The 57,671-nt window shown below is 47.6% G+C and carries 43 protein-coding genes and 1 tRNA gene (2 of these 44 only partly in view); 21 read left to right on the top strand and 23 right to left on the bottom strand.

The annotated features are described in order from the left end of the window. The 3 genes from BMW79_RS21900 to BMW79_RS21890 all read left to right on the top strand — a co-directional run. A protein-coding gene (locus BMW79_RS21900; protein ID WP_089898099.1) for an efflux RND transporter permease subunit crosses the window boundary here: on the top strand, positions 1 to 2,253 show its 3' portion. 831 nt of this gene lie to the left of the window's left edge; the window shows 2,253 of its 3,084 coding nt (coding positions 832-3,084); its start codon lies beyond the left edge, outside the window; it ends in the stop codon at positions 2,251 to 2,253. 9 nt (positions 2,254 to 2,262) lie between these two features. Next, positions 2,263 to 3,549, top strand: coding sequence for a TolC family protein (locus BMW79_RS21895; RefSeq protein WP_089898097.1), 1,287 nt, complete (start codon positions 2,263 to 2,265; stop codon positions 3,547 to 3,549). 172 nt (positions 3,550 to 3,721) lie between these two features. Continuing rightward, positions 3,722 to 4,846: an FG-GAP repeat domain-containing protein gene (locus BMW79_RS21890; RefSeq protein ID WP_089898095.1), complete on the top strand. Its 1,125-nt coding sequence runs from the start codon at positions 3,722 to 3,724 to the stop codon at positions 4,844 to 4,846. Positions 4,847 to 4,852: 6 nt separating this feature from the next. Here the strand turns inward: BMW79_RS21890 and BMW79_RS21885 are convergent, their stop codons facing one another. Both BMW79_RS21885 and BMW79_RS21880 read right to left on the bottom strand, forming a co-directional pair. Continuing rightward, positions 4,853 to 6,145, bottom strand: coding sequence for an OmpA family protein (locus BMW79_RS21885; RefSeq protein WP_089898093.1), 1,293 nt, complete (start codon positions 6,143 to 6,145; stop codon positions 4,853 to 4,855). Positions 6,146 to 6,215: 70 nt separating this feature from the next. Then, positions 6,216 to 6,446: a hypothetical protein gene (locus BMW79_RS21880; RefSeq protein ID WP_089898091.1), complete on the bottom strand. Its 231-nt coding sequence runs from the start codon at positions 6,444 to 6,446 to the stop codon at positions 6,216 to 6,218. 122 nt (positions 6,447 to 6,568) lie between these two features. Here BMW79_RS21880 and BMW79_RS21875 point away from each other — a divergent pair, with 122 nt between their 5' ends. Continuing rightward, the gene (locus BMW79_RS21875; protein ID WP_089898089.1) at positions 6,569 to 7,048 is read left to right on the top strand and encodes an inorganic diphosphatase; all 480 of its coding nucleotides are present in this window, start codon (positions 6,569 to 6,571) and stop codon (positions 7,046 to 7,048) included. Positions 7,049 to 7,125: 77 nt separating this feature from the next. Here BMW79_RS21875 and BMW79_RS33955 read toward each other — a convergent pair whose 3' ends face one another. Further along, positions 7,126 to 7,302, bottom strand: coding sequence for a hypothetical protein (locus tag BMW79_RS33955; RefSeq protein ID WP_177192284.1), 177 nt, complete (start codon positions 7,300 to 7,302; stop codon positions 7,126 to 7,128). 94 nt (positions 7,303 to 7,396) lie between these two features. Here BMW79_RS33955 and BMW79_RS21870 point away from each other — a divergent pair, with 94 nt between their 5' ends. After that, positions 7,397 to 10,006 (top strand): PAS domain S-box protein, encoded by a 2,610-nt coding sequence (locus BMW79_RS21870; protein ID WP_089898086.1) that lies wholly within the window; start codon positions 7,397 to 7,399, stop codon positions 10,004 to 10,006. 165 nt (positions 10,007 to 10,171) lie between these two features. Then, positions 10,172 to 10,687: a response regulator gene (locus BMW79_RS21865; protein ID WP_177192283.1), complete on the top strand. Its 516-nt coding sequence runs from the start codon at positions 10,172 to 10,174 to the stop codon at positions 10,685 to 10,687. Positions 10,688 to 10,692: 5 nt separating this feature from the next. Here BMW79_RS21865 and BMW79_RS21860 read toward each other — a convergent pair whose 3' ends face one another. The 4 genes from BMW79_RS21860 to bla all read right to left on the bottom strand — a co-directional run bounded on the left by BMW79_RS21860 (position 10,693) and on the right by bla (position 16,690). Beyond that, positions 10,693 to 13,041, bottom strand: a complete 2,349-nt coding sequence (locus tag BMW79_RS21860; protein WP_089898082.1) for an ABC transporter permease — start codon at positions 13,039 to 13,041, stop codon at positions 10,693 to 10,695. Positions 13,042 to 13,062: 21 nt separating this feature from the next. Next, positions 13,063 to 13,215: a hypothetical protein gene (locus BMW79_RS33950; protein WP_177192282.1), complete on the bottom strand. Its 153-nt coding sequence runs from the start codon at positions 13,213 to 13,215 to the stop codon at positions 13,063 to 13,065. Between the two features lie 111 nt (positions 13,216 to 13,326). Further along, entirely contained in the window at positions 13,327 to 15,807 is a 2,481-nt protein-coding gene (locus BMW79_RS21855; RefSeq protein WP_089898080.1) for a YfhO family protein, read from the bottom strand. 154 nt (positions 15,808 to 15,961) lie between these two features. Further along, the gene (gene bla, locus BMW79_RS21850; protein WP_089898078.1) at positions 15,962 to 16,690 is read right to left on the bottom strand and encodes a BlaB/IND/MUS family subclass B1 metallo-beta-lactamase; all 729 of its coding nucleotides are present in this window, start codon (positions 16,688 to 16,690) and stop codon (positions 15,962 to 15,964) included. Positions 16,691 to 16,799: 109 nt separating this feature from the next. Between bla and BMW79_RS21845 the strand changes: the two genes are divergently transcribed. From BMW79_RS21845 to BMW79_RS21825, 5 genes are all read left to right on the top strand, one after another. Next, complete coding sequence (locus tag BMW79_RS21845; protein WP_089898076.1) at positions 16,800 to 17,615, top strand: serine O-acetyltransferase; 816 nt, start codon at positions 16,800 to 16,802, stop codon at positions 17,613 to 17,615. Between the two features lie 83 nt (positions 17,616 to 17,698). Further along, on the top strand, positions 17,699 to 19,750 hold the full coding sequence (locus tag BMW79_RS21840; RefSeq protein WP_089898074.1) for a TonB-dependent receptor: 2,052 nt from the start codon (positions 17,699 to 17,701) through the stop codon (positions 19,748 to 19,750). Positions 19,751 to 19,966: 216 nt separating this feature from the next. Further along, on the top strand, positions 19,967 to 20,761 hold the full coding sequence (locus BMW79_RS21835) for an MlaE family ABC transporter permease (RefSeq protein WP_089898072.1): 795 nt from the start codon (positions 19,967 to 19,969) through the stop codon (positions 20,759 to 20,761). 2 nt (positions 20,762 to 20,763) lie between these two features. Further along, complete coding sequence (locus BMW79_RS21830; protein WP_245752627.1) at positions 20,764 to 21,537, top strand: ABC transporter ATP-binding protein; 774 nt, start codon at positions 20,764 to 20,766, stop codon at positions 21,535 to 21,537. A gap of 3 nt (positions 21,538 to 21,540) precedes the next feature. Beyond that, the gene (locus BMW79_RS21825; RefSeq protein ID WP_089898070.1) at positions 21,541 to 22,566 is read left to right on the top strand and encodes an MlaD family protein; all 1,026 of its coding nucleotides are present in this window, start codon (positions 21,541 to 21,543) and stop codon (positions 22,564 to 22,566) included. A gap of 5 nt (positions 22,567 to 22,571) precedes the next feature. On the opposite strand, the gene BMW79_RS21820 is transcribed toward BMW79_RS21825, so the two are convergent. The 11 genes from BMW79_RS21820 to BMW79_RS21770 all read right to left on the bottom strand — a co-directional run bounded on the left by BMW79_RS21820 (position 22,572) and on the right by BMW79_RS21770 (position 37,232). Beyond that, positions 22,572 to 22,865, bottom strand: a complete 294-nt coding sequence (locus tag BMW79_RS21820) for an isochorismate lyase (RefSeq protein ID WP_089898068.1) — start codon at positions 22,863 to 22,865, stop codon at positions 22,572 to 22,574. Between the two features lies 1 nt (position 22,866). Next, a complete protein-coding gene (locus BMW79_RS21815; RefSeq protein ID WP_089898066.1) occupies positions 22,867 to 23,571 on the bottom strand; it encodes a 3-keto-disaccharide hydrolase in 705 nt (234 codons plus the stop codon). A 55-nt stretch (positions 23,572 to 23,626) separates the two neighbouring features. Then, positions 23,627 to 24,328, bottom strand: a complete 702-nt coding sequence (locus BMW79_RS21810) for a CDGSH iron-sulfur domain-containing protein (protein WP_089898065.1) — start codon at positions 24,326 to 24,328, stop codon at positions 23,627 to 23,629. 80 nt (positions 24,329 to 24,408) lie between these two features. Next, positions 24,409 to 25,758 carry an alpha-L-fucosidase gene (locus BMW79_RS21805; protein ID WP_089898064.1) on the bottom strand — a complete coding sequence of 450 codons (1,350 nt, stop codon included), beginning with the start codon at positions 25,756 to 25,758 and terminating at the stop codon, positions 24,409 to 24,411. Positions 25,759 to 25,768: 10 nt separating this feature from the next. Beyond that, the gene (locus BMW79_RS21800) at positions 25,769 to 26,953 is read right to left on the bottom strand and encodes a DUF4998 domain-containing protein (protein ID WP_089898063.1); all 1,185 of its coding nucleotides are present in this window, start codon (positions 26,951 to 26,953) and stop codon (positions 25,769 to 25,771) included. 25 nt (positions 26,954 to 26,978) lie between these two features. Next, entirely contained in the window at positions 26,979 to 28,145 is a 1,167-nt protein-coding gene (locus tag BMW79_RS21795) for a DUF5000 domain-containing lipoprotein (RefSeq protein WP_089898062.1), read from the bottom strand. 30 nt (positions 28,146 to 28,175) lie between these two features. Next, positions 28,176 to 30,035 (bottom strand): RagB/SusD family nutrient uptake outer membrane protein, encoded by a 1,860-nt coding sequence (locus BMW79_RS21790; protein ID WP_089898061.1) that lies wholly within the window; start codon positions 30,033 to 30,035, stop codon positions 28,176 to 28,178. Positions 30,036 to 30,058: 23 nt separating this feature from the next. After that, a complete protein-coding gene (locus BMW79_RS21785; RefSeq protein WP_089898060.1) occupies positions 30,059 to 33,448 on the bottom strand; it encodes a TonB-dependent receptor in 3,390 nt (1,129 codons plus the stop codon). A 243-nt stretch (positions 33,449 to 33,691) separates the two neighbouring features. Next, positions 33,692 to 34,837, bottom strand: coding sequence for a FecR family protein (locus tag BMW79_RS21780; RefSeq protein WP_089898059.1), 1,146 nt, complete (start codon positions 34,835 to 34,837; stop codon positions 33,692 to 33,694). An 83-nt stretch (positions 34,838 to 34,920) separates the two neighbouring features. Beyond that, entirely contained in the window at positions 34,921 to 35,526 is a 606-nt protein-coding gene (locus BMW79_RS21775) for an RNA polymerase sigma factor (protein WP_143059247.1), read from the bottom strand. A 119-nt stretch (positions 35,527 to 35,645) separates the two neighbouring features. Continuing rightward, the gene (locus BMW79_RS21770; protein WP_089898057.1) at positions 35,646 to 37,232 is read right to left on the bottom strand and encodes an arylsulfatase; all 1,587 of its coding nucleotides are present in this window, start codon (positions 37,230 to 37,232) and stop codon (positions 35,646 to 35,648) included. Between the two features lie 242 nt (positions 37,233 to 37,474). Between BMW79_RS21770 and BMW79_RS21765 the strand changes: the two genes are divergently transcribed. The 5 genes from BMW79_RS21765 (at position 37,475) to BMW79_RS21745 (ending at position 44,594) form a co-directional block, all read left to right on the top strand. Further along, a complete protein-coding gene (locus BMW79_RS21765; RefSeq protein ID WP_177192281.1) occupies positions 37,475 to 38,623 on the top strand; it encodes a putative sensor domain DACNV-containing protein in 1,149 nt (382 codons plus the stop codon). Between the two features lie 81 nt (positions 38,624 to 38,704). Further along, positions 38,705 to 39,304 carry a pseudouridine synthase gene (locus BMW79_RS21760; RefSeq protein WP_089898056.1) on the top strand — a complete coding sequence of 200 codons (600 nt, stop codon included), beginning with the start codon at positions 38,705 to 38,707 and terminating at the stop codon, positions 39,302 to 39,304. Between the two features lie 82 nt (positions 39,305 to 39,386). Next, positions 39,387 to 41,669: a family 20 glycosylhydrolase gene (locus BMW79_RS21755; RefSeq protein ID WP_089898055.1), complete on the top strand. Its 2,283-nt coding sequence runs from the start codon at positions 39,387 to 39,389 to the stop codon at positions 41,667 to 41,669. A gap of 290 nt (positions 41,670 to 41,959) precedes the next feature. Beyond that, entirely contained in the window at positions 41,960 to 44,398 is a 2,439-nt protein-coding gene (locus BMW79_RS21750; RefSeq protein WP_089898054.1) for a glutaminase family protein, read from the top strand. A gap of 123 nt (positions 44,399 to 44,521) precedes the next feature. Then, positions 44,522 to 44,594 (top strand) — tRNA-Lys (locus tag BMW79_RS21745). Positions 44,595 to 44,883: 289 nt separating this feature from the next. Here BMW79_RS21745 and BMW79_RS21740 read toward each other — a convergent pair. Beyond that, on the bottom strand, positions 44,884 to 46,683 hold the full coding sequence (locus BMW79_RS21740; RefSeq protein ID WP_089898053.1) for a UvrD-helicase domain-containing protein: 1,800 nt from the start codon (positions 46,681 to 46,683) through the stop codon (positions 44,884 to 44,886). Further along, positions 46,667 to 48,814, bottom strand: coding sequence for an ATP-dependent nuclease (locus BMW79_RS21735; protein WP_089898051.1), 2,148 nt, complete (start codon positions 48,812 to 48,814; stop codon positions 46,667 to 46,669). Before BMW79_RS21735 ends, BMW79_RS21740 begins: the two co-directional genes overlap by 17 nt. 423 nt (positions 48,815 to 49,237) lie before the next feature. Between BMW79_RS21735 and BMW79_RS21730 the strand changes: the two genes are divergently transcribed. Further along, positions 49,238 to 49,681: a hypothetical protein gene (locus BMW79_RS21730; protein WP_089898049.1), complete on the top strand. Its 444-nt coding sequence runs from the start codon at positions 49,238 to 49,240 to the stop codon at positions 49,679 to 49,681. 684 nt (positions 49,682 to 50,365) lie between these two features. Here BMW79_RS21730 and BMW79_RS21720 read toward each other — a convergent pair. Beyond that, positions 50,366 to 50,596: a hypothetical protein gene (locus tag BMW79_RS21720; protein WP_089898045.1), complete on the bottom strand. Its 231-nt coding sequence runs from the start codon at positions 50,594 to 50,596 to the stop codon at positions 50,366 to 50,368. 130 nt (positions 50,597 to 50,726) lie between these two features. Continuing rightward, positions 50,727 to 50,873 carry a hypothetical protein gene (locus tag BMW79_RS33945; RefSeq protein WP_177192280.1) on the bottom strand — a complete coding sequence of 49 codons (147 nt, stop codon included), beginning with the start codon at positions 50,871 to 50,873 and terminating at the stop codon, positions 50,727 to 50,729. 501 nt (positions 50,874 to 51,374) lie between these two features. Here BMW79_RS33945 and BMW79_RS21715 point away from each other — a divergent pair. From BMW79_RS21715 to BMW79_RS33940, 3 genes are all read left to right on the top strand, one after another. Next, positions 51,375 to 53,819, top strand: coding sequence for an N-6 DNA methylase (locus BMW79_RS21715; RefSeq protein ID WP_089898044.1), 2,445 nt, complete (start codon positions 51,375 to 51,377; stop codon positions 53,817 to 53,819). Further along, on the top strand, positions 53,820 to 55,004 hold the full coding sequence (locus BMW79_RS21710; RefSeq protein ID WP_089898042.1) for a S1 domain-containing protein: 1,185 nt from the start codon (positions 53,820 to 53,822) through the stop codon (positions 55,002 to 55,004). A gap of 433 nt (positions 55,005 to 55,437) precedes the next feature. Beyond that, positions 55,438 to 55,686 carry a hypothetical protein gene (locus BMW79_RS33940; RefSeq protein WP_177192279.1) on the top strand — a complete coding sequence of 83 codons (249 nt, stop codon included), beginning with the start codon at positions 55,438 to 55,440 and terminating at the stop codon, positions 55,684 to 55,686. Positions 55,687 to 55,783: 97 nt separating this feature from the next. Here BMW79_RS33940 and BMW79_RS33935 read toward each other — a convergent pair whose 3' ends face one another. After that, complete coding sequence (locus BMW79_RS33935) at positions 55,784 to 56,167, bottom strand: hypothetical protein (protein ID WP_177192278.1); 384 nt, start codon at positions 56,165 to 56,167, stop codon at positions 55,784 to 55,786. A gap of 395 nt (positions 56,168 to 56,562) precedes the next feature. Here BMW79_RS33935 and BMW79_RS21695 point away from each other — a divergent pair, with 395 nt between their 5' ends. Further along, on the top strand, positions 56,563 to 57,671 hold the 5' portion of the coding sequence (locus BMW79_RS21695; protein ID WP_089898039.1) for an AAA family ATPase. 103 nt of this gene lie beyond the right edge of the window; 1,109 of the gene's 1,212 nt are visible here — the first part of the coding sequence; its start codon is at positions 56,563 to 56,565; its stop codon lies beyond the right edge, outside the window.

Raw genomic sequence — 57,671 nt, 5'->3', positions numbered from 1 at the left:
AATTACAGTGAAGGCGATGAAGGCATTGTACTGCTGTTAAAAGGACAAAATCCCTCTGTAGTACTGGAAGGCATACACGCTGCTGTAGATGATCTGAATCAGCATATCCTGCCACCCGGTGTTACCATCCGTCCTTACCTGGACCGCACCCAGCTCATTGACAATACCCTGCATACGGTATCGCATACACTACTGGAAGGCATCGGACTGGTGATCATTGTACTGATCGTATTCCTCGGCAACTGGCGCGGGGCGCTGATTGTAGCCATTACCATTCCGCTGGCGCTGCTCATTGCATTTGTGCTGATGCACTTTACCAATATTCCGGCTAACCTGTTATCACTCGGAGCCATCGACTTCGGCATCATTGTAGACGGCGCCATCGTGATGATGGAAGCCATCCTCCGGAAAAGGGAAGATAATCCCGAAATGGAACTGTCTGAGTCTACCATTGCGCAAAAAGCAGCAGCAGTAGCAAAACCGGTACTTTTTGCCACTGTCATTATCATCACGGCCTATCTTCCTTTGTTTTCTTTTGAAAGAGTAGAAAAGAAGCTGTTTACCCCAATGGCTTTTACCGTAGGCTATGCACTCGTAGGTGCGTTGGCGGTAGCGCTGCTGCTCATACCCGGGCTGGCCTTTGCAGTATACCGTAAACCCCGGAAGCTGTATCACAATAAATGGCTGGAGCGACTGACCATCGCCTACAAACACCGCCTGCAAAAGATCATGGAGCGGCCCAAACGGGTGTTTATTCCGCTGGCATTGGTACTGACAGGCGCCATTATTCTCTCCGTAACGGTAGGTAAAGACTTTCTCCCGCCATTGGATGAAGGATCTATCTGGCTGCAGGTGCAACTGCCACCGGGTATTTCGCTGCAACGTTCCAAAGAAATGAGCGACAGCCTGCGTCAGCGCACCATGCAGTTTGGCGAGGTAACCTACATGATGGTGCAGGCAGGCCGCAACGACGATGGTACTGATCCATGGACAGCCTCGCACTTTGAATGTTCTATTGGTCTGAAACCCTATAGTGAGTGGAAGAATGGCCGTACCAAGGCCGATCTGATCAACGATCTCTCCGCTGCTTATGCCGCAATGCCAGGGTACAGCGTGGGTTTCAGTCAGCCGATGATCGACGGTGTCATGGACAAAATTTCCGGCGCACACAGTGAGCTGGTCGTAAAAGTATACGGCGATGATTTTAAAGAAACCCGTCGCATAGCAGAAGAAATTTCAGCCACCCTCAAACAGATCCGGGGCGCTGCCGATGTAGCCATCGACCAGGAGCCACCATTGCCCCAGCTGCAGATCTCTATCGACCGCGATGCCATTGCCCGCTATGGATTAAACGTGAGCGATGTGGCAGAACTCATAGAAGTGGCCATTGGCGGGAAAGCAATTTCACAGGTATTTGCCGGCAATAAAGTATATGATGTGATTTGCCGCTATACGGAAGAAAGCCGCAATACACCGGAGAAAATCGCTGGCCTGATGCTCAGTTCCGCTACCGGCGCCAAGATTCCCTTATCACAGGTAGCCACCGTAAAAACGGCGACAGGTGAAAGCACTATTACACGGGAGCTGAACAAGCGACACCTCACCGTGAAACTGAACCTGCGCGGCAATGATCTCACCAACTTCCTGCAAGCAGCACAGGCGCAGATAGAAAAGAAAGTGCAGTACAACCATGAATTATACAACATTAAATGGGGCGGCCAATTTGAAAACCAGCACCGCGCCTATGCCAAGCTGATGGTCGTAGTGCCGTTGGCGTTAGCCATCATGTTCCTGCTGCTCTATGGCGCTTTCGGGCAGTTCCGGCAGGCAGGACTGATCCTCAGCATTGTGCCGCTGGCATTATTTGGTGGTATGCTGGCCCTCAATATACGTGGTATGACGCTGAACGTGTCCTCCGCAGTAGGTTTCATTGCCTTGTTTGGCGTGGCTATTCAAAACGGGGTGATCCTGATTTCACAGATCAACGATTTAAGGAAGCAGGGATACGCGTTGCTGCAGGCGGTGATAGAAGGGGCGCAGAACCGCTTCCGGCCGGTACTCATGACCGCCTCCGTGGCTGCGCTGGGCCTGTTGCCTGCGTCGTTTGCCACCGGCATCGGTTCGGATGTGCAACGGCCACTGGCCACCGTGATCGTATACGGCCTGCTGATGGCCACCGCTATCACCTTGTTTGTATTACCTGCCCTGTACTACCTGATCGAAAAGAAATGGAATTCTTCACCCGAAGCGTAAAGTTATTGTATGCAATTATTAAAGAGATACCTGATGCTGGCGGGCCTGCTGTTGTTTATACACAGCGCCGCCCTTGCCCAACTGGACAGCAGTTTTCCCAGAACGCCGTTGTCTTTACCGCAATACCTGCACCAGGTAAGTACACAACACCTGGGCTACGCTGCGCAGCAATATAATGTGAGCATCGCCGCCGCCGGTATAGAAAGTGCCAAAGTATTCCCGGATCCGCAGTTGTCGCTCGATGCTTTCGATAACCAGCACCGCAAGCTGCAGCTGTCCAATGGCTTCAATGCCGGACTAAGCACTACTATTGAATTATGGGGCAAACGAAAAGCCCGCATAGGCCTGGCCCGCAGCAGCCTGGAACAGAGCCAGGCATTATTGCTCGACTACTTCCGTAACCTCCGTGCAGACGCTGCCCTGGCCTGGTTTAATGCCATGCAGCAGCAACACGCATACGAAGTGACGCTGCAGTCCTGGCAGCTCATGCGGCAGCTGGCAGATGCAGACGCGATCCGTTTCCACAAAGGCGTGATAACGGAAACGGATGCACGCCAATCCGGACTGGAAGCAGATAATCTGCTGAACGTAGTATATCAGCAGGAGGCAGACTGGAAAGCCGCATTACTGCAACTGAATATGAACACAGGAAAGGCACATGCGGATAGCCTGTTATGGCCATCGGGGAATTTTGAACACCTGGACCGGGTGTTCATCTTACAAGACCTGGTTACCAACGCACAAAATACCCGTGCTGATGCGGTAGCCGCCAACGCCGGCAAAGCAGTGGCCGCCAAAACGCTGACACTCACAAAGGCCAACCGTAAAATAGACCTGGGCGTTACAGCAGGAGTAGGATACAATGCCGAAGCCACCAGTGAAATAGCGCCAACACCCCGCTACATCGGTACCAACGCCGGAATTTCATTGCCGCTGAAGTTCTCCAATCACTACAAAGGCGACCTGCACGCTGCACAGTTTGGCGTTAAACAGGCCGCCATTACCTATGAGGAGGTGTTGCTGCAAATAGACACGGATGTGAAACAGGCATGGACAAATTACAGGGCAGCAGGCTTACAGGTAAAGCAATTTGAAAGCGGCCTGTTGTCAGATGCAAAGAAGGTACTGGATGGAAAAATATACAGCTATAAACGCGGGGAAACTTCCCTGCTGGAAGTGCTGAATGCACAACGCACCTGGAATGAAGTACAGCAGAATTATTACCAGACGCTGTACAATTATGCAGCAGCGTTGATTACGCTGGAACGCGCTGCCGGCGTCTGGGATATTGAGTAGCACACTATTGATCCTATGAAGCCTGAACGGCCCCTTATGTTAACCCGCTGTGGCGGCTACCGACCGGTAGCCGCCACAGGTTTGTTACCCAAAACCACCACTTGCAGGACGCTACAGGATAGTTTTTTGCGTACCTTCTGTTATCTTGTTCTATCCACGTTAATACCACTACATGAAAAGATATTTTTTGCCTTTGTGGCTGCTTACCGCTACCATCGCTGCTGCGCAGACAGCGCCCGCACACGGGCCGCTTAAGTTTGAAAAAAAACAGGTGGCCGCCGAAAGCTATGAGTCCGTGGCGGTGATAGATGTCAATAACGACAAGATCCCCGACCTCGTATCCGGCGCTTTCTGGTACGAAGGCCCTGCGTATTTCAAACGGCATTACATCGGTCCGGTGAAGCAGTTTGCCGAGTACTGGGACGATTTTTCTACCATTCCTTTTGATGTGAATGGCGACGGCCGCATGGATTATATTACCGGCGGCTGGTTTGGGAAAACGTTGGTCTGGAAGGAAAACCCCGGTAAAGAGAGCGAATGGAAGGAGCATGTTATTGCTACACCCGGTAATATCGAAACCACCCGGGCCTGGGACCTGGATGGCGATGGCATTCCGGAAATCATCCCGAATACCCCCAATGATCCGCTGACCATTTATCATCATGCCAATGGCGCGTTTACCGCGCATCAGCTGCTGGACCGGAAATCCGGACATGGCCTGGGTTGTGGCGATATTAACGGTGACGGACGTACGGACCTGGTGGTTCCGGAAGGCTGGCTCGAAGCGCCTGCCAGTCCTTATTCCGCTGCATGGATCTTTCACCCGGAATTCAACCTGGGCACCGCCAGTGTACCCGTGATCGTGGCAGACGTGAATAAAGACGGTCTGGCTGACCTGATAGCAGGGCAGGGGCACGACTACGGGCTGGACTGGTATGAACAAAAGAAAGATGCCAAAACCAATAAACGCTCCTGGATCAAACACGTCATTGATCCTTATAATTCGCAGTATCATACCATGGAATGGGTGGATATAGACGGCGACGGCGATCCGGAACTGATGACCGGCAAGCGTTACCGCGCACACAATGAGCATGACCCCGGATCAGATGATCCCTGCGGTATTTACTACTTTAAATGGAATGGCACTTCTTTTTCGAAACAGGTGATCAGCTATGGATCAAAAGGGGCGGGGCTATACTTCCAGGTATATGACCTTACCGGCTCCGGCAGAAAGGATGTGATCGTAGCCGGTAAGGATGGATTGTTTATCTTTTATAACAAAGGAAACCAATAGTACTTATCAGATCTTGATAAATTCTACGCGCCGGTTGTTGGCTTTCCCGGTTTCGGTGTTATTGTTATCGATCGGCTGCGTTTTGCCTTTACCGTTAGTCTCCATTCTGGCAGCATCAATATTAAAATTGCTCACCAGTGCGTTCTTCACGGCTGCGGCTCTCTTTTTGGACAATTCCAGGTTCAACTGGTCGTTGCCATCGGCATCTGTATGGCCTACAATGTTCACTTTCACTGCTGGGTTTTCTGTAAGCACGGCGGCAATATCTTTCAGCGCGCCATACGACTCCGGCTGGATGATATCGCTATTGGACGGGAACAGGATGCCATGCGTAGTAAACTTACCTTCTGTGAGCAGTTTATTACGGGTATCCGGTGCGCCAACAGCCAGGCGGATGTTACTCACATAAAAAGCGCCCTCCTGTTTGTCGAAGTCGGGTGCGTATGCAGAAAACGCCAGGGTGTTAAACGCTGCTGCAGCATCCAGGGCGCGCGGCAGATCCAGGATCTTGGTACTGTCGAGGTACACTCTTACCCTTTGTTTCTGACGCCAGATAGACACCCGCACCGCATTTTTCTTTGGTACGTTGAATAGGGGCAGGCTATTCATGTACTGTCCGCCGATCAGGTTGGAAGAGTAATGAAGGTTACCATCGCCGGATGATTTGGGAGACATGGTAATTTTAAACGATGGCATGGAAGTTACATCGCCCGCGCCACCATAACTGAATTTGTCGTCGGTGTTGGTTGTTTGCAGCAACGCAAGGGTGATGCTGGCAATGCCGGCAATCCCGTTGCTGGCCATAAAATCTGCCTGAAGGGTAAAATTATCCGGCAGGTTGGTAATGTTTTCCGGATAGAACACGCCGTCCTGCCTGATGCTCAGCCATTTTCCGGGGCGGTTGCTCACGGTCACGATTTCAGCACCGGAGCGGGTATTCCACTGACCGGGAAATTCGCCTACAGGTTCTTTGGCGAAAGACTCTTCCATGATAATCTTTTCTCCCGGAACAAAATCAAAACGGGAGTAAGCCGTGATATCTTTGGGAGCTGTCGTACCTGCTTCACCGTTAGCCGGTGCCTTACCGGTGGTGGAAGCATCGGGACTGTTGGCTGGTGGCTGACTGGCAGGTTTATCCTTATCCTTGTCTTTTTTCTTCGGCTCTGTAGCTTTGTCGATACTTTCGTCTATTTTGTCATTGACCTTTTGCTGCACTTTATTTTTGATGCGGTCAAGAAATTGAGCGTTGGTATGGTTTACAATGCTACAGGCAATCAACGCGATGATTAACTTTTTCATTAGAGGGGGCACTTTAGATTACTCCCTGCAAGATAAGGATGTTGCCGGTTGTGAGGAAAATATTTTTTGGTTATGCGTCCGCACTATCCTTTGCCAGCCAGGTTTCAATAGCAGTACCGATTTCGGCCGTTTGTGGCGTTTCATTGTCTTTCCCTTCTTCAAACCAGTGGTTAGCTCCTTCGTTGTCCTGTCTTTTTTGGAGGTGGATGGTTTTTTCAGGAAGACGAACAATAAATATATTTTCATCCTGCCTGGTAACGCCTATCTCGTGCTGGTTGAGTTGTATGTGGAAGGTGCTCATAGTAATAAAGTTTATTTCTGTGGTACAATCATTATGCCTTATGTGGCGGGTTGGTCCTTTTTTTGTTTCTTCGCAGTCGAGTCCTCTTTATCCTATTCAATATAGACCAACAAAATGTGCGTATGATCATTAAAGAGTTACCTGTTGTCATTGAAACTCCGAAAGGGAGTGGTGAAAAATACGATTTCGACCCCGCGTCACGGTTCTTTGTCCTCAGTAAAATGTTACCCGCCGGTATGGTTTTTCCATACGATTTTGGTTTTATCCTGGGCACCCGTGGAGCAGATGGAGATCCTTTAGATGTCATGGTGATTTCAGAATTCAAAAGCTTTCCCGGCTGCCTGATCAAGTGCCGGTTGCTGGGCGCCATCAAAGCAGAACAAAGGGAGCGGGATGGTACGATTGTGAGAAACGACCGGTATATTGCCGTTCCCGTAGTATCCAAAGCCTTTAAAGGAATAGATGCCGTGTCTGCCCAGACGATCCGGGAGATAGAACACTTTTTTATCTCCTATAATGAGCAGGAAGGAAAACAATTTACCCCGTTGGGATATATTGAGGCGGCTCCCGCCTACGAGCAGATCAAATTTCCGGAAAAGTAGGAGCTCTCATAGACAGGGTGATCAATTGTCATGTAGGATAATGTTGTTCCTGATTTGTTGGGACAGGATGCCCGTTTTTAATGAAAATCAGCTTTCGACACGATTATTGTAATCATGATGGAAGCGGTACTGACCAGGGTAATTGTGGGCATTTTCCCATTTACAGCTACAGCGGCCGCAGCCACCACTATGGTGGCTATTAACAAGGGATTGGCCTGGATCTCAACAATTAGAGGTAATAGCAGATTGTGCATTTTATTACACGGTTTATAGTGGAATGTGGAATTTAATGACATCCACAGCGAGGAATCAACCAGTTTATACATTGACGATTATATATTTTGTACAATGATTAATGCGCCTACAACGGCAACTTTAAGTGAACCGGCACCTGTATCATCCGTCTTTTCCTCCGGTGGAGGCGAGATGGGGGAAATGATCCGCTCTTTTAACTGGGCTTCTTCTTCATTGGGCCCCTCTGATCAGTGGTCGCCCGGCTTGAAAACCTGCATCCAGATTCTCTTTTCGTCCGCACAACCGATCCTCCTTTGCTGGGGTAGCGAAAACATCCATATATATAATGATGCCTGCAGGGAACTGCTGGGCAGCAAACATCCGATGTCACTCGGACAGCCGTCCGCTATCGTATGGCCCGCCGGCAATGACGCACTGCCGGTTTTTCCTGATACCACCTTGCCTGCACCGCAGTTGCAACTGATGCAGGCCGATGGCCGCAGCTTCCATTTTAACGGCAGCCCGGTAAAAGATCCCGACGGCGCCGGAGGAGTGCTGTTTTTCGGATGGTGGATCACTAACCCTAAAGTACACACGTTTGTAAAAACAGACATTACCGCATTCCTCAGAACATTACTCGAACAACTGGACACCTTCATCCGCACAGCAGGATTAACCCTGGTCGTTAACCTGGATGTTGTTACGGAAGATGTATACATCGACAGGGACCTTTTTGAGAAAACCCTGTTATCATTGCTTACCAACGCCCTCTGCTATACGTTGCAGGGAGGTATTGCGGTCCGGCTCTGCCAGGAAGGAGAACAAATCACCCTGTCGGTAGCAGATACCGGTGTGGGAATGACCCCTGCCTTGTTGCTGGAAATCAATGCTCTCCTGGAAGACCCGCAGCCGGAGCGCGGCGGACTTACCGCCGCCAGCGAAAGCATGCGTTATCATGGCGGAAAACTGCATATCAGCAGTATCATAGAGGAAGGCACTATCGTCACCTTGTCTTTCCCTACCGGCTATGCGCATTTACCCGCAGCAGCCGTGCGACCTGAAGAACCACTGATCTTTAAATCTTATCATGCTTACCTGGCCGGCCTGGCCACCGGGATCCGGATGTCTAAAGAAAAGATCCGGCAGCAGAAAGGCAGTCAGTATTACCGTCAGCTATTGGAATCCTTGCCCGCCGCTGTTTATACCTGCGATAAACATGGCCGCGTTCTCCTGTTTAACGATGCCGCTGTACAACTCTGGGGCAGAACCCCTGTCGCCGGTACCGACATGTGGTGTGGCTCCTGGAAATTATTCAAGCCCGATGGTATCACCCCCCTTGATCCGGATACCTGTCCTATGGCAGCAGCCATTAAGGGAGGAGAATCGGTAAGGGGACAGATCATTATCATTGAAAGACCAGACGGCACCAGGAGAATCGTACAACCCTACCCGGATCCGCTTTTTGATGCCGATGGCAATTCCGATGGTGCCGTGAATATGCTGGTAGATATCACAGACCAGAAATCCACTGATGAATACCTGTCTAAACTGGCCGCTATTGTCGAATATTCAGATGACGCCATTGTCAGCAAAACACTGGACGGTATCATTACCAGCTGGAACCCCGCGGCACAGCGCCTGTTCGGGTATACAGCCAAAGAAATGATCGGAAACTCCATCTCCCGGATTATTCCGGAAGACAGGCTCGACGAAGAACCCCGCATTATTGAAATGCTGAAATCCGGTCGCCGGGTAGATCACTTTGAAACCAAACGTATCACCCGCGACGGGCAGTTACTCGATATCTCCCTGACCATCTCCCCGGTTAAAGACTTAACGGGAAAAGTGGTAGGCGCCTCTAAAATTGCAAGGGATATCACCCAGCAAAGAGTATTGTTTCAGGCACTCCAGGAAAGCGAAGCCAAATACATGCAACTGGCCCTTAAGCTGGAAGCCATGGTGGAACAACGTACCCGGGAGCTGACAGAATCCAATTTCTTCCTCGCAAAATCCAACCGCGAACTGGAACAGTTTGCTTATGTGACCAGCCACGACCTGCAGGAACCGCTGCGTAAGATCCATACGTTTGCTGGCATGTTATATAACGTCAATAAAGATACGCTCTCGGATACCTCCAGGATGTACATCGACAAGGTAATGCATAGTGCTAAAAGAATGTCGCAGCTCATCAATGAACTGCTCGACTATTCCCGCCTGGTACACGTACAGGAGCCGTTTGTAGAAACAGACCTGAATGAGATCCTGAAAAATGTACTCACCGATTTTGAAGTACTTATCAGCCAGAAAGAAGTGGAGGTGGTGTCCGACCGGTTACCACATCTTGCCGTTAGTCCGCTCCAGATGAACCAGCTCTTTCACAACCTGATCGGTAATGCGATCAAGTTTTTATCACCAGCCAGGAAACCGCTGATCCACGTTTCTGCCAGCGCCCTCACCACAGAAGAGATCGCGGCATTGCCAGAGCTGGACAGCACCCGGCGCTATTACGCTATCAGTATCGCCGACAACGGTATCGGGTTCGACCAGGTGTATGCAGATAAGATTTTCCAGATCTTCCAGCGGCTCAACGACCGCAATGCCTACGAAGGAACCGGTATTGGTCTTGCCCTCTGCAATAAAATTGTAGTGAATCATAAAGGCGGTATCTATGCCACCGGCGTACCTGATCAGGGAGCCACTTTTAAAGTCATCTTACCACAATAATGACTTGTTGTATTTTTGTTAATGGTGGATGTTTTCCCAAGGGGTAATTTTTTCAGGAACATTTCCTGCTGTACTTTTGCAATTGTTACAACTTTTTGTTTCGTTGCTTGTTTTCTCAGCACGAGTCGTTACTATTTGTTTCCTGCCATTAAAAACTACCCTGCAATGAGTGAAAAAATCATCAGCTTATTAATTGATCCGGACCGCGACCGGCGTAATCAGTTCTATCTTGCACTGGACCTCTTAAACGTAAGCAAGGCATGTATTTCTCAGGATAATACCAGCAAAGCACTGGACTATCTTAAAAAACATGCCGGTCTCCCCCCCGACTACATTTTCCTCGACAGCCTTCTGCCTTCCGATGAAGCACCTCACTTCCTGCGGGAGCTGAGAAAAATCAAACGGCTGAAACAGGTCCCCGTTATCTGGTATGCACCTTCCTTTGCACCTGAACAGCAACAAGCTATCCGGGAAGCAGGTTTTGCTGCAGGACTGGCCAAACAAAGCGATCTGTATAAACTGAAAGGAAACCTGAAAGTACTCTTCCAGAGCGAGTTGCAGGAAATTGTGGTGCCTGATGAAGCTTCTGCCGCTACCCGTTTCAAAATGAAGATGAAAGAGATGTTACTGCAAACCCAGTCCTTGCTGGAAGCACCGGAACATCTCCTTACACATTCCTGATCTGCTTATTCCGACTGCAACGCCCTTACGGGATTTGCACCGGCCGCTTTCATGCCCTGGTAACTAACAGTGACCAGCGCAATCATCGTGGTAACGATACCCGCTACGGCAAACATCCACCACTGCAGTGATATGCGGTAATCAATATTATGCAGGAATTGTTGCATGGCCAGTGTGGCCAGCGGCACCGTTATCAGGAAGGCAATGAATACCGGTTTCAGGAATTCTTTCGCCAGCATATACCAGATCTTGCCGGCACTGGCGCCCATAATTTTACGGATACCTATTTCCTTGGTACGTCTTTCCGCCAGGTAGGTGGAAAGGCCGAACAGCCCCAGGCAGGAAATCAGGATAGCCAGACTGCTGGTCCAGTTCAGCATGAACCCGGAAGACCTTACCCCGGTAAACATTTTCTGATAGGAAGCTTTTACAAAATTAAATTCAAAAGGAAATTGCGGGTTGCTCTTTTTAATAGCCGCTTCAATCTTCCTCAACGCCGGCTGTGGATTGTCCGTTTTTCGCAGGCGTATAAAGAAGTGGCTCATGGAGCCGGTACCCAAATATACCACCATGGGTTCGGGCGATTTATACGGATCATTCGCCACAAAATCTTTCACCACTCCAATAATAGGATCTTTGCCCAACAGGGTGCCGATCACCGGTTCCTTCAGTCCCATTTTCTTTACGGCGGCTTCATTTACCAGGCATCCCACGGAGTCGCTGCCGAAGGCATTGCTGAAATCGCGGCCTGCGGCCAGTTGCAGCCCGGCTGTTTTTACCCAGTCGTATTGCACCCAGGTAATGGTCATGAAAAAGTTCTGATCCGGTGTTTTGCCCGGCCAGTTAATGCCGTCGGTAGCACCGCCAAATCGCAGCAGGTCGTCTGATCCGGCCGACACACTTTCTATTTCTGGAATACGCAACAGATCATCCCGCAGTACTGTAAATTTATTGGCCATATCGCCACGGGCGGGTATTTCCAATAGATGGTCCTGGTTGTATCCTACCGGGCGGTTTTCTCCATATTGTAACTGCCGGTAAATAACGATGGTAGAAATGATCAGGAATATAGAAATCATAAACTGAAAAGTAACCAGGCCTTTGCGAAAGAGACCACCACCTTTATGAGCGGTGATCACTCCCTTTAATACCTTCACCGGTTGAAAACTGCTGAGGAAAAAGGCGGGGTAACTACCCGCTACCAGGCCGGTAAACAGCAGCAGGAACAACAGTCCCAGGCTGATCTGCCAGTTCAGTAAACTGAAATCAATGTGCTTGCCCGACAAACGGTTCAGGGGAGGAATGGCCAGCCGGGCCAGCAATATGCCTACCAGCAGTGCGCCAAAGGTGATCAGCAAGGCTTCTACGAGGAACTGCAAAATGAGCGTTCGGCTGGACGCCCCGAGCGCTTTACGGACGCCCACTTCCCGCGCCCGGCGTTCAGCCCGGGCGGTAGAGAGGTTCATGAAATTGATGCAGGCGATCAGCAGAATAAATAACCCGATGGTACCCAACAGCATCATGATCTCTATACGGCCACCGCTTTGCTGCCCGTTTCTGAAACCACCATACAGATGCAGGGAGGTAAAGGGATAAGCGAACAGGAAACTGGTGGTATCCGTTTCGCCGGGGCGCACCAGGTGTTTCAGTTTTTGGTTGAAGCCGGCAATATCACTTTCGGGTTGCATCAGCGCAAAGGTTGCCAGGCTGTTGTTGTCCCAGTGGTCAATCCAGCTGGCATTCTCCAGTTCATAAAGGCGGAAGGGGAGTACTACGTCAAATTGAGTGGAACTGGTGAATGGTACATCACGGATCACCGCTGCTACCCGCAGGTCGTGCTGATTATTATGCCGGATAATATTGCCAACAGGATCTTTATCGCCGAACAGCCGCTGTGCTGCACTGGCGGTAAGCACAATGGCGCCGGGGTCCTGCAGCGCCGCAGCAGGGTTGCCTGAAATAGCCGGAAATGTAAAGATGTTGAAGTATTCCGGATCTACGTATATGCTTTGCTGATAGATACTTTTATCACCGGTCCCCAACAATTGCTGGCCGCCGTATGCCTGTCGCGCAGCGTATTTTACTTCCGGGTATTCCTGTTTTAATTTTGCCGCCAGCGGTCCGGGCATGGAGGCGCCGGTGGACCAGCGTCCTGCGCGGTACTGGTTGCTCATCAGCTGGTAAATGCTGGCTTTGTTGTGGTGAAAGGTATCAAAACTGAATTCTTCCTGCACCCATAGCAGGATAATAATACCTGTGGCCAGCCCTATAGAAAGGCCGCCGATATTGATTAAGGTGGATAGCTTGTTTTGCAGGAGATTTCTCCATCCGTGTCTGAAATAGTTTTTCAACATAGGGGAATGTTTTGTAGCATATTAAAAACCTGATGCTGCTATACAGCCATCGCCGGAGATCATCTGTTGTTTCCTTTGCGCATGTACCCCTCTCATCGTGCCTCCTCCTTTCCTGCACTGGCTGAGAAAGAACAGGGAGAAGGAGGCAGAGAAGAGCAGGTATATAGTTTTCATGCGTTGTTATTTTGGAATCAGTGGCTTACTGCTCAAAAATAGCTTAGTGCATGGGTCACTTTCCCGAAATGTGACAGAACGGACTTTCTGTGTGATGAAAACCGTTTTGTTTTATTTCGCCAGGGATTTTCTCCAGGTCCAGATAAATCCTGCTGCCACACCTATCAACAATATAATAGAAGAGATGCCGGATATCCTTCTTCCGAGGAAGAAGGTGGCAGGCTCAAATTTGAACAACACCTGATGTTTACCTGCTGGTACCAGGAGGCCACGCAGTGCATAGTTGACCCGCAGAATAGGTGTTTCTTTCCCATCTATAAAAGCTTTCCAGCCGGCGGGGTAATAGATATCGGAGAATACGGCCAGACCGGCGCCGCTGTTTTGCGTGGTATAGGTGAGGTCGTTGAGACTATATTTATCAAGCGTAATATGCGCGTTGCTGTCGGCCACCGGTTGCAGCGAGCCAACTTCCTTTTGAAAGCGGCGATCAATCACCACAGTATCAGCCGGGTTAAAATGATCCAGCGCCTGCATTTCCGCATTGGCATCCGGTACCCATTGAATGGTTTTGACAAACCAGGCATTGCCGAGGGCGCCGGGGTTGCGTTGCGCAATCGGCTGACCGGTTTTTTGATCCGGTACAATGAAGTAACGGGTGTTCAGCATATTGAATACGGCCATATTATTTTTGCTCAGCTGGTGTTCAATCAGGTCTTCATAGATCCAGAGTTTCGCCGGACTTTGCCCGCCTACGGATTTATGAAAGTAGCTGGTATTGGCATCCAGGAACGGGTTGGTAGTGGCATTGAGTACGCGGTAATATGGATCTTTATCCTGCAATATCATTTCGTCGGCCGCAGAAGGAGAGATGTGGTTATCGAGTTGCGCTACTTCCCGGAAGCTGTCTTCGTTGATATACAATTTATCAATCTGGGTAAGATCAAACCATACGGCGAAGGTCACAATGCCCAGCGCGTACTCCGGTTTCAGTTTTCCTTTCAGGAAGAACCACAATGCCGCGAATGCAATAATGATCAGTACCAGTGCACGGATACCATCTGCCTGCAAGGCGCTGCTGCGGTCCTGTTTGAGGGCGCCCAGCAGTCGTGCTGCGGGTACTTCCCCTCCGAGCATCGGTGCGTAGCGGTTCATAAAGGAAGTATCTGCGGGGCCGGCGAATCCATAAAGCAGGCTGCCGCCTACGGCCAGCAGCAGTACCAGTCCGCCGGTAACAAACAACGCCAGTTTCAGGTGTTGCTGTTGTTCGGCTTTGGTCTGTTTACCCGACACCAGTTCTTCCAGCCCCCAACAGGCAAGGATCACCATCGTTACCTGTGGAATGACCAGCGCCATAGTGGGTGCGCGGAATTTGTTGTATAACGGGAGATGATAAAACAGGAAGTCGTTTACCGCCGGGAAATTGGCCCCCCAGCTGAGTACAATACCTATGAGCGTAGCAGCGATCAGCCACCATTTGTGCCAGCTGTCTACGATAAACAGCCCCAGTACAAAGAGAAAACAGATAATAGCACCGATGTAAACAGGTCCTTCGGTGAAGGGCTGCGCACCCCAGTACAATTGCCAGGAGGGTTGTTCTACCGCTTTGGCCGCCTGCGCGGGAGGCACGCCGATATCGGTGAGTGTCTGGTATACATGCGAAGAGGTAGATAATTTTTCAGAGCTGGAACCACCTACCAGGTGGGGTAATAATAAGGTAAAGGTTTCCCCCTTGCCATAGCTCCACTGGAATGCATAGCTGATATCAAGACCGGTAGATTTCTTATTGTTCCTGTCTTGTTGGTTAAGTGATAATTCCGACTGACTGCCACGGATCGTATATTGGGTATACTCTTTCATGATCAGCAGGTTGTCCATGGCAGGCAGAATAGCCATTACGCCTGCTATCAGCAACACTGCGGAGGCTTTTGCAAAGGCTGGCAGTTCCTTTTGCCGGAAGGCTTCTACCGCTGCCGCCACGGCCAGGCACAAGGCAATGATACCGGTATAATAAGTGATCTGCGGGTGGTTGTTATAGATCTGTACCGCTGCGGACAATGCCGTCAGGCATCCGCCGGCAAGGTATTGTTTGCGGTAAGTGAGGATGATCCCGGCAAGCACAGGTGCAATGTAAGCCATGCTCATTGCCTTGGTGATATGCCCCGCATCAATACTTACAATGGTAAAAGTGGCAAACCCATAGGCAATGGCGCCCATCAGTCTTATCCAATACCGGAAGCGGAGCACACAAAGCAATACATACATACCAGCCATCAGAATGAAAAGCATGTCTACCGGGTTTGGCAGGTAGAGGGTAAAGAGCCGGTTCAGCACACCTACTTTGTTGGTAGACGGACCGGTATAAGTAACAAATGTGGGCATCCCGCCAAACATGCTGTTGCTCCACAAGGGAATGTCGCCTGTTTTTTCGTAGTAATCTGCGGCCTCTTTCTGCATGCCTTTGTAATGCATCATGTCCGATTGCAGCAGCTGTTTTCCTTCCAGCACAGGGCTGCAAAACAGGAAAGCCAGGGCTACAAAGAGGGCGATGGCGCATAGATGAGGGAGGAAGGATTTAAGCCAGGCGGGTTTCATATAAGTCTGAATTTCAGTTGTTTAGTGTGATCTATTTGATGTAGTTCCTGATGATAAATATAAAACAAGCCGGCTGTTTATAAAGTGAAATTGCCAGGTAGGTAAGTTGCAGGAGATAAGTAATCCCGTATCAGTGTTTTGTGCAAGTTGAACATCAGCGCTGTTGATTCACCAGTTCCGTCGTACGCCCCATGATCGCTTTCACCGTTCCATGCCAGTCGTCGTGCCCCGGGATCACATATTTCGGATTCGGGAATTGCTTTTTCACGCGTGCCAGGCTGGCCGGCCACGCTTTCACATTGCCATCTGCCACATTGCCGATGTCTTTGGCTTCTGCACTTTTGATGAAGCAACCGCCGTATAATACTTTGGACTGCGGGAACCACACCACGATATTGTCTTTGGAATGACCTTCACCGGGGAAGAAGGTTTGTAATTTAAGTCCATCAATATTATGGTGAACATCGTTACGAATGGTGCGTTCTGCCTGCGGATTGTTATGTTCTTTGCACAATTCTTTTGTAAGGGCGGTGCTGTAGGTGATGACGCCGTGTTTTTTCATGACATTGAGCCCGGCGGTACGGTCTTCATGAAAATGCGTAACAATACAGGCAATCACTTTAAGGTGGTGCCGCTGTTCAATCGTATCCAGCAGTTGCTGGGTCTGATCTTCACTCCAGGGCGTATCGATGATCACCACGCCACTGTCGGTTAACGCATAAACCGCGTTGGCCGCATATACCGTATTGTTAAATTCACCATACGACGTATATACATAAATGTTACCGGTCAGATGGGCGGTCTTGATCCGGAAAGGACTTTTCTGTGCAGCAATGCTGCCGGATATCAGCAGTAAGCAGATAAAAGCAAAAACTCTTCTCATAAAAACAGGATGAACCGCGAAAGTAAGACAAACATTTATTTTCCGCCCCGGAAAAGAATACCCTACTAATTTAGTAGATTATTCATATCTTACCGTCAAATCCCGCACCATGGATAACAGGCACACACAAACATTAATCAGTCTGCTGCGAAAAACGCATCATGCAGAGTGGGAGGCAACGCCCTCCGCACAGGATGCCATTTCCTGGCTGAACGATCTGGTCGGATTTTTATTCCCCGGAAATCATCTCCCAAAACAAACCTCCTACGAAGGTATCCTGAAAAAGAACCAGATAGACCTGGAAAACATCCTGCTCAGCTACCTCGACCCGAGAGAAGTACCTATAGAAGATATTGTAAACGCCTTTTATAACTCGTTGGGAATCATTTATCAGCATCTCCGTCAGGATGCCGCTAAAATTCATGAATACGACCCCGCCGCTACCAGCGTAAACGAGGTGATTGTGTCGTATCCCGGCTTTTACGCCATCACCGTGTACCGCATCGCCAACAAACTTACCCGGCTCGATGTACCCGTACTGCCACGTATTATCAGTGAATACGCCCATGGCAAAACCGGTATCGATATTCACCCCAACGCCAGTATCAACGTTCCTTTTATTATAGACCACGGCACCGGTATCGTAATCGGCGCCACCAGCATCATCGGGTCCAACGTGGTGATATACCAGGGCGTGACACTCGGCGCCCTGCACGTGACAAAAGAGCTGTCGGATGTAAAAAGGCATCCTACGGTAGAAGATAACGTGATTATCTACGCCCGCAGCACCATCCTGGGAGGCAATACCGTAATCGGGCAAAGCAGTATCATCGGAGGAAGTGTGTTTATCACGAAAAGTGTTCCGCCGTTTTCGCAGGTGTTTAATACCCACCAGGTGAGAATTACCACCAAAACAAACGTATAGCCGCTACATCACAAATACCGGCCGCTTTCGCAGAAATATTTATATCTTAAGCCGTATCAAGAACGGATAAAGATCTAACTGACATGCGAAAGAGCGTTTTGCCCGTGGGCATTTTATTAACCATGCTATCCATTTCTTCCGGCCTCCAGGCCCAGCAGGATACCCTGCAGCAGTTGCCGGAAGTAGTGGTGAAATCCTATTATTCCAAAGCCTCCCTGCAACGTGTACCCACTGCCGTGAGTATCCTGTCGCCCGCCGATATGCAGCTACAGCAAAGCGTTTCCCTGCTGCCCGCCATGAATATGGTGCCGGGCGTACGAATGGAAGAACGCTCCCCCGGCAGTTATCGTTTATCCATCAGGGGTAGTTTGCTCCGTTCGCCTTTTGGTATCCGGAATATTAAAATTTATGCAGATGATATCCCGCTCACCGATGCGGGCGGTAATACCTATCTCAATCTCATCGACCAGGACGCCATCAGTCGGGTAGAAATACTCAAAGGACCAGACGGCAGCCTCTTTGGCGCCAACTCCGGTGGGGTAGTACGCCTCGACCTGGCGCCTGCGGATACCTCCCACCTGAATGTAAACCTGCAAGGTGGCAGCTATGGCCTGTTTCATGGCAGCATCGGCTGGCAGCAGCAATGGAAGAACTACCAGGTACAGGTGTTCCAGGGATACCAGCGGGCAGATGGCTACCGCGATAATACCGCCATGAAGCGGTCTTATACCCAAACCACCCAGCGCTGGGAATATAAACCAGGCTACGCCCTGAAGCTACTGGCGTTTTACTCCGACCTGTCGTACCGCACACCCGGAGGCCTCACACTCGCACAGAGCGAGGCCAATCCGCGTGCCGCCAGGCCTGCTACGCCGACTTTAGGCGGCGCAGTGTCTCAGAAAGCCGGGATCTATAACCGCACTTTCCTCGGCGGACTGGTACATGAAGCGCAGTTTACACCACGATTGCAACATGTATTGTCCGTATTCGGCACCAACACCCATTTCGAGAATCCGTTTATTACGAATTTTGAAGTGCGGGATGAAAATACCGGCGGCTTCCGGACCTATCTCCAATGGACCAACGATCCGCGCCGGTCTTCCCCGGTGCAGTGGAAATGGCTCAATGGCGCCGAATGGCAGCAAACCACCACGGATGTTATCAATTATGGCAATAAACAAGGTAAACGCGACACCGTACAGGCAGCCGATAAATTGAAAGCCCAGCAGTACTTCTTCTTTTCCCGCTTCCAGCTGAATGTAAATGCATTCACCTTTGAAGCCGCAGCCAGTTTAAACTACTACGGTTACAGCTACAACAGCAACGGGCATACGAAAGTGAATTTCACGCCGCAATTGATGCCCCGCGTGTCTATGTCGTACGAGTTCACACCGCTGGTGGCCGGCCGCTTAACCGTGAGCCGTGGCTATTCGCCACCCGCTACCGCCGAAGTACGCGCTTCCAACAATATTATCAATACCTCCCTGCAACCGGAAACCGGCTGGAATTATGAAGCAGGGCTACGTGCTTTTTCCCGTCATCGCCGTGGAATGCTTGACGCGGCGTTCTTTTATTACCAGATGCAGAACGCCATTGTACGCCGGCTGGACGACAACGGCAATGAATTTTTTGCCAATGCCGGCGGTATCCATCAGAAAGGGATAGAAGTACAGGGCATGTGGTGGCTGCTGATTCCCCGCAATCATGGCGTATTGCGTGGTATCAAGTGGCAGGAAGGCTACACGTTCAGCGACTTCAAATTCAATGATTATATCAGCGCCGGGAAAAACTATTCCGGCAACCGCGTTACCGGCGTACCACAACACGTACTGGTGAGTAGCTTGTTATGGCAATTCCCCGCGGATCTTTCCCTGTATACCCAGCATAGCTATACCACCAGTATTCCGCTGAACGATGCCAACAGCGAATCGGCCGGCGCTTATCATCTGCTGCAAGCCAATGTAAGCTGGAAACTCCCGCTGCGCAGCCGTTGCAATATTTCCCTGCGCGCCGGGGTAGATAACCTGCTGGATGTAAAATACAGCCTGGGCAACGACCTCAATGCCATGGGCAGCCGGTTCTACAATCCGGCTCCGGGCAGGAATTATTTCGGCGGCATCCGCCTGCAACTATAACGGATGTACGAAAGCGTATTTTCCCTCCCCACTGTTGCCGGCGTAACAGTGGGGAAGGAATGTACCGTAGTGTGAACCGGCCTCCTCAGATGTAAAACATAGAAAATTATCCCCCTGAAAACCAATTCCCTCTCCTGACGGGGGCTCACATATTAACCCTCCCCCTTAACAAAAGCGGCATAGAATTGTAATAGGTGTGTAAGCATTTACATCAAGATGAGTTCTACCAACGAAAAATCGGATAAGCCGGTCATAACCGCTAAAATTGATGGATTTTTTCTCCATTTCTATAACATTGCCGCCTTTGTGGGCCGCTTTTTCAGAGAAGCGTTCCGGCCACCCATTGAGTGGGGGGAGTTTGTACGGCAGTGCTACCAGGTGGGATACAAATCGCTGGCCCTTGTTACGGTAACCGGGTTTATTACCGGAGTGGTGTTTACGGAGCAATCCCGCCCCACCTTATCGGAATTTGGGGTGACGGCGTGGCTGCCGTCGCTGGTGGCCATTGCGGTGGTGAGGGCGCTGGCGCCATTGATCGCCGCCCTGATCTGTGCCGGTAAGGTTGGTTCCAGTATCGGAGCAGAACTGGGCTCCATGAAGGTGACCGAACAGATCGATGCGATGGAAGTATCCGCCATTAATCCTTTCCGTTACCTGGTGGTAACCCGCGTAATGGCCATGACGGTTTGTTTGCCGCTACTCATGTTCTACAATGCCCTCATCGGTTGTTTGGGGTCCTACTTTGATGTACATGCCCACGAACAAACCAGCCTGGTGTCTTTTTTCGACAACGCCTTTGCACAGATCACTTTTCTCGATTATACCACTGCACTCACCAAAGCTATTCTGTACGGTTTTACCATCGGCATCGTGAGCTGCTACCAGGGCTTTAATGCCAGTCAGGGTACCATGGGCGTGGGTAAAGCCGCCAACGTATCGGTAATTGTTTCCATGTTCCTGATCTTTATTGAAGAAGTCATTATTGTTCACGTGTTTAACTCCATCCGCTAGCTATGAAAACAAACGGCCATCAGATAGATATGAATGAAACCGTGATCAGTATCCGGAACCTGTACAAATCTTTTGGAGAGAAACACGTACTACAGGGCATCGACCTCGATCTTCATAAAGGAGAGAACGTAGTGGTGCTGGGTCGTTCCGGTACCGGTAAATCGGTATTGATAAAAATTATTATCGGCCTGCTCAAACCGGATGCCGGCACCGTCAATGTGCTGGGAGAGGAAGTAGATAAGTTGGAAGATGCTGCCCTGCGGGCATTACGCCTGAAAGTAGGGTTCTCCTTCCAGAGCAGCGCCCTGTACGATAGCATGACGGTAGGCGAAAACCTGGCTTTCCCATTAACACGGAATAACCGGGACATGAGCAAAGAGCAGATCCGCAAAACGATCGATATTGTACTGGAAGCCATCGGCCTGCCGGGAACTATTAACCAGTTGCCGTCAGAACTTTCCGGCGGACAAAAGAAAAGGATCGGCATTGGCCGTACCCTCATCCTGCGGCCGGAAATTATGTTGTATGATGAACCCACTGCCGGGCTGGACCCCATTACCTCCATGGAGCTGAACAAACTGATTGTATCAGTACAGGAGCGTTTCAATACCAGTTCCATCATCATCACCCACGATCTCACCTGCGCCAAGGAAGTAGGCGACCGGGTAGCCGTGATGGATGAAGGTAAGTTTATCCGCGAAGGAAAATTCGACGAAGTATTCAGCGAGAAGGACGGTCTTATCAAAAGCTTTTACGACTATAATTTTATACAGTAAGTTATGGAAACAGGAAAAAAACGCGCAGTAATAGTAGGCATCTTTGTATTCCTGGGTCTGGCCATTTTTGTGACGGCCGTGTTTATGCTGGGTAAGCAACAGAAATTATTCAGCAAATCCATCCAGGTGAAAGCGGTCTTTAAAGATGTGAACGGTCTTTCTGTAGGCCGTAATATCCTGTATTCGGGCGTAAAGATCGGTACGGTGAAAAAGATCAGCTTCGTACGCACCAACGAGATCCTCGTGCTGATGAACATCGACCAGAGCTCCCAGGAGTTTATCCATAAAGATGTGGAAGCCCGTATCAGTTCTGAAGGATTGATGGGAAACAAGATCGTGATGCTGTCCGGCGGTAGCCCCAACATGGCCGTGATAGAAGACGGCGATCAGCTGCACGTAGGCAGCGGCTTAAGCACCGAAGAAATCATGAATACCTTACAGGTCAATAATAAAAGCCTCGTAGAAATCACGGACAACCTGAAAGTGATTACCAAAGGCATGGTAGATGGAAAAGGAACGTTGGGCAAACTGCTCACCGACGATTCGGTATACAAAAACCTGAATACTACCATGGCTGGTTTGAATGATGCAGTAGTAAATACCCGCCGGCTTACCAGCGCCTTGTCTTTATATGCGTCCAAACTGCAAACCAAAGGCGTACTCTCCAACGACCTCGTCACCGATACCCTCGTATTTGCGCAATTGCGTTCGGCCGTTGCCGGTATGAACATGGCGGCGCACAACGCCAATGAAACCGTACAGGAATTGCAGCAGGCCAGTATAGGTGTAAGGGCCAATCTCGATAACCCGGAAGCGCCCATCGGTATGCTCTTAAAAGATACCCTGCTGGCAGATGCGTTTAAAGCGACGATCTATAATCTGGAAACCAGTACCGAGAAACTGGATACGAATATGCTGGCGGTGCGCAACAACTTCCTCTTCCGTGGCTACTTCCGTAAGCAGGCCAAGCGCGAGAAGAAGGAAGCGAAGGCAAGAGAAAAAGCGGCCGCGAAAGCCGCTCAGAAATAAGAGGTTTACCTGGATTGCCAGTGTTTCATTTCTTCTTCGATAAAATGTTTCACCAGGTCGGTATACATTTTTTCAATGGCATCGGGGCTAAGCCCAGCGGCTTCGGCCCATTGACGTCTTTGCTGTAGCATGGCCCTGAATCTCTCCGGGGCCTGCACATCTTTCTCACTGGTTTTGAATTTGGCGGCTGCCTTTACATACGCAAAGCGTTTTCCCAGCAATTGCACCACTTCCTCATCTATCGAATCAATGGCGGCACGTATTTCCTGCATGTTACTGCAGTCTTCCGGTGATTTCATATCAATGTCCTTTTGCTGAGAATTTCTTAATAGGCGTGAGGTCTACTTTGCGGAACTCCACTTCTGAACCTTCCGCCTGTAAAGCGATTTGCCCTTTACTGGCTGTGGCATGGGTACCGTAATTCACTAAATCACCGTTTTCCCATACTTTGATGGCATTGCCCACGCACTCAATGATCATGGTATTCCATTCCCCCAGCGGTTTTTCGGAATTGTCCGTGAGATTGATAATGCGGCGTTGCTTACCATCTACCACTCCCCAATCCTTTTTCGGACCTCTGCGCTTTTCCATATCGGGTACGGTGATGTCTTCACTGATGCACCAGAAATCACCGGCATCGTTGTGTTGCAGCTGTACTTCTATGGATTTTGGAAACATATCATACAGGACGCGTGGTGTGGAGGCAAATACCAGAACACCGCAGTTGCCGGGTTTGCCAGGGAAGCGGTATTGTACTTCCAGCCGGAAGTTTTCATAGCTGGCGTCTGTAATGATATGACCCTGCGGATTGGCCAGGCTCACGAACACTCCATCTCTTAAAATAAAAGGCGTTTTCACGCTGGCATCCTTATCCATGGCGGGAACATCGATATGCCAGCCGCTGAGGTCTTTAAAGTTAAAAAGGCTCCGCGTTTGTGCGTGTACGTTGGCAGCTCCACCCAGCAAGGCCGCAGCCAGGAGTGAAGAGAAAAGGTATTTCTTCATAAAGGAATTTATCGGGATCTTAAAAAACTAAATATAATAAGTTTCCCGTTCCTTTTTATGGTTCAATACCATCTTTAAATTCAATGGAGGCATGCGTACCGTCGCAGAAAGGTTTATTGGAAGAGGCGCCGCAGCGGCAGAGGGTCACCCGGTTACGCACTTCGTAGGGTACGCCTTCTGCGTCTGTTACCTCAATACCACCCTGCAGCCATAGCGGTCCGCTGATGTGTTTCACGGGATCTTCCACCACACCGATGGCCGGCTCCATATCCGGTTCTACCGGTGTTTGCGATTGTTTGTTCCAGGCTACCAGGCGGCCGGATGGACAATCATTCACCTGTTGGGTAAACTGTGCCCTGGCATTTGGATCGTCGGTATCATTTACGGTATTCCATACCTGCCCGTTGGGATCGCAGAAGCGGGCAAAGGCGCAGAGTTTTTGTACATCGGTGAGCAGCATGGCCGGGCCTTCCAGCAATTCGGCTTCTTCTACGTACTCCGTATGAGCAGCGGTTTCTGTGCCATCGAAACGGATTTTCAGATGTGTATCATCACAGAAGGGTTTTTGTTTGGAGTGGCCACAGCGACAAAGATAAAAGGGCTGTTCTGTGGTGGGGAAGGTTTTGCCCCGGATCCATTTTACGGATTCTTTATGGATAGTAACGCCGATGGTTTCCATCCGTACTGGTACGATGCCGGTTACTTCATACGGGCCGTTGGGGGTCACTTTTACCTGGATGCCGGGAGCTGGTTTCATGGTGGTCGTTTTTCTTTGGAAAACAACCGTCCCGGAAAAAAGTTTGGGCGGAGGGAAAGCCCTCCGCCCGTTTATATTGGTTAATTCAGCACCAGTTCCACCACTGGTATTTCCATATCCGGTTGTTTCTCCGGCAGATGGAGGATCATGTTGTCGCCTTCCGCCGTGAATTTTACTTCTGAGTTGTCGTGCAGCAGCTGCGCATATTTCACCTTGCCGTGGTAGCCCGGCAATTCGAGGCGTTGGTTATATGCAAGCAGGTGTACGTACAATCTGCGGGTAGTAGCATTATAGGTAAGCATGGTATTCTGAGGGATCTTGAAATTTTCAGGTGCATACGTGCAGCCATAAATGGATTCACTGTTGCCTTTCATCCAGGTACCGATGTTGCCGAGGGCGCTTTGTGCGCGGGCATCGAATACCCCACGGGCAGTGGGGCCTACGTTGAGGATGAGGTTACCGCCTTTGCTCACGGAGCCGATAAGGAGTTCCAGCAGCTGGTGGGTACTTTTCCAGGAGTTTTCATCGCGGTAGTATCCCCAGGAGCCGGAGAAGGTCTGACAGGTTTCCCAGGTTTTACCCCGGTATTGTGCCAGCTCTTCCACTTTCACCTGTTCAGGGGTGAGGAAGTCGGCGCCGTCTTCATATTCATCCAGGTTGAGGCGATTGTCTACAATGATGCCGGGTTGTTGTTTGCGGATCATTTTCAGCAGGTTCACCGCGTCCCAGTCGTCTTTGCCTTTTCCGTTTTTGCCGGGATAGGAGAAGTCGAGCCAGAGGATATCAATTTTACCATATTGCGTGAGCAGTTCTGTGATCTGGTTACGCAGGTACTGCCGGTATTTATTCATATCCTTTCCTTTATTAAGCCGCGCATATACGCTGTCGCTGGCATTTTCCGGGCGTTGCGGATGCACGCCGTCAATCGTAAAGTCCGGATGGTGCCAGTCGATCAGCGAATAGTAGAAACCCACTTTAATCCCTTCTGCGCGGAATGCGTTTACAAACTCCCGCACCAGGTCGCGTTTGGCTTTGGTGTTGGTGGCTTTGTAATCGGTGTATTTGGAATCAAAGAGGCAGAAGCCTTCGTGGTGTTTGGTGGTGAGTACGGCGTATTTCATACCTGCGGCTTTTGCCTGTTTGGCCCAGGATACGGGATCAAACTGGTTGGGATTGAACAGGTCGAAATATTGCTGGTATTGTTCATTGGTGAGCCGTTCGTTGTGTTTCACCCATTCGTGGCGTGCGGGAAGGGCATACAGGCCCCAGTGGATGAACATACCGAAGCGGTCGTGTGTCCACCAGGCCATGCGTTTTTCTTTCTGTGCGGGCGTTTCGGAAGTGATGTGTTTCTTTTCCTGCGCGTGCAGGGTAACGGTCGTACTGCCAAGCAGCAGGAGTAATGCGAATTGCCGGATTTGTTTTTTCATTATGTGATTGCTATTTATCTCTGATCAGTAATACTTTGTTGACACGGATGGTTTGTTCGCCGGGATCGCTGAGCGTGCCGGTAAATCCTACGGTGACGGTAGTGGTGGCCGTCAGCGAAAATCCTGCGGAGGCGTATTTGTTATTGTTGTCGGTGAGTTTAGCGGAACCGAGCGCGGTGCTTACCTGCTCTACATCCGGAAGTTGATTGCCGGCGGCTACCAGCAGCCAGGTGTTTTGCAGGGTATTGTCTACGTTGGAAATATCTGCTTCAAAACGATAGTCGCCTGCGGGAAGGGTAAACGTCTGGTAGATCTTTCCGTTGGTGATAGGCCCGTTGCCCCAGATCCAGAGGGTAAGCCGGCCGGTGCCGCCGATGTTGTCGTAGGTGCCGTTTTTGGCGGCTTCACTGTTGGATTGCCAGTCTTTCAACTGCCCAAAACGATCGCCGTGCGACTGGTTATCGTCACGGAGAAACGGACTGCCTGCATTTCGTATATACGTCCGGGTGATATCTTCCTTTACCGCTTTTGTTTCGAAAGCTGTGTAGAAGGTATCCACGGCCCGTTTATCGGGCAGGTATAAGGTGCGGTAACGGAAGCTGCTCATGGAAAGATAGTTGGGCAACACGGTGACCTGTCCTTCGGGAATGGCGCGGATAATGGTATCATGATTCACCTGGTCGGCGCTGGTGTATTGCAGCTGCATACCGGTGATGCCGCCGGTGGTATCGATGTTTACCCAGTTGATCACGGCGTTGCCTTCCTTCATTTCGGCGCTGCTGAAAGCGCGGCTGAGCAGTGCGTCTTCATATAAATGGCCGTATACAAAACCGGTCACTTCTGATCTCACGGAGCTGTTGCCATCGCGATCGTAGTTGAATACTTCAAAGGTGTAGGCCCTTTCTTCGAGGTTGCTTACAAAGTAGCGGATGGTATCTACGCCGGAGGTACGTTTGATATCTATGATCAGGGAATCGAGGCGGTTATTCCAGTATATTTTTGATTTGTTGATTTTCGGATCAGAGATCAGCAGCCAGGATAGCTGGATGCGGTTGCGGCCCGGGTGGATCTGCAGGGAATCAGCTTTACCGGTATAAAGTATTTCACCCCCGGTAATATATTTTTTATAGTCGTCCGGTTTGCTGCAGGCGCTGAAAACCAGGCAGCATAAGAGGAGATAGGAAAGTATGCGCATACAATTTTTTTTAAGTAGATGATCATCATTTGTCGTTACCCCAGAACTTCATTTCCTGGATGTTGGCGGCGTAACCACCGTCGGTCCAGGTACGGAGTATTTTCAGGCGGATGTAGCGCACTTTGGGTGCATCGAGTGGCACGGTCATTTGTTCCCCTGCAATGGCAGCGTCGATATCGTCCTGCGTTTTTTGTCCTACAGGTAAGCCGGAAGGTTTGATCACGGTATGTTCCACTAAGCGTGTCCAGCTATCCCAGCTGCCATCGGAAGCGGGATTGGTGGAACCCCATATTTCAAATTTGCGCACATTATTTTGGAGATAGATCCATTCGTTGGGGCGCTGCCACAGGGTAATGCGGCTCAGTTGCGCTACTACACCCAGGTCGAAGGAGATAGACATCGGCATACCATCCAGTTTATCGGCAGAGTGCCACATGGTGCCGGCCCAGAGATTGGGGATAGGGTAGCCCCAGCCGTAGTCCGTATCTCCCGGTAATTTCACTTCTTTAAAATTCTTTTTGTCCAGCAGCTTTTCAAAGATGGGGATGATCTCCTGCATCAGGGTATCAGATTGATTGCCCCAGCGGTCCCGCACAAAGAAGCCAAACTTCCTTTTCTCTGCCGCAAATCCACGGATGGCGTAGTTGCCGTTTTCCAGTTTGGTATAGTGTATATCGGCCGGACCAAACACGCCGAGTGAATCGGTAGTGAGCATCACGATGGCAATATCTGCTTTGCTGACGTTGTTGAAGTTGATGTTAATACCACCGAAATCTGCTTTCACGGCAAGTGATTTGCGCACCAGCAGCATAGGCGGCGAGAGTGGTTTCACACTGGCCATCACGGGATCGGAAGCCGCTTCATTGCGACTTACCACGTACAGTGAAATATCGTGTGTAGTGGTATCGCCGAAGCCGTCTACCACCAGGAAATTATTATAGTAAGAGGATCTTATTTCGCGTTTTTCTCCCGGCCGGATATTGTACACGGCTTTCACATACAGGATATCCTTGTTATCCGGCAAACTGTAAGTGATTTTTGCCGCGCCGGCCATATTGGATACGCTGACGTTGGTGATCACACCCGGTTTTTCACCGCCGCTATTTACAGGTTGATGTGTTTCTTTATTACAGGCGGTTGCCAGCAGCAGTATAGCGCTTACCAGCCACATCATGGATTTATGGAACTTCATTTTACAGGCAGTTTTAATCAATAAAAAAGATTACCATCCAAAATTTTGCACCAGCTTGGGATTGTTGAGCAGGTCCCAGTTATCCAGCGGCCAGAAATAGTTCCGGGTCTGGAACGTTTGCCGGTAAAGGGTTCTCACGCGGTAGTAGAAAGCAGGATCTGATTGATCTACATCCCAGCCGGTTACCGGTTTGTTGAGTTCTTCCATGCTTTTTTTCCATCTCCGGAGATCCCAGAAGCGGCTGCCTTCCATGGCCAGCTCTATGAGCCGTTCCTGCTGGATGATTTGCCGGAAACCTTCTTTGGTCTGGAATTTACCCGGTTGTTTGGCGTAGGTGGTCCACGCAGTTTGTACACCGGGGATACCGGCGCGTTCCCTTACTTTGTCGATGTATTTAAATGCTTCGGGTTGCGGACCACCGTCTTCATTCAGCGCTTCTGCATAAAGCAGGTAAAGGTCTGCCAGTCGCATTTCCGGCCAGGCGTAAGATTCAATGTATACCGACTGTCCTTCGAGAATTTCATTTTTCCAGTTCACCAGTTTCTTTGCGAAGTAGCCGGTGGTATTGTTATCGTAGATATTTTTCCTGGTTTGCCATTGCCCTGCTTTTGATTCAATGTGGAAGGTTTTTTTCTGCATCATCCAGATGGAGCCGTCAAAACCGAGATCGGCATAAAAGCGCGGCTCGCGGTTGAAGTGCATGGCCGCCGTGGTGTAGCCTTCCTGGATCAGTTCTCCTTCCGCTTTGGTAGCTGTTCTTAGCTTCAATCTACCGGCATAATCAAAGGTTTTATCTTCTGTGATGGGCAGGCCTTTATCCGTATAGAATTGTTCTGCAATTTTCATGGTGGGGGCCAGGCTGCCGAGTACCGACTCATTGCCTATCCTGGCAGGATCGAGGCGGGGCATGGCCTGACGCTGTATTTCGTAACTGCCGCTGTTGGGATTGTTCCAGATAATTTCCGGGTTCCATTGTTCACAGGTACTATTGCGGATCGACATCTGCCGGGTCAGTGTTTCCGAGAGCGTAACGCCCAACTGGCCGAATGTGTAGAGCAGCATGCCTACACTGGCGCATTCATCGATGGCTGCTTTACACGCATCTGCAGCGGTTTTCCATTTGGTGGCATCGTAGGTAGCATTGAAGAAAGGGGTGCCGTCAATGTTTTTAAAACCGCTGTAATCGCTGTTACCGTTGAACAGCGGACTGGCAGCGGTAACCAGGATCCGCGCCTTGATAGACATCGCAATGGGTTTGGTCATACGGCCCAGTTCTGTAGATCTGTCTGCGATTATTTCCGGCAAACCGGCGGCTGCTGTATCCAGCAGCGCAGCGATATAATTTATCACCGTGTCCACCGGTTCACGGGGTATCTTCGTTTGTTCGGCTGTGCTGGAAATGGGCAGGTTGTAACGGATCACAGGAATAGGTCCGTACTGGCGCAACAGGATCCAGTGATAATAGGCTTTCAGGAATTTCACTTCTGCAATCCAGCGGTCTTTTTCCGGTTGGCGCATGTCTACCACTTTATGGATATTATCCAGGAAGATGTTGCAATCGCGGAGGGCCCTGAAATAAGCCGACCATTGCGACAGGTACACATTATTCGCATTCTGGTATCCGAGCGCGATCTGCCAGGGCGATTCGCCGGTACTGTAGGGGCGCACCATCCAGAATTCATCGCCTGCGGCAATAGCGGGGTTGCTGGAAATATCAGATGCAAAAGGAAGATAGGAGTAGCAGGTAAACAGGTATTTTTCTGCTTCTGCGCGCATGGTAAATGCGTTGTCGATGGTGGCCACGTTATCAGGTACTACGTCGAGAAATTTTCTACAGGACGAAGTACACAATAACACCAGGCATATATAAAAAGTAAGAATTGGTTTCATATTTATACAATTAAAGCGGTGAATCAAAGTCCCAGGCTGATACCGAGATTTACAACCCGTTGTACCGGGTAACCGAGTCCGTCGCCGCCCATTTCAGGATCCCATGTTTTGAATTTGCTGATCACAAACAGGTTGGAGGCGTTGGCGTAAATGCGGCCATTGGTCATGCGTACGCGGTCGAGTATGCGTTTGGGAAAAGTGTATCCCAGCTCCAGTGTTTTCAACCGGAGGAAGTTGCCGCTGCGCATCCACCAGGTAGATTGTTGCAGGTTGTTCCAGATGAAGCGGTCGCTCAGGCGTGGCCACATGGAGTACAGTTCGCGGTTGCTCTCACTCCAGTGATCATCTGCAATGGCCTGCAACAGGCCATGCTGGCCACCGCCATTCAATACAAACGGCGATATCCTGTATGGGTCTATATAGAAAGAGGAGCGTGCAGATCCCTGGAAGAAAAAGCTCAGGTCCAGTTGTTTGTAGCCAAAGGAAAAGCCAAAGCCATAGGTGATTTCAGGAGTAGTAGGTAAACCGATAGGCACCATGTCGGCGCTGTTGATCTGGCCATCGCCATTTACATCATGGTATTTGATATCGCCGCCCATTACCTGTTCGCCGAAGTTCTGATAGGCGGAATTGGCCACTTCCTGTTCATCTACAAATAAACGTTCTGCGATATAACCATAAGCCTGGGAAAGGGATTTACCTACACGGGAGCGGTAAGCTTCTGCGTAAATAGGTTCTTCATTGACCAGCAGTTTACTGGTAGCATAGGTGAAGTTACCACGGAACTGTACAAAGGAGTTATTGGAAAAGCTTTTCGTATAGTCGAGCGCGAGATCCACGCCTTTACCTTCGGCTTCTCCCACATTGGCCTGTGTGGCGGCATTCAGTCCCATGGTGCTGGGAATGGTGCTGCGTGTCATCAGGATATTGGTACGGTGTTCCTTGTATACATCCAGTTGCACGTTCATGGCGTTGAACAGTCCGAGTTCCAGTCCGAGGTTTGTTTTGTAGGATTTCTCCCAGGTAATGTCCCTGTTTTCATAGCGGTTCACCGACACACCGGGACGGTAGTAGGAGCCTCTTTCTCCGAAGACGGCGCCTTTATTGGTGTTGTTCATATTTACATCGGAGAGATAGAAGAAGCGGTCGTTTTCATTACCGATCTGGTCATTTCCCACAATACCGTAGGTAGCACGCAGTTTCAGCTTATCAATATTATGACTGAAAGGTTTGAAGAAAGCTTCATTCTGTACGTTCCAGGCAATACCGGCAGAAGGGAAGAAGCCAAAGCGGTGGTTGCTGGCAAATCTTTCGGAGCCGTTGTAACCGAAGTTGAATTCTGCCAGATAGCGGCTGTCGTAGTCGTAGGTAAACCTGCCGGAGATGCCCTGGTTGCGGTGTGGCAGCGATGTTTGCAGCGTACCTGCATTGGCGCTGAGGTAGTTGCGGAATAGTCCGATCAGCATACCTGATACGTTGTGTACCTTGTTGTACTGCTGGCTGTAGTTTACCGCAGCCTCCATGTAAGTAGTGGTGTTCAGTTGTTTATTGCCGGGACTGTAGCCAAGATACTCGGTACCATTGGTATTGAGCGACATGAGCACCGGTTCTTTGGTAGCGCCGTCGTATTTCATGCCGTAGAAATAAGGGCTGTACTGGCGGGTTACATCAAAGAAAGAATATCTTTCGGTGTATCCCATCATACGCGCGGTGAGGCCGGGCAACAGGAATTTGAAATCCTGTTTTAGTTCCACCTGTACCAGCAGGGTAGAGGTATTGTACTGCGAATAACCGGATACGGAGTTAGCGTAAGGGTTGTTGTAAAGATTGCCGCCATCGCCAGGAAGACTGTTAAACCCGGGTTTCACGGCGTTGCCAAACAATGGATGTTTCAGATCGGGGGCATAACTGGCAGGATAAACGGCCGGGAACATCACGGGATTGGCCCAGATGGTTTGTGAAAACAATCCGGCGCCGCCGCCGATAGGACCGTTGTAGTCATCGAACTGGCCATAGGTGCGCACAATAGCGGTGGAGGTAGGCGTGAGATTGATGTTGACGTTGGAGCGCAGCGAATAATTTTTTAGTTTGATGTTGCTGTTGAAGTTATTCCGCTGGTCAATTTTCAGCACGCCGTTGTCTACATTATAGGTGCCTGCAATGTAGAACTGGGCTACCTTTCCGCCGCCTTTCAGGTTGAAGTTGGTGCGCTGGTTAATGGTGTAATCCTTGATCAGTTGTTTCACCCAGTTGTTGTTGGGATACATCAGCGGATCATCACCCGCAGCAGTATGATCAATTTTGGATTGCGAGTATTGTACATCCTGCAAAGGATTCCTGGTGAGCACGGCTTCATTGGCCAGGGTCATGTAGGTGATGTTATCTGCAAATTTGAAATTGCGGGTATTGGTAGAGAGCGAATTTTCGAAGCGTACATTAAAAGATGTTTTTGCTTCCACACCCGATTTAGTGGTCACGAGCACCACGCCATTAGCGCCCCTGGCGCCATAGAGCGACGAAGCGGTGGCATCTTTCAGGATAGAAAAACCGGCAATATCATCGGGTTGTAAGCGGGCCAGGTCGTTGGTGCTGGATTCCATACCATCTATGAGGATCAGTGGATCCACCTTACCCGTACCAAACGTGGTGATACCCCGGATAAAGAAGCTGGCGTTGTCTCTGCCGGGTTCACCGCTACGCTGGTAGGAGATTACACCGGAGAGGCGACCGGCCAGCATGGTAGTGAGATTGCTGGTGGGGCCTTTCAGTTCTTTCGGGTTGATGCTGGTCACGGCACTCACCATACTGGCTTTCTTTTGCGTGCCATAGGCCACTACCACTACTTCGCCCACATCGGATGCTTTAGGCACCATCACTATTTTTATCAGCTTATCATTTTTTATCTGGATGGCTTCCGGTTGCATACCCACCATGGTGAACAGGAGACTGTCGCCCACTTTGGCTTCGATGTTGAAGATGCCGAGATCATCGGTGAGGGCGTTGGTGCGCGATGTTTTATTGACCACCGTTACGCCTGCCATTGGATTGCCGTTGCTTTCCGTTACCTGTCCTTTTATTTTGGCACGTATGGCTTGCACAGGTACCGTAGAAGCAATGACCGGTTTTCTTTTCAGGATAATGGTTTTTTTAACGATGGCATAGGTAAGGGGCTGATCGCGGAACACCTCTTCCAGCAATTGTTCCAGCGGAACGTTTTCCTGGGAGCAGCTCACCGGCCGCGCGTTGTCGATCATCTGCAGATCGAACACGAATACATAACCGGTTTGTTTGCGGATCGATTTAATGACCTCCATCAGCGGAGCGGCTTTAACGTGGAGGGTAACGGGTTGTGCGTACCCGGTGGCGTGTGCCTGCAGGAGGGTGGATAGCAGCAACAGGAAGGTTAGTTTCATAAAGCATAATAGTTTTTGGTTTGATGAAACGCGCCACCGGTAATGGCGGACTTTCTTAAAAGTTTGCATCATTTTCATTAGTGGATTAAAGTGTTATCTAAGGGTGATTGTTTCCGGATCATAAGGGCATAGCTCCGCCAGAGCGTGCCTGCCGCTGTTGTTTATTCACTGTCCGTAAACGTGTTGAATCTTAAACTGTCGTTGATTTTGGTTGATACTTCCTTACATATGTTGCACGTGGTTTTATGGACTCACAGTAATTGTTTTATTATTGATCTTGAAATGAATGCTGCCGGTTAATTCCAGTTTCTCCAATATTTCTTTCAGGCTGTCCTGCCGGGAGAAGGTGGCGGCAAAAGCTTTTTCAGACATCGCGCCTTCATAAATAAACTGCACATCATACCAGCGGGCAATTTCGCGCAGGATACTTTTGATATTGCCATTGAATTCGAAGCGGCCTTCTTTCCAGGCGATGGCGGCATCTACATCGGCGTTGCTGATACTGATGCCGTTGTGTTCGCGGTTCACGAGCGCCTGCTGGCCGGGTTTCATCTGCCGTACGGTGTTTCCGCTGATCACGTTTACCGCTCCTTCGAGGAGGGAAGTACAGATATTTTGTTCTTCTTCATAGGCCATGATATTGAAATGGGTACCGAGTACTTGTACTTTAACATTGTTGGCTTTTACGATAAAAGGTTGATTGGCCTGTTGGGCAATTTCAAAATATACTTCTCCCTGGATGGTTACTTCCCGGGTGCTGCCGGTAAAGGCGGTAGGGAAGCGGATCGAGGAAACGGCATTGAGCCATGCTTTGGTGCCGTCCGGTAATACCACCTGGTAAGTGCCGCCTTTATTGGTATACAGGGTATTGATGGTAGGTGTGATGCCTGTGTTATTATTATAGGAGAGGGTATTGCCTTTCCGGTTTACAGACACGCCTGTTTGTACATCCACGGCTTCGCCATTATGTTTTTCGAGATCAATCACGGCGCCGTCGCCGCGTACGAGGCGGGCATGTTCCTCGGGGCGGGGGGAAGCGTGGTTGCTGGCAATGGCCACCGGCGTGGTGCTTTTCTGGTACAGCTTATACCCGGCCAGCGCTATGGCAGAGATAACCGCTGCTGCAATAGCGGCGCGTTTCCACACCGGTATACGGCGTATAGGCGCGGGCGTTGTTTGCATGATCTGTTCCAGCATATTTGCCGCCACGTCGTCCGGCATCGCGGAGGTGTCGTCTTCGGCCTGTTGTAACAGCTCATCGAGGGCTTCTTTCAGCTCTTCGTCATGCGTGGATTGCTCCAGCAGGAGCATGAGTTCCTGCTGTTCCTCCGGTGTACATTGCCGGGCATAATAACGTGTAAACAGGTATCTGAAACGGGATACTGTCATGGGTAGCGATTTGATAAAGGTTGCTGAATAAGGAGACTATAAAACGGAGCAGATGGGTTAGTGGCTCCGGAAAAAAATTCGATTTAGCAATAAATCCACATTAAAATGAGGAAAGTATTGAGGTCCATACGGGCGAGGCAGAAGGCACGGATAGAGCGCATAGCGTTGGCCAGGTGCACTTTGATGGTTTCGGGACTTAGCTGCAGGCGGTCTGCAATTTCATTTCTTTTCAGTCCTTCTTCCTTGCTGAGTTTATAGATCAGTTCCTGTTGCGGCGGCAACTGGGCGATGGCGCGTTGCAGGATCTGTTCGTATTCTTTATGGACAATGGTAGCGTCGCGTACATCATTGTTCATGGTAGCCGACAGTTCGGTTTCCATGAGTTGTTCGCGGGCCAGTAATTTCAGGGAGCTGAAAATATGATTGCGGGTAACGGTAAAGAGATAGGCTTTGAAGTGACTGATTTCATGGAGTTCATTCCGTTTCAGCCACATCTTCAGGAAAACGTCCTGTACCACATCTTCGGCCTGTGAAGTAGTGCCCAGCAGGCGAAAGGCAATTCCGTATATGCGGTGACGGTAGTGATGGAATACGCTGGCAAAGGCATGGTCATTGCCCTGAGCAAGGCTCAATAAAAGTTCCCTTTCATTGTACGCGTTTATTTCCATACGTGGTTCAAGTACGTCCAAATTACTTGATTTATGGATTGCGTGTTAGCCGTAAATTCGCTACGATTAATATTATTTTAGCTTTTAGTAAATGCAGCAGCAGAATGGTCTACTGCATTTACTAAAAGCAGGTTACAACATTATTGTGCGCCGGAACCGGCGGAGAAGTTCTTTATCAGTTCTTTTGCTTTTTCCAGTCGTTCGTAATCCGTGATCGTAATCGGACCGGTATAGATATTACTTTGCAGTTTACGCGGCGGATATTTTACATACGTCTGCATGAACGTGGTGATTTCATCCTGTATATTCGGGAGGAACCATGTTTTTTCCGTGAAGTTGTTCATGAACAGGTCGTACCTTTCCTGCGGGTCCTGCCAGAGATCGAAGATCTGGGAGGCAGTGGCCACATATTTCTCTTCTCCTTTCCAGCCGAGGTTAGCATCTACTGCGAGGCCGCCGGTAGGCATACCGCCATCGCCGCGTAAATTGAACACGGCTTTGAACTGATCGATGCGCACTGCCCCTGGTGATAATTCATTTTCTGTAAAATACATCCAGGTATGGCGTTTGGATTTGCCGGTACCTTTCAATACCATCGACATATCGTAGCTATCGAAGATGATGGGTTTGCCGGCGCGGTCGTTCTGCGGAAGCGGAATGCCCGCCAGCGAAGCGAAGGTGGCCATGAAATCGAGGCTACCCAGGATGTCGTGGTTCTGGCTGCCGGGTTTGATAGTACCGGGCCACCACATGATGGTAGGAATGCGGTTGCCGCCTTCCCGCACGGTGCCTTTGGTACCACGGAACGGCGTATAGCCGCAGTCGGGATACACATCCTGCCAGGTGCCGTTATCTACCGTGTATACCACGAGTGTGTTTTCCGCAATGCCCAGGCTCCGGATCTTATCCATGATCTGGCCTACGCGGGTATCGAGTTCCACCACACAATCGGCGTATTTGTTTTTGCCGGTAGATTTATTCACGAAATCGGGATGTGGCAGATTGGGTTGGTGATTTTTAGCGAAACAGATTTCCATGAAAAACGGCTTGTCGGATTTGGCTGCCTGTTCCAGCCATTTGATAGATTCCGCTTCCGTGGTTTCATCCAAGAATGGAATCACGGAGCCGTCTATCTTTTTTACTTCCCGGAATCCTTTCCCGGCTTCTCCTTCCAGGGCGCCTTTGGTGCCTTTGGCCCAGCGGTCGCGCAGGGAGGGGGGCATATCGGCATTCCATTTAGGATCTGCATACGTGTAGGCGTTGAGGTGATAGAGGGTTACATTTTTCATCACATCAAAACCGTGGGCAATGGGCATGGCATAATCTGCTTCGCCCAGGTGCCATTTGCCGGCAAAGAAGGTGGAATAGCCGCCTGTTTTCAGCACAGAGGCGAGGGTCCATTCTTCTTTGGGGAGGCCGCCGCCATCGCCGGGGAAGGCTACGGTGGTCATGCCGCTGCGGTTAGGAATACGACCGGTAATAGCGGCGGCCCTGCCGGGAGTGCAACTGGGCTGCCCGTAGAAATCCCAGAACAGCATGCCTTCCCGGGCCATCTGATCAAAGGAAGGAGTGGGGGCGCCGCGTCCTTCGCCGCCGCCGTAGGGTCCGAGATCGCCCCAGCCGGTATCGTCGGACATGAGGATAATAATGTTGGGCTTCTTCTGTGCCGTAGCGGCCTGTTGCCAGCCCGCAAATGCGCATAGTACCAGGAATAGCTTACAATTCATACAAAAGGAATTTTGGGTGTACTTAAATCCGGATTGATGAAGATTGCTATCTGTACTTATGCCAGGAGTGTATGTAGGGGAAACACCGCCGGAGTTGATTAAGTTCAAAGGAGGTTTTAAGATAATGTTTCCGGAGAGGGCGGATAGTTCCTGCCGGCAAGGGCCTCCGCCTGCTATCCGGAAATGCTTTAAATTAGCGGTTTAATCCTACAGAAAAGGATGACCAAACGTGATCAGGATTTATGGAAATAATTAATGAAGCAACCTACCAGGCTGCCGCAAAGGTAGCCGGAACAATAGAAGCACATTTTCAGAAGCATCTTTCAGCAGCCAAAGAAAATGGAGAGGACGATCTCGCCGTAGTGCCGGCATCCCGGCAGGTGGAGAAAATTATAGACGTGGCCTTCTGGGCCAGTTTACGCAAGGAAGAAGGCAACCCGATCCGTATTTCCCTGGCGTTTTTGCCGCCCACCCAGGCAGGCAAGCCCCTGCTGTTTGCGAAGCCATTGCTGCTTACGCCGCAGTTGCTCACCAAATTGGCGCCGGGCGTAGAGCGCCCGGGTATTCATATCGGCGTATGGCCCATTAATGGCGAACTGCATGTATGGGGTACCACCATCAAACTACCGAATCTTTGTTTTGTGCTGGATGTATCCGAACCGGGATTGCTGGTGGTGAAACACCGCCGCGCTGCCGGTTTGGGCAAGTTTACCAATGTGGCCGTGCTCCGGGGCGACCAGGTAAAAGTGGTGAATGAAGATGCGGGGCAGTTGCCCGATAGTCCGCCGATATTGAAATCCTTACTGGGCCTCACTTCTTCCTGTTTATGGAACAACGGGGTGAATGTACTCATACAGATCGCCGTATCCATGCGGGCGCACAAACGGGGCGGTATCCTCCTCGTAACGCCCTCCAACAGCGACGCCTGGCGTGAATCCATTATTCAGCCCCTGCAATATCCCATCTCCCCGGCATTCTCCGGGGTAGCGGATCTCCTGAAATACGACGGCAAGAGCGTTACCGAAATCTTCTGGCAGAACGCCCTGCGCCGGGAGGTGGAAAATATTACCGGTCTTACGGCGGTAGACGGCGCCACCATTGTAAACGACCAGCAGGAGCTGCTGGCCTTCGGCGCCAAAATAGCCCGGGCCAAAGATGCCTGGCCGGTGGAGCAGGTATTGATGACCGAGCCGGTGGAAGACGGTATGCCTACCTTGGTACATCCTTCTGCTATTGGTGGCACGAGGCATTTGTCGGCCGCCCAGTTTGTACACGACCAGCACGATTCTATCGCCCTGGTGGCTTCGCAGGATGGTTATTTTACGGTGTTTTCCTGGTCGCATCAGCAACAGCTGGTACAGGGCCACCGTATCGACATCCTGTTGATCTAAGGCCTTTTTCGTGACGCGGTGTTTGTATCCGGGGAGATCCGCTTCCCGGATACCCGCAAATTCTTTACTTTGACCCTCTTTATGCATAGATACTTCGTTGTTAATAAGCCGTATGATATGGTGTCGCAGTTCGTCAGCTCTCACGATGTGAGATTGCTGGGGGAGCTGCAATTTGATTTCCCGGAAGGCACGCATGCCATCGGGCGGCTGGATAATCACTCCGAAGGCCTGCTGATACTCACTACCAATAAAAAAGTAACCCGGCTCCTGTTCCAGGGCGAGCAGCCGCATGAGCGCACTTACCTCGTAAAGGTAAAAGGGGAGATGAGCGCCGATACCCTGCAACGGCTGAAAGAAGGTGTTCCTATCTGTATTGCAGAAGGAGTGGATTATGTAACAGTGCCCTGCAATGTAGAAATTGTGCAGCGGCCACCAGGACTGTTTGATCATCCACGGGAGTTGCCGGTCAATGTGCCGCATACGTGGTTGCTGATTACGCTCACGGAAGGGAAATTTCACCAGGTAAGGAAGATGGTGGCAGCGGTGAGCCATCGTTGTCAGCGCCTGATCCGCGTATCTATCGAAGGCCTGCTGCTCGGCGATTTACCTCCCGGCGCCGTAAAAGAATTTGAAGAAGAAGAATTTTTCAGGCTGTTGAAAATAGCTAATTATAAAGACTAATCAGGCAAGATAGCATTTGGAAGCCGCCCGGTTTCTTATTAGGTTTGCCCTTTGTGAACGATGTTTTAACGAGACAATTTTTATGAGAAAAATTTGCTGGCTTGCAGGTGCTTTGTGTTTACTGCTGCAGGCTTCTTTCGCGCAATCGGTGCGCTACCCGCTGATTCCATATCCGCAGCAGCTGGAGGAACGGTCCGGATCATTTGTGATTACTCCCGCTACCGGCCTGGTAGTTCCCGGAGATTTCTCTACAGAAACAGCCCAGTTACAGGCACTTTTCACGCAGGCATTCGGTAAGTCGTTGCCGGTGGCAAAGAAAGGCGCTATTGTAATGCAGCAGAATCCCGCACTGGCAGGAGAGGAGGACTATACGCTGGACGTAACACCCACGCAGTTGCTCATTACCGCCCGTACCGGTACCGGTTTTTTCCGTGCTATTCAAACGCTGCGCCAGCTGATGCCTGCGGCGATAGAAAATGCACGTGCACCGAAGGCGAAGAAAATCAGCATCCCGGCCATGCTGGTAAAAGACCATCCGGCGTATGCCTGGCGTGGTATGCACCTGGATGTGTCCCGTCATTTCTTCTCCATAGATTACCTGAAGAAATACATCGACCTGCTGGCATTGTATAAAATGAACAAGCTGCACCTGCACCTGACAGATGATCAGGGCTGGCGCATTGAAATAAAGAAGTACCCGCTGCTCACCTCGCAGGGCGCCTGGAGAGAACTGAACAACCAGGATTCTGCCTGTATGAAAATGGCGGCCACCAATCCGGATATGGCCATTGATCCGAAGCACCTGGTGCAGAAAGATGGTAAAACCATGTATGGCGGCTTCTATACACAGGAGCAGATGAAGGATATCATCCGTTATGCGGCTGACCGGCAGGTAGAAATTATCCCGGAGATAGATATGCCGGGCCATATGATGGCGGCGATCCGGGCGTATCCTTTCCTGGCTTGCAGTGGCGAGATTGGCTGGGGCAAGAACTTTTCTACGCCTATTTGTCCGTGCAACGAATCTACTTTTACTTTCGCGGAAGATGTGTTCAGCGAAATTGCTGCTTTGTTTCCTTCCAAATACATTCACCTCGGGGCGGATGAAGTGGAAAAGACCAGCTGGGCGGCTTCCCCGCTTTGTGCAGATGTGATGAAGGCCAACAACCTGAAAACCGTGGAAGAATTACAGAGTTACTTCGTGAAGCGCATGGAGAAATTTTTCCATTCCAAAGGTAAAACGCTGATCGGCTGGGACGAGATCCTGGAAGGTGGTATCAGTCCTACGGCGGTGCTGATGTACTGGCGGGCCTGGGTGCCTGATGCGCCCATCAAAGCTGCCCGTCATGGTAACACCGTGATCATGACGCCCGGTAACCCTTTGTATTTTGATGCGGTACCGGATCGTAATTCCATCTACAATGTATATCATTTCCAACCCATCCCGAAAGGCTTAACGCCTTCCGAAGCCACACATATCATAGGTGCGCAGGCTAATCTCTGGACGGAATACATCCCTTCCGAGCAACGGGCAGATTATATGGTGATGCCCCGTATGACCGCGTTGGCGGAAGTACTGTGGACCAACCGCTCCAACTACGACAGCTACCTGCAACGCCTCAACGAACAATACAAACGCCTGGATCTGCTGGGAGTACATTACCGCCTACCTGACCTGGATGGTTTTACGGAAGACAACGTATTTGTAGAACCGGTAGCGTTGAAAGTGCAGAAGCCACTAACGGATATGACTATCCGCTACACTACCGACGGCACGCTTCCGGGTGCACAATCGAAAGTGATGCCGGCCAATTATAAGATCAGTGCGCCGCAAACGATCAAGCTGGCGGCTTTCAGTCCAGCGGGCAACCGGGGCGATATTTACACCCTGCGCTACCGCCAGGAAACTTACCGCAAACCCACCGTGGTAAAAGATGCGCGGCCCGGTCTGAAACTGGATTATTTCAACGGCACTTTCAAAAGTGCTGCGAAGCTGAAGGCTACCGCCGACAGCTCCATCCGTGTAAGCAACACCGTAATCCCGGATGGTATGGGTAAAGAAGGGGCGCCGTTTGGGGCCAGCATATACGGCTATATTAACGTACCTGCTACCGGTATCTATAGTTTCTATCTCACGGTAGATGACGGCGGTATCCTCTACATCGACGACCAGGAAGTGGTGAACAATGATGGCTGGCATGCGCCGCTCCAGAAAAGCGGGCAGATTGCCCTGGAGAAAGGCTGGCACCCTATCCGGGTGGCCTTTGTAGAAGGCGGCGGCGGTTATACGCTGAAGCTGGAATACAGTGTAAATGGCAGCAAATTGCAGCCCGTGCCGGATAGCTGGCTGGGTGCAGGATTGTAAGGAAGTTTAGAAGAAAAAAAATAGAATTTCATGTAAAAGTGTATTTTTGCGCTCCTTACATGCACGGTATTTAATTAATTTAAGATACGCGCAGATCCGAAAACGTACTGACAAGGCTTCTCAGGGCCTCCAAGGCGGGAGTAGGGTTTGCGCTTTTTTTTTGTCCTCACTAGTACCATTCGCGTTCCGTACAGATATACCCCTGAGGGTGCTTTTTTTATGAACGGTTATGATTCACCCAAAAAATGTAATACATTTATTAACTGTACTTTTTACGCTTAAATCCCGTTATGGTGAGAAAACTTGCAATTTTAGCGCTGCTGGCCATTGGCAGCGGTGCCGTAGCACAACAGAAGGCTCCGGCTTATCCTTTGATCACGCACGATCCTTATTTCAGTATCTGGTCCGCCACCGATGACCTGACCGCCAGCGCTACCAAACACTGGACCGGGGCTTCACAATCGCTCACCGGCCTTGTAAAAGTAGACGGCGTTACTTACCGCATACTGGGCCAGCAGGAGCAAAGCTATACGGGCATTGCGCCCACCAGCGAAGAGCAGGCCTACACCGTGAAATACACAGAGTCGGCACCCGGCGCCGACTGGATGCAGGCATCTTTCGATGATAAAGCCTGGAAAACCGGCAAAGCGCCATTCAGCGATAATGAAAGCGCCGGTGGCACCCACTGGACAAGCCGTGAACTCTGGACCCGCCGTGTATTCGACGCCGGAGACGTATCTGCGACCGACCTGTTTTTGAAAATCTCCCATGATGATAATATAAAAGTATACCTCAACGGAGAAGAGATATACGCCCATGAAGGCTGGCTGAATCAATACATTTACCGCCCCATTAAAAGTAAGCTGAAGAAAAAAGGGAATGTACTGGCCATCCAGATCCTGAACACCGCCGGCGGCGCTTTCCTGGACGCAGGTATTTCCCGCCTGGCGCCCGCACCCGGTAACAAAGGCATTGAAACCGCCGTGCAAACCGCCGTTAACATCAACGCCACACAAACCAGCTACAACTTCACCTGCGGCAAGGCAGATGTGACGCTCACCTTCACCTCGCCCTTGCTGATGGACGACCTGATGCTGATTTCCCGGCCGGTATCGTATATTTCCTATAAAGTAGTATCCAACGATAACGCCCCGCATCAGGTACAGGTGTACTTTGGCGCTTCCACCAATGTGAGCGTGAATACACCCGGTCAGCCTGTAGTGACCTCTAAATATACCAACGGCCAGCTCTCCATTCTGAAAGCCGGTACCAAAGAACAACCTGTACTGCAAAAGAAAGGGGATGACCTGCGCATCGACTGGGGCTATATGTATGTAGCCGCACCTACCGCCGCACACCCCATTCAATATATCAGCACACCCGGCGACGCCATGGCTGCATTTGCCAGCGGTACCACCGCCAGCACCAAAAAAGACAAGGCACTCGTATTGAGCACGGCCGTGAACCTGGGCGCTGTTGCCGCTACGCCTAAGGAACAGGTGTTCCTGCTCGGCTACGACGATCTGTTCGCCCTCCAGTACTTCCAGACCAACCTGAAAGCCTGGTGGAAAAACGACGCTACTCAAACCATCGACAAACAACTCAACACCGCCTACACCGACTACGCCTCTATCATTGACAGATGTACGAAATTTAACCAGCAGCTGCATGATGATGCCGTGAAAGCCGGTGGCGATGAATACGCCAAACTCTGCGAACTGGCCTACAGACAAGCGGTTTCCGGGCATAAACTGGTGAAGAGCCCGCAGGGAGAAATCCTTTTCCTCTCCAAAGAGAACTTCAGCAACGGCTGTATCAATACGGTAGATATCACTTATCCATCTGCCCCCTTATTCCTGATCTATAACCCCGATCTGTTAAAAGGCATGATGAATGGCATTTTCTATTTTTCTGAAAGTGGCAAATTCAAAGAGCCCTACGCCGCACATGACCTGGGTACCTACCCACTCGCCAACGGCCAGGCCTACGGTGAAGGCATGCCGGTAGAAGAATCCGGCAACATGCTGATTCTCGCCGGCGCTATTACCCGCTCAGAAGGCAATGCCGACTACGCCAAAAAACACTGGCAAACACTCACCACCTGGGCGGAATACCTCCAGCGTGAAGGCTTCGATCCTGCTAACCAGCTGTGCACCGACGATTTTGCCGGTCACCTGGCACGTAATACCAACCTCTCGCTCAAAGCTATTGCCGGTATCCGCGCCTACGCCATGATGGCCCGCCAGCTTGGCTACAACGACATTGCCGATAAATACGAAAAGAGTGCAAAGGAAATGGCCGCCAACTGGGTGAAACTCGCCGATGATGGCGATCATTTCAGTCTTGCTTTCGAAAGCAAAAACACCTGGAGCCAGAAGTACAACATGGTATGGGACAAAGTGCTCCACTTCGACTTATTCCCGGCTTCCGTGTACAAAAAAGAAACGAACTTTTACCTTACTAAACAGCAGCAATACGGTTTACCACTGGACAGCCGGAAAACCTACACCAAATCCGACTGGATTATGTGGACCGCTGTGCTCACCGATAACGCGAAAGATTTTAACGCATTTGTAGCGCCGTTGACCACGTATGTAACTGGCACGACTACACGTGTTCCACTCAGCGACTGGCACGAAACCACCAATGGCAAGATGGTTGGTTTCCAGGCCAGGAGCGTGGTGGGAGGGTACTTTATGAAGATGCTGGATGCGAAGTTTAATCCCTGATGTATAGCCTTTCCCGTTATATGTGATTAATGTTGCTGAGATAAAATATTAAAAATGAAGGCGATAAAATTTGGAAGTAATTTAGAAAATTGTATCTTTGCACTCCGTTAAACGGGAAAGGATGATTCCCTAGCTCAGTTGGTAGAGCAATACACTTTTAATGTATGGGTCTTGGGTTCGAGTCCCAAGGGGATCACTGGAGAAACGGGAAACCTGCGTGCTGCGCGGGTTTTTTGTTTTTGGTCTATTTGTTAGTCTATCAAAGTGCGAAATCGCTGCTTCGGTTTACTTAGTTTTATTTGGATTGGCTTATCCTCTCAAAAGTATTACTTTTTTTGCTTCAATGGATCGTTGGTAATGATAAGAGACAGTGAATTTATATTTCTTGTCAAATAACGACAAATTCATAATGACGGGGCTACTGGTATTTCTTATTAGCAGCTACACCAGGTGAGTTCGTTTTTTTTCATCGATATCCTAAATATCTAAAAGACATCGTAATCAAAATCATGGTTATGTAGTACGGTAGTAGGTTCATAATGACCTCCTAGCCATGCGGCTCTTGGGCGCCCACGTTCAGAAATTAGATGTAAATTTCGTTTTGCCCGCGAACAGGCCACGTAAAGTGTTTTTTTCGCGGAGCCATCGCGATCGCCATCGGAAAAATGGGGAACATAATCCTCCAATAGGGCGAATACTATTACCGTATCAAACTCTGCGCCTTTGACACCATGGATAGTTGAAACGGTTATGCCGTCTCTTTGCCGAAAGACACGTCGAAAGTTTTCTATTGTTATGATATAATCTTGCCCCTCTCTAAGAAGAGATTGAATCCGACGCTCCGATGCGCGGAAGAAAGCTTCATAGTGTGCTGTTAATTGCGCTGATGAAGGTTTGTGGATGTCGAAGTGGTTTAAAAAACTATCAAAGAAGAGACGCAAATATTCTATTCCATTGTTCTCTTCTATCGTAATTTGATTTACCGTTTTAAGCAGCATCTTTGCTGTGATTTTGCTACAGTTAAAACCTAAATTTGTCAACTCATCGATAATTTCCCCAGCCCATTTAAGCCGCCGTACATACAAGTCAGGTGATGGTTCTGTGAGTGCTATTCGGCATAGTTTGAAAAAGAAATTATCATAATCACGGGCAAATGGAGCCATACCTGGGCCATTAAAATTAAATTCCGGCATCCGAACCATTAGAGCCCGAGTCAATAATGCGAGTGGAATCCATCGCGGTCCTATCACACAAATTTCTTCCGGAAATATGTTAAGTACATTTACATTGACAGTGATTAATCTTGTTATTTCTTCTACTAGATCATTCAGTTCAACGGTGCTATTGTAGGTGATTTTGCTTTCATAGGAATGATGCACACCACGCGGTTCAATGACGTTATCAGTTGTTTTATAGTGATCAAAATATTCAATAATTTCCGAAGATGAACGGTAGTTGCCTGTCAAAAATTTTGCAGTAAAATGCGCTCCCGATCGTTGTATGAGTTCTTCGATACTCATAGAGTACCCGCCCATACTTTGATAGATAGATTGATTAGGGTCGCCGACGATGAAGGCAAGAGTGCGGCCATGTCCTGCGGATATGATTTTTGTTAAAATTGAATACTGGATTTCTTTTGTGTCTTGATATTCATCAACCAATATGTGAGCAAAGATGAGCGTTAATATTTTTGCAACCGCAGGAAAGCTCACAATAATTAGATGGCTGTAATAGAGGATCATCTCAAAGTCCATTGTTCTTTCTTCGATTAGGCGAGCGTGATAGCTTCTTAAGATTCGTTCTATTTTTGGACGCCTAGTTATGCTGGAATCCGATATAACCATATTAGTTGATGTATAATAGTAGCCGCATTGCCCCGCTCTGATTTGCGGATTTTGGTATGGGCGGCAAATCTCATCCATTAGATCTTCGTAGTCGTGCGGACTGGCTATCTTAAAACCGAATTTGAAATCTTCCAGCAAGTGATGGTAGGGTCTAAGAATCCATTCAAGGCAGAATGAATGGATTGTACCAATCCAAAGCCTATTAGTATCAACCCCTATAAGCTCTATACGTTCTTTTATTTCCTCTGCGGCTGCATTGGTATAAGTGATAGCGATGACACTTCTAGTCGAAGAATTTAACCTATCGAGTTCGTATGCGATCTTATAAGTTAAGGCGCGTGTTTTACCAGATCCGGGACAAGCGACCAATAATACGTTCCCTGGGCAAAATATAGCATCTTCTTGTTCTGAGTTTAAAACGTCTTTATCCCACAGCCTCATTTTCCTCACATTTGCGTAAAAAATAGGTTAATTGAACATCTTGTAATAAATCGTCAACACATTGGCGTAACTCTACAATAGTTGCATTTCCTGCAATAAACTGTGACGTGCATCTTTTTAGGACATCAGTTTCAAGTTCATCATCCTCACTCTTAGCCATTTTTGTTCTATATGAGACAATGTTCGAAATCGTCTGCCTTGAGAAATTTCCCTTTGCAAAAATAAGCGCGCTCAGCATATAGTCAGGAATAAAGGTTTTCCATGTTATTTTTCCTGAGAAGCTTAATGCAAACCATCCCTTCCCCAGCTCATTAGCAAGTGATAATGCTCGTTCACCAAAAATAGAACGATGTTCTGAGGTTAGCTCCCTGTTGAAGCGTTCCCAATTCCTTTCGGCATAACATTCCTGCGCGACCGCGCAAAATTCAACCGTATTTCCTACTTCTAGAAGCTCAATTTCAAATGTTGTGGTAGCGAAAAATGGATGAAGATGGGGATTTCCGTTGCAAAGTATTTCAAGTGCCTGACGACGGCGCGCGCCAGCGATTTCTGCGGCAGCTAGATGTTGTTTTTTTTTCTTTTCTTCAGGACTGTCGTCTACAAGTTCTGTAAAGGGGCGGTGAGCTTCATCAAGATCAGTTACAATTGCGCATTGTCTACGTATCCGAATAGGATGGAAGATCTGCGCAACATTTTCGAATCCTGTACTGCCGATATTAATTACGCTAATTCCTAATTCGTCTAGACTGAGGCCGAAAATTTCTCGTATAAGAGTAGGATACAAAATCTCTTCGCCATCTCCCTCAACTAGAATGACCCCCTTTGCAAACAAAAGATTGGTTCGGATCGCATCAAGATAACGTTGTAGCTTCATTTTTTTCTCTGACGCCAGATCTGTGGCTGGATGAAAAACTTCTGCATAGTTTTTTACTCTACCAAGTATGTTTACATTATCTATGTTCGAAGCTTCTGAGATAAAAGTCGAATGGGTTGAATAGATAACTTGAGTATCCTCGAATTTAATATGATCGAAAAGTGTTTTCTGAATATGCGTATGAAGATGCGCTTCCGGCTCTTCAATCAAAAGAAAATGGGCAATACGCTCATGCTTTTTTTTTGCTTTAAACTCTAGCAGTTTTAACGTTAAGAAGATCAGATTTGCTCCCCCTAAGCTTAATTCATGAATTTCACCTTCATAATCTTCATCAGCTTCACCAATGTATAATCCCAAGGACTGGAGTAGTCGTTCAGGATCGTTAGGTAAATTGGATCTAATAGACAACTTGGATGGGGAATAGGTTTCACCGACCGCCTCTTTTATGGTTGTTTTGATATCGCCAGTAATTTCTTTTACACCGTCAAGGTTTTCAATATCTTCATTAAGCTTTGTTATTGCCTCGGATATGTCCCGAAAGTCAGCCGGATCAGATTCTTCACCTTTACTTTTAAGAAGAGTGAGCAATGGGTTTGCCCTATTGTTATGAAAATCACTTACAACGTCGCGCAGTGCTTTAATAAATGTAAAATTTATGCTTTTTGCCACAGCGAGTTGGTGGGGAATTCTTATGCCGAATTTAGATGCGTCGAAGTCGACATTGAAATCAACTGCCTCAAAATTGCCAGTTAATTCTTTAACGACTTCGGGATCAGAGAAATCAGCAGTACTCTTTCCCGTAAAAACTGTTTCATAATCATCGATCGTGATGGTGCTTAGTAATGCTTCCAAACCGGCTCTGTCACCAGGTTCAAGTTCCGAAAGCTGTGTTCTTATCTTTACTGAAGGGCGGAAGAAAAGATTGTACGTCGCTCGTTCAGTTGCGTTTCCCCTAATATCACCAGTCTGGTGCGCAAATAGTGCCTGAACTGATTCATCGGCTGTAAGGTCAGAAAATTCAATACTGATGATAATCCACTGTCCTCGCCAGTTTGGGATGCTACGGTTAAAGTCTCTTTCTTGAAGCTTATATGCAAATTTCATCATGTCGTCGTCTAAGAGTAGTCGAATAGCTTTAAAAATATTCGTCTTTCCTGATCCGTTTTCACCGATGATAGTATTTATTCCTTTATTAAATTTAAAAATGGAATTTTTGAAATTCCGGTAATTAACCAGAGTGACTCTCGAAATGTACATGATGGAAGCAATATAGATTTAGGGGTGGTTTTAACCATTCACCTTGCTAATGTAGAAATATTTTCCCACTTTTTGTGATTGAAAATCATATTATTTTATAATATATGTATTAGATTAAAGTGTTTTTTTTATATTTAATAAAAGGATTTGTGTCATGAGAAAGAATTTGCAGCGTTTGGCATCCTTTGCCACGTTTGATCTCCCCTTAATTTAGCCTATAATCTGTTATTAATCCGTACAATTCACAAAAAACAAACGGCAACTATTCCTTGTTGGAATATTGAAGGCACACGAAGGAAGCTAGTCGCTTATTACTGGTATAGACATGTGATTTATCACTTCCTATCATTATTCGCCATTGCTCTACTCATTATTTTACCATTTAGTTCTTATTTCAATTTACTTTACTTATCTGTACTGTGCATGATAGGGGCCGTAAGTTTTGGGATTGTCTACTTTTTTATCTATTTACCTTCCTTTTCATCAGCCTTCCTTCCGCAGTTAGAAATGTTGATTGCAAACCACAAAAGGGAGCAAGTTGAAATACCTCAGACAAAGAGTGCTAAGACCCAATCGAAAATTCCAGCCCTTACCGTCACTCTTTATGCTTTATTCAAGACAGCCGGTGTCGAAAGGATTGCTAGTGATGCTTTGTCCGCTCAGATGATAAACAGATTAACTGGTGTGGATACTGACAGCATTAAAGAAAATCTTCGTAGGGTTATACACCCCAAAACTCTCAGCCCAAAAGAACGGGCAGAAATAGTAAAGGGTATAGCCGTTGCAAAGGTTTACTTTGAGAAATTGGGCTACCCACCAGCTATTAAGCTGCTGGATGGGTTGGAAATGAAGTTGAAAGGGGCATGAAGCCCCTTTTTTGCGTTAATACCTAGTCTTAAGTATACTTAGTTTTTTTCAACTTGCCCACAGGCGTACGTTTGTCGCCTATGAAAGAAAATGTGCAAATTGAAAGAGCTGTAACCCCCATGTTGTTTCCCTTTGAGCCTGATCAGTACTGGCAACGGATTAGACTCATTATCCGGGAAGAAGTTACAAATGTAGAAAGAAGCAAGCCCGCTCAACCAATCTATGAAACTCCGGGAATGACCTACAAGCCCCTTTTTAAGCTTGCAGAAGTCTGCAAGCTATTCCAGAATGCCCTAATTTCAAATAATCCGGTATTATCCTTAATGGCGAGAGTAGTATGATAAGGAAGATTAACAGGTATGCCAAAACGATTTTCCAACGAGTTATTTTTTTAAATATATCTACAAAGCTTTCGTACATCACTTTGTTGTTATGGATTTTATAGAAATGAATAGGATATTTCGAATATAATAAATCAAATTTATTCTAGATTATTAATAACAAATTACTTTAAAATGGGAGATTAATAAATTAAAAACGGAAAATAATTTTGGATAGAGGATAAACTATGCGTGCAGAGGTTTTAGAAGCAGCCATAAATGTCGAAGATGAATTAACTGAGGCAGTTTGGGTTTATTTATGTGGACCCTAATAATACTTATAAGTTATACATTTTTATAAATACTACTGGGTGATACTGAGATAGGAGGCTAGATCAGTATCCATGATCTGGTTCTCCGGCTTTGAATATTCTTTAAAAAGCAAATTGTAACGTTCTTCTGCGCTATAATTGATCCACATGCCCCGTTCCTCTGCAAACTCATAGTAGTATTGCCTTAGCTTTCTACCCACTCTGTTGAATTCAGGATAGGCATCGTAAATATCTTCTAGTTTTTCCCAGGAGATAGCAGGCATATGGTGGACTCTTTGGCAATCAGTTTATCTGAACTCTGGTTAAAGAAGCTTTTAACCGAAATGATCATATCATGTTCAGCAAAGAACTATTTCGCCTTCTCCATAATGTCTTTTATATATTTTCTGGTAATCAGCCCTTTAATACAAAAATAGCAGTACCGGCACGGTCCAGTATGATGTCATTCTGTTTAAATGAAAATACTTCGCAGTTATTGATGGCAGCGTGTGTTAAAGAATCAGAAGGGAAAGAGATATGTACTTTTAAGTCAATGAACATGATCTCAAAATAATGTTGTACTTCAGGGGCATGGCGTTAGCCATATACATAACTTTAGTACCGCGATTGTTTTTTTTCATAACGATGCCGTTTGGGGAATGATTGGTGTATGAAAGATTTTTTCGTATCGGCAGCGTTTAAACTTACTGTGATCCCCAATTTAAGCGTAGCGACGAAATCGTCAAATCGCTATCTAAGCAAAGTAGAAATTTGAAAATGGTAAACTAATAATGTAATATTGTTAATATGTGGTCATTTAGGTACCGGCATGAGTTTTTGAGAATAGAAGAAATGAATTGTATGGTTCGATTTTGAGAGGGTTGGATTTGGTCTGTCTCCTGAGTTCAGGGAATTAAAGCATAGATATGGGAAAAGTATGATAGTTGAGATAGACTAAAATGTTGGTAGAGGCCTTTGGTGTTTGATGAAATAGGCTGATATGGACATCTGCGGTGTAATAGTATAATTGAAAATGTCAATGGAATTTGAATTGCTAGAATCATGAACGAACAAAGATTTGAAAATGTTGATTCGGTTAATGGAGTCATAAATAAGGTATGGTCACTTCTTGATATTTTAAGAGGTGAGCTTCCTACTGATGATTATTATTTTGTTCTCTTTTTATTGTCTGTTTACAAAGACGGACTCCTTGAGGATATCCTTCTTTCATCACCAGATGAAATCAAGCGTTTAATTGAATCGAGGCTGCGCGAAAAAAGCATTGTGCAACCGACTGACTATTTAGATATCTTTAAAACTTTTGGGAACTCGCTAGAAAGTATAAGTAATTCAAAACTGGTTACTGTTCTTCAGTGGATGAAGGATATTGATTTGCAATTGCTAAAAAAGCATTTCACGGAAGTGTTTGATAGTACTTTATACCGAATTGCTCAGTCACGAGGTAGACTTGGTAATAGCCTTATGCAGCCATATCAGCTGACTCGCTTTATTTTAAAATTGGCCAATCTTAAGGAAGACGCTAATGTTTTTAACCCATTCGCGGGAGTTGCGTCATATGCGGTTTTTCTAGGTGAAAGCCAAACTTATCTGGGGCAAGAAATTAATCATCAGACTTGGGCGTTAGGTATGCTTCGTCTTATGGCATATGAAAAATTTGATAAAACTGCCTATGTTAATGAAAATTCTATTCCAAATTGGCCGCAGCAGGAAAAATTCGATTTAATAGTTGCTAGCCCACCTTTCAATGTGAGAATGTCAGATATGCATGCTAAGGCAGGAGGCTTGTATAAAAGTATCGAGCAATTTATTCTTGACAAAGGGGTTGATTTATTAACTCAACAAGGTAAACTGATATTAATACTTTCACATGGTTTTTTATTCAGAGGTGGTTCAGAGCAAAGACTAAGAGAACGGTTGGTTGAGAATGATTTGATAGAATCTGTTATTTCATTGCCAGGGGGATTGTTATTTGATACAGGAATACCATTGGTCGTGCTTGTGCTTAATAGGGCTAAAGATAAACCTGGTCAAATACAATTCGTTGACGCAAGGAGCTGTGTTGAGTCAGTAGGCTTAAGGGAAAAAAAGTTAAATGATGTTGGATTGATCTCTATGATGAGAAGCGATGATGCATCTGATTTTGTAAAGTTTGTAGCGGTTAAGCAGATACGAGACTTTGGTTATAATTTAAACGTAGCAAGATATTTTCAAAACGAGATTGAAGGGGTTAAGCTTGGTGAGATATTAGAGTATGTGCACGCTTCTCGAAATAATAGTATACAAAATGGTAAACTTGTAAGAATTAGAGATCTAAAAGATAACAGGCTTGACTTTTTTTTAGATGAGAAGTCGATCGAAACTTCTAAATTGAAACCACATAATTTTCGTATTGTAGACGAATCGGCTTTGCTTCTTGCTGTTAGATGGAAAACATTAAAGCCTACATTATTCGAATATCAATATGAATCCATTTTATTGTCATCTGATATACTTGCATTTACGGTAAATAAAACATTAGTCAATTCGCAATATCTCGTTAATGAACTTCGTTCAGATTATGTTCAAGCACAATTAGAGTCCTACCGACTTGGAGATGTTATACCCTATATTAGGCGAGATGATTTGCTAAAGATAAAGGTTAAACTTCCTTCTATTAAAGAGCAGATTGCGAAAGTACAAGGCCTAGACGAGTTGTCTAATAAAATAAGATCACTATTAGAGGAAAGAAATGCCTTAGCACATGGAAACTCAACTTCAAGGTTTAATGAGTTTGCCTCTTTGAGACATACACTGGGAAGACCCAGGCAGAATATAATGGATTGGACAGATAATCTACTACATTTTTTAAACAGTAAAAAATCAGACGTCACTCATTTAAACAAAGAATTTGAAGAATTTTATGATATCGACATGATTTCAGCACTTATCGAAATCAAACGAGATATAAATTTCATGTCTGAGATTTTAGGGAAAGGTGAGAATGGACTTATTATGAGCGATTATCCATTGCAGCTAGTGCCATTGTCTGACATTAATTCGCTAATAAATAGTATTACTCATAATGGCTTTAAATTTAAATTAAGGAAAATATTGATAGAGAGTGAGAAACTCAAAGAGCGGGGAATTGAGTGTAATCTGATACTTTTAAAATCATTAGTTGATAATGTTTTAACAAATGCAGACAAGCATGGGTTTCCTAAGATAGATAATGCTAATGAAGTAGTAATTGAGCTTTTTGAAACAGAAGATCAATTACTTCTTGAGATTAAAAATAATGGTATTCCTTTTCTGAAAAATTTCGGCAAGGAGAAATTTATAAGCAAATATTCCACTGCTAATCCCGAGTCGGGAAGTGGTATCGGTGGATATGATATAAATCGTATAGCCCAATATTTTAGTGACGAAAATTGGGAATTGGTTCTTGAAGAAGACCCAATTTATCCAGTAAAGTTCAAATTTCAGTTTCCAATAAAATTTTTGAATTAAATGGAAGAACTTGTTTATAATGTCCTCTGGATTGATGATGAACATGAAGCATTGTCAGGTACAAAAGGCAGAGCGAAACGTAATAATATTAACTTAGTTTCCTTTAAGTCATTGGATGGTGGTATGAGTGAACTTGAGCGCAATTTTCCATTTTATGATGGAGTGCTTTTAGATGCCAAATTTTTTATAAATGAAGATGATGCAGCAGGTACAGAGGATACATCCGCGTCTTTTCGGGCAAAAGAACGAATTCTTCAACTGCCAAAGAAATTTGAAATATTTGTGTTAACGGGACAGGCAGAGGCATATGGAGACAAAACTTTCAAAAAAGTCTTTATTAACGTATATGACAAGGGGAACGATGATGATATGATTCGTCTTTTTCATGACATGAAAACAGCTGCGGATGGCCAGCTAGATACACAGATAAGGCATTCTTACAAAAGAGTTTTTGATGTTTGTACTGAGCGTTATCTCGGCGAAGTCACGGGTCAGGACTTATTGAGTCTTTTGAAAGTTACTGAGGAATTGAACTTAGGAAACTCATTCAATAGTGTTAGAAAGGTTATGGAAGATCTTTTCGTGGCGTTTCACAAATATAATTTGTTGCCCACCGAGTTTGTTAGTCCGTCCATAGCCATGAATGAATGCAGTAGGTTTTTAGCTGGAAAGTCAGATAAGGACAAATATTTCATCGAGAAGGGGTATGAGCATTCTGAAGAAACACATCTCCCTCGACAGATTGCATATTGTATTCGAGTTATATTGCATGTGACTCAGTCCGGTTCTCATCGATCTGATGTCGATATGCACGTCAAGCTTGTGAAAACGCCCTATCTCTTTAGGAGTATTCTTTTTCAATTGATGGATGTTCTTGTTTGGTTTAAAATGTATGTTGACGCAAGTCCTCAGGCTAATAACTGGAGGTTAATGGATAGGGAAAAGACGAATATCGCTGAAACAGTAACAGATTTAATACCGGGAAAAGTAATTAATTTTAATAGCGACAAAGGTTTTGCATTCTTTAAACCAGATTTTGGGGATAACAATACTTACATTCCCCCGCATCTAGTGTCTCATAATAGTCTTGTAAACGGCAGTACAATACTAGTTGAGATTGAGGAGTATGATGATGATAGAAATGGTGGAGCCAAAACACGGGTAAAAAGAATTGAGGTTAGGTGACATTTACGAAATTGTTGACAAACCAATGATAAAATAGTGTCAAGTCGCCATCGGGGTGCCTGCAAATTTATCTCTCACGGCAATTTGGAGAGTGTTAATAATTCCATTGAAGAGGTTACTCACTTGAAATTTGTATAGCGTACTTGTTATGACGCTGACATTAAATCCTATTAGGCATTCCTGCGGGGACACTCTTCATCTGTAGTCTTGCTATGAGCAGACAAACATCTGTATCAGCGCGATTTGGAGATTGGCTGATCGAAGCAAAGATAGGAGCGGTTAAAAGGTCTCACTGCAGCCTCAGTCGGCAAAAAGGTCGCCAGGCTTCCGCTTGCCCCTTCCGCTGCGCTTCAGGGTCTGCGCTCCATGTCTTGTGCTAGAATAGGTTTACACCCAAAGTGTGAACCTATTCTAGCACAAGACACTTTCGGACGTGCAGGAATTGTTTACCTCCTGCGGCTACCCGGAAACAGAAGCCGGCAAATTCTTTCATCACTATCAGGCCAACGGCTGGCGGCAGGGTGGCAAAACGCTGATCACCGACTGGCAGGCCGCCGCGCACAAATGGATTCTCAACATTCACCCACCCAAACCCGATCATCATGACAAACATACCAGACCATCAACCGGGGCAGGAAGGCTCCACTCCAATGAACACAAAAGCTACTCAGAGCCCCTATGATTACTACCAGCTTTTCCAGTAGCTGGAAGAACATGGAAAGAATATCTATGGTCCCCGGTTCTGGCTTGATGATGTGGACCGGCCGGTGGCGGTCAAACTACTGGCCTACTTCCTGCAGGACGAAGCAATAGCCGCTGCTGAGGGGATCGACCTCCATAAAGGGATACTTCTTACCGGTAAGATTGGATGCGGTAAAACCTCTCTTATGACGCTCAAGAGGGCCCTGGCGCCGGAGTCGTACCGGCCGCATATGGTTTCCTGCCGGCAGATCAGCTTTGAGTTCAGTAAAATCGGGTACGATGTTATCAACCGGTATAGTACCAATGCTTTTTTTCCGTATACCAACGTGCCGCAGGTACATTGCTTTGATGACCTGGTTGTGGAGCAGACGGTGAATTATTGGGGGAATAACTGTAATGTGATGGGGGAGATACTGCTGTCGCGGTATGACCTGTTTATATCCAATAAGATGATTACTCATGTTACCACAAACCTTAATAGCCAGGAGCTGGAGGAAGTGTATGGGAATAGGTTGAGGAGTAGAATGAGGGCGATGTTTAACTTGATTGCTTTTAATACCTTAACTAATGATAAAAGGGCTAGGTCATTCTCCTCTCAAGCGATTCTTTTAGTTATTAACGCATATGAGAAAAACTGTATGTGACTGCCCTTTTCGGAAAACGATGTTAACTAATGCGAAGTCAATGCAGTTTGCTGATTTTTAGTTTATTATGCATATAATATCTGGGTGTACTTTTTGTTAAGAGATAGAAAAATATTATTTTTACCCCTAATGTGAGCCCAGATAGGATAAGTTGCGCTAATGCAATAAATTGAGATGGTCAGTTTGGGAAATATTGAGTAATAAATTGTTCTATGGTTTTATCTGAATTTTATATCGAAGGATTGTACGGGAAGTATAATTTGTCAATGCGGGTCGTGGAGAATAAACTGGTTCTAGTTGCCAAGAATGGCGCTAGCAAAACCACGCTGCTAAGAATAATCTTTTACTTCTTGACCAAACAATGGGATAATCTGTGTTCATTTGATTTCATTAGAATTTCTGCAACGATTAATAGTAGATCCTATCACTTCAATCGAAACGACTACCGTATTGCTAAATCTCCACAGGATCGGATAGTTGAGTTAAGTCAGAGTTATTCGATTTACAAGGACTTCATTCTTACAGAGTTGTCAAAGTGGGATCTTAATCAAATCCGAGAAAACTCGCACAATATTGAGCTAACTGCGGAACGATATGATATGCCCCCTGGCCTGCTTGCGAAATTCATAGATACACTGATAACTGAACGTAATTCGAATCAACTTTTTGATTGGGAGCAGTATATTCTATATTTACCAACCTATCGGAGAATTGAAGAAGATTTTGTTACTATATTTTCTGATTTCAGTGTTTTGCTGGGAAATTACATAAAGGAATTTAATGATATCGATTCATTAAATTCAAACGATAATCTAGTAAATGATAGCGGTGAAGTACGTGATAGTGAAATGTCATATGAAACATCTGCAAATACAAAAAGTAATATTGTACCAGATGATCAACTATTTCGTGTTTTGTGGGATAGCCGAGATCGAGAAAAATGGCTTAGAAAGAAGGATTCCATGTACTTAGAATTGGTTGAGTTTGGAATGGATGATATTTCTTTTAAGATTACCGAAATATTGAAATTAGGAGGAAACAGTTCAGAGCATGAAGGAAAACTGGAAAAATATTTAAATGTATGTAACAAATATCTTAATCCAGAGAAATCCATTGCTTATGATAATAACAAGTTACATGTAATACTGAATGAGAATCCGACAAGCACGATAGATTTAGGGAAATTATCATCTGGAGAAAAGCAGATCGTTGCTTTGTTCTTTCATTTATATTTAGAAGACACCAAGCCATTTCTGATTATAGATGAACCAGAAATATCATTGTCATTGAGATGGCAGGAAGAAATTTTAAAAGATATACT

This window comes from Chitinophaga arvensicola (assembly GCF_900110835.1).
GTDB classification, from domain to species: Bacteria; Bacteroidota; Bacteroidia; order Chitinophagales; family Chitinophagaceae; genus Chitinophaga; species Chitinophaga arvensicola.
The sequence above is the reverse complement of the archived record's forward strand: the minus strand, read 5'-3'. Positions and strand labels throughout refer to the sequence as shown.

Excerpts from the sequence above, each read along its gene's own strand:
- BMW79_RS21895 (WP_089898097.1), top strand. The coding sequence starts at position 2,263 with ATGCAATTATTAAAGAGATACCTGATGCTGGCGGGCCTGCTGTTGTTT.
- BMW79_RS21890 (WP_089898095.1), top strand. The coding sequence starts at position 3,722 with ATGAAAAGATATTTTTTGCCTTTGTGGCTGCTTACCGCTACCATCGCT.
- BMW79_RS21885 (WP_089898093.1), bottom strand. The coding sequence starts at position 6,145 with ATGAAAAAGTTAATCATCGCGTTGATTGCCTGTAGCATTGTAAACCAT.
- BMW79_RS21880 (WP_089898091.1), bottom strand. The coding sequence starts at position 6,446 with ATGAGCACCTTCCACATACAACTCAACCAGCACGAGATAGGCGTTACC.
- BMW79_RS21875 (WP_089898089.1), top strand. The coding sequence starts at position 6,569 with ATGATCATTAAAGAGTTACCTGTTGTCATTGAAACTCCGAAAGGGAGT.
- BMW79_RS33955 (WP_177192284.1), bottom strand. The coding sequence starts at position 7,302 with ATGCACAATCTGCTATTACCTCTAATTGTTGAGATCCAGGCCAATCCC.
- BMW79_RS21870 (WP_089898086.1), top strand. The coding sequence starts at position 7,397 with ATGATTAATGCGCCTACAACGGCAACTTTAAGTGAACCGGCACCTGTA.
- BMW79_RS21865 (WP_177192283.1), top strand. The coding sequence starts at position 10,172 with ATGAGTGAAAAAATCATCAGCTTATTAATTGATCCGGACCGCGACCGG.
- BMW79_RS21860 (WP_089898082.1), bottom strand. The coding sequence starts at position 13,041 with ATGTTGAAAAACTATTTCAGACACGGATGGAGAAATCTCCTGCAAAAC.
- BMW79_RS33950 (WP_177192282.1), bottom strand. The coding sequence starts at position 13,215 with ATGAAAACTATATACCTGCTCTTCTCTGCCTCCTTCTCCCTGTTCTTT.
- BMW79_RS21855 (WP_089898080.1), bottom strand. The coding sequence starts at position 15,807 with ATGAAACCCGCCTGGCTTAAATCCTTCCTCCCTCATCTATGCGCCATC.
- bla (WP_089898078.1), bottom strand. The coding sequence starts at position 16,690 with ATGAGAAGAGTTTTTGCTTTTATCTGCTTACTGCTGATATCCGGCAGC.
- BMW79_RS21845 (WP_089898076.1), top strand. The coding sequence starts at position 16,800 with ATGGATAACAGGCACACACAAACATTAATCAGTCTGCTGCGAAAAACG.
- BMW79_RS21840 (WP_089898074.1), top strand. The coding sequence starts at position 17,699 with ATGCGAAAGAGCGTTTTGCCCGTGGGCATTTTATTAACCATGCTATCC.
- BMW79_RS21835 (WP_089898072.1), top strand. The coding sequence starts at position 19,967 with ATGAGTTCTACCAACGAAAAATCGGATAAGCCGGTCATAACCGCTAAA.
- BMW79_RS21830 (WP_245752627.1), top strand. The coding sequence starts at position 20,764 with ATGAAAACAAACGGCCATCAGATAGATATGAATGAAACCGTGATCAGT.
- BMW79_RS21825 (WP_089898070.1), top strand. The coding sequence starts at position 21,541 with ATGGAAACAGGAAAAAAACGCGCAGTAATAGTAGGCATCTTTGTATTC.
- BMW79_RS21820 (WP_089898068.1), bottom strand. The coding sequence starts at position 22,865 with ATGAAATCACCGGAAGACTGCAGTAACATGCAGGAAATACGTGCCGCC.
- BMW79_RS21815 (WP_089898066.1), bottom strand. The coding sequence starts at position 23,571 with ATGAAGAAATACCTTTTCTCTTCACTCCTGGCTGCGGCCTTGCTGGGT.
- BMW79_RS21810 (WP_089898065.1), bottom strand. The coding sequence starts at position 24,328 with ATGAAACCAGCTCCCGGCATCCAGGTAAAAGTGACCCCCAACGGCCCG.
- BMW79_RS21805 (WP_089898064.1), bottom strand. The coding sequence starts at position 25,758 with ATGAAAAAACAAATCCGGCAATTCGCATTACTCCTGCTGCTTGGCAGT.
- BMW79_RS21800 (WP_089898063.1), bottom strand. The coding sequence starts at position 26,953 with ATGCGCATACTTTCCTATCTCCTCTTATGCTGCCTGGTTTTCAGCGCC.
- BMW79_RS21795 (WP_089898062.1), bottom strand. The coding sequence starts at position 28,145 with ATGAAGTTCCATAAATCCATGATGTGGCTGGTAAGCGCTATACTGCTG.
- BMW79_RS21790 (WP_089898061.1), bottom strand. The coding sequence starts at position 30,035 with ATGAAACCAATTCTTACTTTTTATATATGCCTGGTGTTATTGTGTACT.
- BMW79_RS21785 (WP_089898060.1), bottom strand. The coding sequence starts at position 33,448 with ATGAAACTAACCTTCCTGTTGCTGCTATCCACCCTCCTGCAGGCACAC.
- BMW79_RS21780 (WP_089898059.1), bottom strand. The coding sequence starts at position 34,837 with ATGACAGTATCCCGTTTCAGATACCTGTTTACACGTTATTATGCCCGG.
- BMW79_RS21770 (WP_089898057.1), bottom strand. The coding sequence starts at position 37,232 with ATGAATTGTAAGCTATTCCTGGTACTATGCGCATTTGCGGGCTGGCAA.
- BMW79_RS21765 (WP_177192281.1), top strand. The coding sequence starts at position 37,475 with ATGGAAATAATTAATGAAGCAACCTACCAGGCTGCCGCAAAGGTAGCC.
- BMW79_RS21760 (WP_089898056.1), top strand. The coding sequence starts at position 38,705 with ATGCATAGATACTTCGTTGTTAATAAGCCGTATGATATGGTGTCGCAG.
- BMW79_RS21755 (WP_089898055.1), top strand. The coding sequence starts at position 39,387 with ATGAGAAAAATTTGCTGGCTTGCAGGTGCTTTGTGTTTACTGCTGCAG.
- BMW79_RS21750 (WP_089898054.1), top strand. The coding sequence starts at position 41,960 with ATGGTGAGAAAACTTGCAATTTTAGCGCTGCTGGCCATTGGCAGCGGT.
- BMW79_RS21740 (WP_089898053.1), bottom strand. The coding sequence starts at position 46,683 with ATGAGGCTGTGGGATAAAGACGTTTTAAACTCAGAACAAGAAGATGCT.
- BMW79_RS21735 (WP_089898051.1), bottom strand. The coding sequence starts at position 48,814 with ATGTACATTTCGAGAGTCACTCTGGTTAATTACCGGAATTTCAAAAAT.
- BMW79_RS21730 (WP_089898049.1), top strand. The coding sequence starts at position 49,238 with ATGATAGGGGCCGTAAGTTTTGGGATTGTCTACTTTTTTATCTATTTA.
- BMW79_RS21720 (WP_089898045.1), bottom strand. The coding sequence starts at position 50,596 with ATGCCTGCTATCTCCTGGGAAAAACTAGAAGATATTTACGATGCCTAT.
- BMW79_RS33945 (WP_177192280.1), bottom strand. The coding sequence starts at position 50,873 with ATGTTCATTGACTTAAAAGTACATATCTCTTTCCCTTCTGATTCTTTA.
- BMW79_RS21715 (WP_089898044.1), top strand. The coding sequence starts at position 51,375 with ATGAACGAACAAAGATTTGAAAATGTTGATTCGGTTAATGGAGTCATA.
- BMW79_RS21710 (WP_089898042.1), top strand. The coding sequence starts at position 53,820 with ATGGAAGAACTTGTTTATAATGTCCTCTGGATTGATGATGAACATGAA.
- BMW79_RS33935 (WP_177192278.1), bottom strand. The coding sequence starts at position 56,167 with ATGAGTAATCATCTTATTGGATATAAACAGGTCATACCGCGACAGCAG.